This window comes from Duncaniella dubosii (genome assembly GCF_004803915.1).
Classification (GTDB): Bacteria; Bacteroidota; Bacteroidia; order Bacteroidales; family Muribaculaceae; genus Duncaniella; species Duncaniella dubosii.
In genome coordinates, this window is record NZ_CP039396.1 from 519043 (window position 1) to 576445 (window position 57403).

Consider the following 57403-nt stretch of genomic DNA (forward strand, 5'->3'; position numbering starts at 1 on the left):
ACAGGTTCAATGAAGCTCAACCTCCGTCTCTCGGCTCAGCGTGCCGAAGCGGTTGCCAACGCCCTCATCAAGGAATACGGCATCGCTTCAGACCGCATCACAGTCAAGAGCATGGGTGAAGTAGAGGATCAGCCCTACCCCACTCCCGCTCAGAACCGTGTTGCAATCTGCATCGTTGAATAACCGGCGATTACGAAACACGTAAAGTCCTATATATCGGGGCTGTGTCTGAAATGGCGCAGCCCCGATTTTTAACATTCTTTTCTTTCGGTTTAGTATTTTTTGTCGTAATTTTGCAACTCGAAAAAACCATTCTTTGACATTTTTTTAATTTCACATATCTCCGATTTAGAAATGAAGAAGCTCATCACAGCATTCGTCGCTACAGCCGTAGTACTCTCCGCATCGGCCAAGATTGAAGGTGACGGATATTACCGCGTCCAGAACTTCAAGACCGGACGTTACATCTACGTACTTGACGACAAAGGCGAACTTAACTTTCAGGCAACGACAGCCGAACTCGGAGCGCTCCAGCTCTACAAGGACTATGAAAAAACCATCTCCGACCCTTCGACAATCATCTATGTCAAGGATCTTAACGGCAAGAATCAGGACTTTGACCTCCAGACTCAGGGCACAGGCGTGAAGGCGATCATCGACTATCCCGTCAGCATCCGTCTTGCAAATGCCAAACTCGAGACTTACATGGTCTTCGGACGCAACAGCGGCATGACCCGCTACATCGGCGACTCCACCGAGGGGGACTCTGACCGAGGTTATGTCACCTCCATAGGCAACGGCGATTATTTCCGCTGGTATTTTCACCCCGTCACCACCGACGACAGCAACTATTTCGGCATACTTCCCGAATTAAATGACGGCGGCGACTTCTATGCCTCGCTCTACGCTGACTTCCCCTACACCTGCCATTCGGAGGGAATGACAGTCTACTATGTCACATCGTATGCCGACGGCGTAGCCTATATCTATCCGATTGAAGGCACCGTCCCCAAGGGAACACCTGTCATCATCAAGTGTTCGTCGCCTTTCACCGCCGGCAACAAACTCGACCTCGGAGGCGAAGCAGCCCCCATCAGCTACAACAAGCTCAAAGGTGTCTACTTCAACAATACAAGCCTTCTCCACAAGAATCTTACCCCCAATGACCCGGAGACCATGCGAGTGCTCGGCAAACTCTCCGACGGCTCGGTCGGTTTCGTGAAATATACCGAAGCCAACCTGCCCCGCAACAAAGCCTATCTCGTAGTGCCCGCCGGCTCGCCCGACGAAATCAGAATGGAAGTCGCAAGCTCAGGCATCGCCGACATAAGCGCCGACAGCAAAGAAGCGACCATCCGTGTCAACGGTCTCGATATCTATGTCGAGGGAGCGGAAATAACTGAAATCTACAGCATCACCGGCCAGCTTATCGCCCGTGGCAACGGCAACGGACACCTTTCAGTCCCCGCACCCGGACTCTATATCGTCAAGGCAGGGACAACCGTCCGCAAAATCATGGCCCGCTGACACATACGCAGGCTTCAACGCTTGACAGAATAATAGGTTGTTTAAAAACTCTAAAATGGCCGTATGATTTTATGACCATCTGAAAAGCAGGACGACATTAACCGAATTTAAGGTTTGTCGCCCTGCTTTTTTCACAATGCTTTCTTAAAATTAACACATACAGATGCCGGCCGACGGTTTGAGAGCGCTGCCGACAAACCTAATGAAACGTTCCGACGTTTTAACGACATGAAAATCATACTCGCAGCGCTGCCGGCCGTCGTCATGACCGCCTCGTGTGCGACTCCGGCAGAGAAAAACCGACAGACTATGGACAACGATAACATCAACAACATTGAGACAATCTATTTTGCAGGAGGGTGCTTCTGGGGAACGGAACACTTCATCAAGCAGATCGACGGTGTGGTCGACACCGAAGCCGGCTATGCCAACAGCCTGATTCCCGATCCGACCTACAGTGAGGTCTGCACCGGGCAGACAATGGCCGCCGAAGGCGTGAAAGTGGAGTATGACACCACTCGCATCGACCTGCCGTCACTGATTCAGCTCTATCTCATGACCATCGACCCGACTTCGGTCAACCGTCAGGGCAACGACCGGGGACTCAGTATAGGACAGGCATCTACTACACCAATCCCCGCCAGCAGCAGACGGCTCTCGCCGAAATCGCAAAGGAAGCGCAGCTCCACCGCCTCCCGATAGCCGTCGAGGTCAAGGAGCTTCAGAATTTCTATCCGGCCGAAGAATATCATCAGGACTATCTCGACAAGAATCCGGGAGGATATTGCCACATAGACCCACGGCTGTTTGAAGTTGCCCGGCGAGTGACCAAGCGGCCACAGGCTCATGTCGACCCATCGGCCTACAGTCGTCCTGACGACGCGCGGCTGCGCTCGGAACTGACAGCGGAACAGTATGCCGTCACGCAGCAGAACGCCACCGAAGCGCCGTTCCGCAACGAGTATTTCGACAATCACGAAAAAGGAATCTATGTCGATGTCACGACAGGCGAACCGCTCTTCGTGTCGACCGACAAGTTTGACTCTGGATGTGGCTGGCCAAGCTTCTCGCACCCTGTCAGCGATGAAGTGATAGTCGAAAAGAGAGACCTTAGCCATGGAATGGACCGCACGGAAGTCAGAAGCCGTGTCGGCGACTCACATCTCGGCCATGTGTTCCCAGACGGGCCTAAGGAGCGCGGAGGATTGCGCTACTGCATCAACAGCGCCTCGCTCCGGTTCATTCCTCTCAACAGGATGGCAGCCGAGGGCTACGGCCAATATATCCCGCTCGTCAGATAAAGCATGGAAGAGCCGCATACGGCATAGAATATCATAGAAAAGAAACACATCCTGCATCCAAAGGACAAATCCTGCACAAAAAAAGCCTGCGGTCCACATCGGGTCGCAGGCTTCGATATAATATAAAGAACTATCGTTAGATTGGTTGCAAAGTTATGACAATTTCTGTTGCCATGCAAGCAACCGGCGCTTGTCGCATGACTTTTTATGCACCGAGGAACTTGTCGACAAGTCCCTTGACATGAGCGGCGGTGAAGCCAAACTTCTCGTCAAGCACCTTGTAGGGGGCAGATGCGCCGAAGTGGTCAAGACCGAACACCATGCCGTCGGCACCCACGATTTCGCGGAGGGTCGAGGGAAGGCCTGCGGTCAGACCGAAAGCGGGAACGCCGGGAGTCATGACCGACTTGCGGTAGTCGGCATCCTGAAGGAAGAAGAGACCGAGCGAGGGAACTGACACGACGCGGGCTTTCTTGCCTTCGGCAGCAAGCTTCTCGGCAACTTCGCAGAGGAGCGATACTTCCGAACCGTTTGCGACGAGAATCACATCGGGGTTTTCAACTTCGACAACGGTGTAACCGCCCTTGCGGCATCCGGCGTTCGCCTCGGCAAAGCGGTCGCCTGAAGCAGCGGGAAGGTCGGGGAGGTTCTGGCGTGAAAGCACGAGAGCCGAGGGAGTCTTGAAGTTCTCCATTGCCATCGCCCAAGCTACGGAAGTCTCGGCAGCGTCGGCCGGACGGAGCACAAGCATCGAAGGCTCGCCGTTGAAGTTGCGGAGCTCTTCCATGAGACGGAGCTGTGCTTCCTGCTCGACGGGTTCGTGGGTCGGGCCGTCCTCACCTACGCGGAATGCGTCGTGAGTCCAGATATACTTCACGGGGAGCTCCATGAGAGCAGCCATGCGGACTGCGGGCTTCATGTAGTCGCTGAACACAAAGAATGTGCCACATGCGCCGATCACACCTCCGTGGAGTGCGATACCGTTCATCACGGCGGCCATTGTGAGCTCCGATACACCTGCGTGGAGGAATGCACCCGAGAAGTCACCGTTGGTAAACGGATGTGTCTTCTTGAGGAATGCGTCGGTCTTGTCGGAGTTTGCGAGGTCGGCTGAAGAAACAATCATGTTGTTGACCTTCTCGGCAAGCACACCGAGGACATCGGCCGAAGCCTGACGCGACGCGATGTTAGGCTTGTGGGGGATGGCTCTCCAGTCGATTTCAGGAAGCTCGTTGTTGAGGAATGTGTGGAGTTCCTTGGCAAGCTCGGGATTTGCGGCTTCCCATGCGGCCTGTTCGGCACGCTTTGCCTTTACGATTTCGCGAAGCTCTGCGCGACGGGCATCGTAGAGAGCCTTGACATCGTCGAAAATAACCCAAGGATTTTCGGGATCAGCGCCGAGGTTTTTCATTGTAGCGGCATAGTCTGCGCCTGATGCGCTAAGAGGCTGACCGTGGGTAGAGCACTGTCCTTCGAAGTTAGAGCCGTCAGCTTTGACGACGCCCTTGCCCATGACAGTGTGGCCGATGATGAGAGTCGGACGCTGCTTTTCGCCCTGTGCGGCCACGATAGCTTCGGCGATTTCCTTGGGGTCATTGCCGTTGATTTCAATCACGTTCCAGTTCCAAGCGCGGTATTTAGAAGCCACATCCTCGCAGTCGACCGCATCGACCATTGTTGAAAGCTGCACACGGTTGCTGTCGTAGAACATGATGAGGTTGTGGAGACCGAGGAATCCGGCGAGACGGCCGGCGCCCTGCGAGATTTCTTCCTGAATGCCGCCGTCGGAAATGAAAGCGTAGGTCTTGTGGCTCATCCACTCGCCGAAACGAGCGGTCATGAAACGCTCGGCGATCGCACATCCCACAGCCATTGTATGGCCTTGTCCGAGAGGGCCGGAAGTGTTTTCAACACCGCGCTCGGGATGAAGCTCGGGGTGACCGGGAGTCGGAGAGCCCCACTGACGGAACTGTTCAAGCTCGGCCATTGTGTAGTGTCCGAAGAGCGCGAGCACGCTGTAGAGCATGGGGGACATGTGACCGGGATCAAGGAAGAAACGGTCACGGCCAAGCCACTTGCCGTCGTCGGGGTCGGTAATAAGGAATTGCGAGTAGAGCACATTTACAAAGTCAGCGCCGCCCATGGCGCCACCGGGATGACCGGATTTTGCTTTTTCAACCATCGAGGCAGCGAGAATACGGATATTGTCGGCTGCGCGGTTAATTGCTGTCAGATTCATGGGGTTAATTATATTGTTAAAATCATTTAAGTTTATACATGAAGACTTTTCGGTATGCAGAGAGTAGTGCAAATATACAAATATTCGCTGAAATAACAGAAGAAAACCGTCAATATGATATAAATAAGAATCCATTTGAGATATTCACGGACAATAAAAACGAATTCCCTGTCGTGATGACAAGGAATTCGACACACAATAGTAACAAATAATAGATGCACCGCTTTTCACAAAGAGGATTATCACCTATGTCTTGATCCCGTGCGTAGATTTGACGGAATCATATTTTTCAGCCTGAACGCTTCCACGGCATTGCGTGAAACGGCAATGGGGAGGGGGCTTCGGACAGCGACATGAAAATGCGCGAATCCTATATGCTCGTTTAGTTGAAGCCCCCTGAAAAAAGAGAGACGCCGGAGCAGCGAGCATCCCTGCATCTGCCTTCGGTGTCACACGGACACACGTCAAGGCTAATACGGACATCTCATCAGAAAATTTCGTTGGTGAACAAGCATGACAATCCTTTTCCCGTGGAGAGATAAGCGCATTTTACAGAAGTCCGCCGCTACTTCCGGCAAGCACGGAGGCAGGGAGAAGCGACTCGAACGCCATAAAAATCTTCATGCGAAGCAAGAAGGTGAATTGATAAATAAGAACTGAGCCGGACTCGCCGGTGGAATTGTCAGGGCATAGTAAATGAGAGGAAGTAGATTGGAGATCCGCACAATCCTCTTGATGGCGGAATGGATCGTTTCAGTAGAGTCGAGCAGAGTAGATTAGAGCTGCATTTAATTAGAGCTATATTTACATGTAGATAGTGATCAGCTTTTGCGTTTTTATGTTCAGCGGTTTGGAGATTGATGTTTTTATAAAAAATCGTTCTTTTTCCAATGGATGGCCACTCGCCGGCACATATCCCCGCCGGAAAATGGACAGCCAATGGGCGAACGTTGACAAAATAGCGACACAAAAGTAAAAAATGTTGACGAATTGACAACAATTTTAGCCGATAAATTTTTCAAAAAAATGCGCTTACAGTGTGCCTCAATGCCTTTTTGAAGAAAAAACACGAAATTTAAGTTACTTTTGAGCTACTTTTTCCATTCCGGCCTGATTCTGAAAAATCCATTCATTGAAAACAGGGCGAAAAGCATGCCGGAAAACACATTTAATAAACAAAGAAATTCAAAAAAGAATCATTAACTTTGCTGAAACATAGTTTCAACATTTATGTTGCCCGCTTAAAGTCAAATTTCTAAGATAAAAAATTTTTAAGTTCATAAATCAAACAAATCTATTCTACCTAAACTAAACGTAATGGAAACGACTCCAAAAAACAATGCACGGATAGTGGCCATAGTCGTGATGTTCTTCATCTACGCCATGATCTCGTTCGTGACCAATCTTGCAGCCCCGATCGGCACGATATGGGGATATCAGTTCGAAGGCAACTCGGTGCTCGGCATGATGGGCAACATGATGAACTTCCTTGCCTATCTGTTTATGGGAATCCCGGCCGGCAACATGCTCGTGCGCATCGGCTACAAAAAAACAGCCCTATGGGCGCTCGCAGTCGGCGTTGTCGGACTCTTTGTACAGTTCCTTTCGAGCATCGTCGGGACAGAGACTGTAGTTACAACATTCTCGTCGACTAATGCAGAAGGAATCGCGACTTCATTCCCGATTACCCTCAACTTCTTCATCTATCTCCTCGGTGCGTTCATCTGCGGTTTCTGTGTCTGCATGCTCAACACCGTGGTCAACCCGATGCTCAACCTTCTCGGCGGCGGAGGCAACCGTGGCAACCAGCTCCTGCAGTTCGGCGGCGCACTCAACTCTCTTTCCGGCACTCTGACACCTCTCTTCGTGGGTATGCTTATCGGTGTGCTCAGCAAGCAGACTCAGATCGGAGCTGTCAATCCTCTGCTCTTCCTCGGCATAGGCATCTTTGCTGTCGCATTCATCATTCTCAGCTTTGTTTCCATACCCGAGCCTAATCTCAGCAATGGACGAAAGATAAAATACAGCCACTCCCCTTGGAATTTCCGCCATACGGTGCTCGGCGTTATCGGTATCTTCTTCTATGTAGGTATTGAAATCGGCATACCCGGCACACTTAACTTCTATCTCGCCGACCAGAGCGCCAACGGCGCGGGCGTCGAGGGACAGGCTTCGGCCATTGCAGGCGCAATTGTCGCCGTCTATTGGCTTTTCATGCTTGTCGGACGTACGCTGTCGGGCTTTATCAGCGGTTCTGTATCGTCGCGCAGCCAGCTCATCGCAGTTTCGTCAACAGCCATCATCCTTATTATCCTTGCTATTTTCATCCCGAAGACCACCACATTCCCTGTGCCCGAGTTCCTCTATGAAGGTGGTGCACAAGTGCCTGTGAGCGCGTTCCTGCTAATCCTTTGCGGTCTGTGCACATCCATCATGTGGGGTGGCATATTCAACCTCGCAGTCGAAGGTCTCGGTAAATACACCGCTCAGGCGTCGGGTATTTTCATGATGATGGTGGTCGGCGGCGTGATGCCTCTTATCCAGAACGCCATTGCCAAAGCAAGCGGATATATGACTTCATATTGGCTTGTAGTAGCAATGCTTGCATATCTGCTCTATTACGGTCTTATCGGCAGCAAGAATGTCAATACGGCTATCCCTGTTAGCGAAGACACTCCCGATGCTCTGGATCTCTGACATCATGCACGAAAATCTCATACAAGCACTCCATACAATATCTTAAATTAACGATAAGATATTTCATCCCTACAGACAAACGGTCGCCTTGCCCATCTGATGACGGACAAGGCGACCGAATTTTATATACAATTCATGCCACACAGGCTCAATTGACACCTTCGTCAAGCGGACTTCGACACGGCGGAGCTTCCGTCCGGCGATGGCTGACCTTTTTACGCCGTGATGGCTTTACGGCAGCACTGTCGGCTTTGAGACCAGCGGAAACGGTATCAGATATGGCTATTGTATCGACACTGCATACAGAAGGTGGAGTGACAGTCTGCTGTGTTGCCAAAGCATTTCTGACAACGAGATATAGCGTCAGCAATCCCAACACTATTATGAGAACGAAGAGACCTCTGCGCTCACCGGCGGTGAATCGAGCCATAATACATTAATCTTCTAACTTATAAATCTGTTATGTTTATCCGTCAACGAATCTGTCAAGTGATATTAAGCATCTGAAAGACATGGTATCTATCATTGATTACCGATTGGGTCAATCCTTTCAGGCATCCCTATAAAAAGAAATCATCGCCGGAATCCTGAGGAATCCGACGATGATTTTCATTTATTCTGTGATATATCTTGCGAAGAAGATTATTCAGCGACGGGTGCTTCAGTTGCAGGTGCTTCAGCGTTGGGAGCTTCTGCAGCAGGAGCTTCAGCAGCGTTAGCCTTTCCGCCACGACGTGAACGACGGGTGCGGGTTGACTTCTTGGCGCCGTTGTCCTTAAGCATGTTTTCGTTGTAGTCAACGAGTTCGATGAAGCAAGTCTTGGCGTTGTCACCGAGACGGTTGCCAGTCTTAAGGATGCGGGTGTAACCACCGGGGCGGTTAGCAATCTTCTGAGCGATTTCGCGGAAGAGTTCAGTCACGGCCTCTTTGTTCTGAAGGTGAGCGAAGACGAGGCGACGGTTGGGAGTGCTGTCTTCCTTAGCGCGGTTGATGAGGGGCTCAGCATAGACGCGGAGTGCCTTGGCCTTGGCGAGAGTGGTGAAGATGCGCTTGTGCATGATCAGCGAAATCGTCATGTTGGCGAGCAGAGCGTCGCGATGAGCCTTCTTGCGACTGAGGTGATTGAATTTTTTATTGTGTCTCATCGTTATAATTACTCTTTATCAAGTTTATATTTTGAAATGTCCATTCCGAACGACAAATTGAGGTTGGCAAGGAGCTCATCGAGTTCGGTGAGTGACTTCTTACCGAAGTTACGGAATTTCAGGAGGTCGGTCTTGTTAAAGACCACCAGTTCACCAAGGGTCTCGACCTCGGCGCTCTTGAGGCAGTTGAGTGCGCGGACAGAAAGATCCATATCCACGAGCTTGCTCTTGAGAAGCTGTCGCATGTGGAGCACTTCTTCATCAAATTCCTCTTCACCGTCAGTCTCGTCCGTTTCAAGAGTAATCTTTTCATCGGAGAAGAGCATGAAGTGATAGATGAGGATTTTGGCTGCTTCCTTAAGAGCATCCTTCGGAAGGATAGATCCGTCGGTTGTGATTTCAAGGGTGAGCTTGTCGTAGTCGGTCTTCTGATCGACACGGAAGTTCTCCACTGTATATTTCACGTTCTGGATCGGGGTGTAGATAGAGTCGATAGCGAGGACATCAATAGCATCGTTTGCATTGCGGTTTTCCTCGGCGGGAACCCAACCACGCCCTTTGTTGATGGTGAGATCAATAGTGAAGCTGGCGCTCGGATCCAAATGACAGATCACAAGGTCAGGATTGAGGACTTCGAATCCTGTAAGACCTTTGCTAATGTCACCGGCTGTGAACTCTTCCTGACCTGACACAGTGATGGTAGCCTTTTCAAAGTCGGTATCTTCAACCGTCTGCTTAAGGTTGACTTTTTTGAGGTTAAGAATGATGTTTGTGACATCTTCCTTTACGCCGGGGATAGTGTCAAACTCGTGTCTTACGCCGTCGATGCGAATCGACGAAATAGCAAAACCTTCGAGCGAGGAGAGGAGAATGCGACGCAGGGCGTTGCCAATGGTTATACCATATCCCGGTTCCAATGGCTTAAACTCAAATTTACCGAATTGATTGTCGGCTTCCAACATGAGGACTTTGTCGGGTTTCTGGAATGCTAATATAGCCATGGATCTTAATTTAATGATTATTTAGAATACAACTCGACGATAAGCTGCTCTTTGATGTTCTCAGGGATATCTTCACGGGCGGGAACGTGGAGGAACTTACCGGCCTTAAGGCTTTCGTCCCATTCCAGCCAAGGATATTTGCTGTGATTGAAACCGGCGAGTGCGTCGGCAATTACTTCGAGAGACTTTGATTTTTCGCGGACACCGATAACGTCGCCGGGCTTAACTGCGTAAGATGCGATGTTTACGACCTTGCCGTTAACGACGATGTGGCGGTGGAGTACGAGCTGGCGGGCTGCTGCACGGGTGGGAGCGATTCCGAGACGATAAACTACGTTGTCGAGACGGCCTTCAAGAAGCTGAAGGAGGATCTCACCGGTGATACCCTTAGCGCGCGATGCCTTGTCGAAAAGGTTGTGGAACTGCTTTTCAAGCACGCCATAGGTGTATTTAGCCTTCTGCTTTTCGCGAAGCTGGACACCGTATTCAGAAGTTTTTCTTCTCTTGTTGAGTCCGTGCTGGCCCGGGGGATAGTTTTTCTTGGCGAGGACTTTATCTTCACCGAAGATGGGTTCGCCAAATTTACGGGCGATTTTGGTGCGGGGACCTGTGTATCTTGCCATTTTTGTGTTTGTTTGAAATTGTCTGTCTCTGATTCCGTCGCTCCGGCTGCGAGAGACTTTCGTGACAGCCGCGACCATAGAGAGGTGAAAAAAATATGGTCTATTTCACTTATAGCCTGTCGCCTGATATGTCTGACATCATTTACTGTTCAGAAACCGGGGCGGATTTTTTCAGTGAAATCAGGGACTAATGTAAAATTGATGGATCAAAATTTACTTTTGTGATCAGCATTCGGCTGGCTTCTCAATAATCGTAATGAAAGTTAAGAGCGGGAAGCTCCGATGCTGAAAGCGGGAAGCGTATTATACGCGACGACGCTTGGGAGGACGGCATCCGTTGTGGGGAAGCGGAGTTACGTCAACGATTTCAGTAACTTCGATGCCTGCACCGTGAACTGTACGGATAGCTGATTCGCGACCGTTACCGGGACCCTTTACATAAGCCTTCACTTTGCGGAGGCCGAGGTCATAGGCAACTTTCGCACAGTCCTGAGCTGCCATCTGAGCAGCGTAGGGAGTGTTCTTCTTAGAGCCACGGAATCCCATCTTGCCTGCAGAGGACCATGAGATAACCTGACCTTCAGAGTTGGCTAAGCACACAATAATGTTGTTGAAAGACGAGTGAACGTGAAGCTGACCGGCGGCGTCGACCTTAACGTTTCTTTTCTTAGCTGCGACTGTCTTTTTTGCCATGTTGATTTATTATTTAGTAGCTTTTTTCTTGTTAGCAACAGTTTTCTTGCGACCCTTGCGAGTACGGGCGTTGTTCTTAGTGCTCTGGCCACGCACGGGAAGACCGTTACGATGACGGATGCCACGGTAGCAACCGATGTCCATGAGACGCTTGATGTTGAGCTGGATTTCGCTGCGAAGGTCACCCTCCACCTTGTAATCGCTGCCGATTACTTCGCGAACCTTGGCTGCCTGATCGTCGCTCCAGTCCTTAACCTTGATATTCACGTCAACGCCTGCCTTTCCAAGGATTGTCTTGGCTGCGCTGCGTCCGATACCAAAAATATAGGTCAGGGCGATTTCACCTCTTTTGTTTTGGGGGAGGTCAACTCCCACGATTCTTACTGCCATATAATTATTTGATTACTTGACTAAAATTTTTGCAAAGGTAATACTTTTTTGCTGACTGCGAAGCGGTTGAGCGACCATTTAAAACACTTATTAGGAATCATTGAGAAATATTAACTAATAGGAGCCTATAATAGAGCTGTCCGCTTCGCCGGACAGCTCATTAGCCTTGACGCTGCTTGTATTTAGGATTTTTCTTGTTGATGACGTAAAGACGTCCCTTGCGGCGCACGATTTTGCTATCGGGAGTGCGCTTTTTAACAGAAGCTCTTACTTTCATTGCTTATCAGTGTATTGAAGATGATTATTGTTTCTTTTGATGATGGATTCCCGGATTATTTATAACGGAAAGCGATGCGTCCCTTCGAAAGATCATAGGGTGACATTTCGACTTTCACTTTGTCGCCGGGAAGAATCTTGATGTAGTGCATTCGCATCTTGCCTGAAATATGGGCTGTGATCTCATGACCGTTTTCAAGCTCGACACGAAACATTGCATTCGATAATGCTTCGACGATAGTGCCGTCAAGTTCGATTGCTGCCTGTTTTGCCATATCTTATAGTTTGGTTTCAACAATTGATTTTAAATGCTAAATGAATTTATCTCCGAGGGCTTCCTCTATGTAGTCAAAGGTGGTGAGGATACGGGGGCCGTCGGTGTCGATGGCGATTGTATGCTCATAATGGGCCGACGGCTTGCGGTCTTTGGTGCGACATTGCCAGCCGTCTTTCTCGATGACAATGTTACGGCTGCCAAGATTGATCATCGGTTCGATACATATACACATGCCTTTTTTCAGGACGGGTCCGACTCCACGACGTCCGTAGTTGGGGACTTCGGGGTCTTCGTGCATTTTTCGTCCGATGCCATGTCCGCACATCTCGCGGACGACTGTGTAGCCGTGGCGTTCGCAATAAGTCTGGACTGCATTCGCGATGTCGCCGATGCGCTTTCCCTCCTGAGCGGCCGCGATGCCTTTATAGAGCGATTCCTTGGTTGTCTTGCAGAGTGCAAGGATCTCAGGAGCGACTTCGCCAACCGGGAAAGTGTAGCACATATCTCCGTTGTAGCCGTCAAGCTCGACAACGGTGTCGATGCCTACTATATCGCCGTCGCGCAGTTCATATCCGGATGGAAATCCGTGGACGACGGTTTCATTGACTTCTATACAGAGTGTGCCGGGGAATCCTCCGTAACCAAGACAGGCTGGCTTGCCGCCGTTGTCGCGCATGAATTCCCTTGCTATATTGTCGAGGTGACGGGTAGTCACGCCCGGAGCCACCCACTTGGCGATTTCGCCAAGTGTGCGGCTCACAAGCGTGCATGCCTGCTGCACTTTTTCGATTTCTTCGGGTGTCTTAAGATAAATCATTTATCTAATGAAAAAATCTGCGGTAATCGAGTTAATGGCATTAATATGCCGAGCCGGTTGTGCGGCCCTTGATCTTGCCGTCCTTCATGAGGCCGTCATAATGGTGCATCATAAGGTGGCTTTCAATCTGCTGGAGGGTATCGAGGACGACACCTACGAGAATCAGAAGCGATGTTCCGCCGAAGAACTGGGCGAAGTTCTGGCTGATGCCAAAGAATCGCGCGAAGGCGGGAAGGATAGCCACAATGCCGAGGAAAATAGATCCGGGGAGAGTGATGCGCGACATAATAGAGTCGAGATACTCAGCGGTCTTCTTACCAGGCTTTACACCGGGGATGAAGCCATTGTTGCGCTTCATGTCTTCAGCCATCTGGGTGGGACGCACTGTGATGGCAGTGTAGAAGTAAGTGAAGGCTACAATGAGCACGAAGTAGACAAGATTATACCAAAAGCCATTGATATCAGAGAAGGCTGCATAGAATCCTGATGAACCTTCAGAGCTGCCGAAGCCTGCGAGGGTGATCGGGATGAACATGATGGCCTGTGCGAAGATGATAGGCATCACACCGGCGGCGTTAACCTTCAAAGGTATGTATTGGCGGGCACCTCCATACTGACGGTTGCCGACGATACGCTTGGCGTACTGTACGGGCACCTTGCGTGTTCCCTGAACGAGAAGCACCGCACCGACAGTCACGGCGAAAAGGAGAATGATCTCGACTACGAACATAATCAGACCGCCCTGACTTCCGGTAGCACCGGGAAGACGGCTTGTGAATTCATAGAAGAGCGCTCCCGGAAGACGGGCAATGATACCTACAAGGATTATGAAGGAGATACCATTGCCGATGCCGCGATCAGTGATGCGCTCGCCGAGCCACATGATGAACATAGAACCGGCGGCAAGGATTACTGTCAGGAAGGCTATAGTCCAAGCGCCCATGTGGGCACCGCCGGTGGCGGCACTCACCTGGACTTGGAGATTTACAAGATATGCAGGACCCTGAAGACAAAGAATCAGCACAGTCAGATAACGGGTATACTGACTGAGTTTCTGACGGCCGCTTTCGCCCTCGCTCTGCATCTTCTGGAAAGAAGGGAGAACCATGCCGAGCAGCTGAATCACGATGGACGCAGTGATGTAGGGCATGATACCGAGAGCGAAGATCGAAGCCTGAGAGAACGCGCCTCCTGAGAACATGTCAAGAAGCTGCATCAGACCGCTCTTGTTGGTGAACTTCGACAGTGCGTCGAGGTCTTCAGGCGAGATGCCGGGAAGCACGACGTAACAGCCGAGACGATAAACGAGCACCAACAGAAGAGTGACGAGAATGCGTTTCCTCAGTTCTTCAATGGTCCAGATGTTACGAATTGTTTCAATAAATCTCATTTCGAGGAGAAGGGGGATTAAATTTTATTGATAGAGCCTCCGGCTTCAACAATAGCCTTCTCAGCAGCTGCAGAGAATGCGTTTGCTTCAACGGTGAGCTTTTTGGTGAGCTTGCCGTTGGCAAGAATCTTGACGGGCTGCTTGCCATTGACGAGACCTGCTGCGATGAGTTCTGCAACGCCGATCTTCTCGAGGTTAGCAGAATTTGCAAGGTTTTCGAGGTCAACGAGGTTGACAGCCTTGTATTCAGTGCGAGACAGGGGTTTGAAACCGAATTTGGGGAGGCGACGCTGAAGAGGCATCTGACCACCTTCGAAGCCTATCTTACGGCTGTAGCCTGAACGGGACTTTGCACCTTTGTGACCGCGGGTAGATGTTCCACCCTTGCCAGAACCGGCGCCACGACCGATGCGGGTTTTCTTCGGTACAGAGCCTACAGCGGGTTTTAAATTGCTTAAATCCATAGTTGTGTTGATGATTTTTAGAAATTAGGCGTTGGTCACTTCTACCAAGTGGCGTACTGCTTTAACCATACCCATCACAGAGGGAGTGTCTTCAAGAACTACCGAGTGATGCATTTTTCTCAAGCCGAGAGCATCAAGTGTACGCTTCTGTACAGCAGGAGCGTTGATGCGGCTCTTAATCTGGGTGATTTTAATTTTTGCCATCTGATATATGGAGATTAGCCGTTAAACACTTGTTCGATAGAGATACCACGGTTCTGTGCTACCTGAGCGGGTGAACGCATTTCACCGAGAGCGGCGATGGTAGCCTTTACGAGGTTGTGGGGGTTGGAAGAGCCCTTAGACTTAGCAAGGACGTCAGTGATTCCGACGCTTTCAAGCACGGCACGCATCGCACCACCGGCCTTAACACCGGTACCGTGGCTTGCGGGCTTGAGGATTACGCGAGAACCGCCGAATTTTGCGAACTGCTCGTGGGGGATAGTGCCACGGTGAACGGGAACCTTGATAAGATTCTTCTTAGCTGCTTCAACACCCTTTGCGATGGCAGCCTGAACTTCATTAGCTTTGCCGAGGCCCCAACCTACGATGCCGTTTTCATTACCAACGACAACGATGGCTGCGAATGTAAAGGTGCGGCCACCCTTGGTCACCTTGGTAACGCGGTTGATGGCAACCAGACGATCCTTGAGTTCGAGATCGTTAGTAGACTTTACTTTATTATTCTTATTTGCCATATCTTATTAGAATTTAAGACCGCCCTTACGTGCGGCGTCAGCCAATGATTTTACTCTGCCATGGAAAAGGTAACCGTTACGGTCGAACACGACTTCAGTGATACCTGCAGCGATGGCTTTCTGAGCGATAGCCTCGCCAACCTTGGCTGCAATTTCACACTTAGTGCCCTCTTCGATGCCCTTTGACGATGTGGCGCAGATTGTAGTGCCTGCGAGGTCGTCGATGAGCTGGACATAGATCTGCTTGTTGCTGCGGAAAACCGACATGCGGGGACGTGCGGCGGTGCCGGAAATCTTGCCACGGATACGGGCTTTGATTTTATTTCTACGTTGTATCTTAGAAACCATTGTTTTAATCAATTTAATTATTTAGCACTTGCCGACTTACCCGACTTGCGACGGATAACTTCGCCCACAAACTTGATACCTTTGCCCTTGTAGGGTTCGGGCTTGCGGAGTGAACGGATCTTGGCACACACCTGGCCGAGGAGCTGCTTGTCGTCGCTCTCAAGGATGATGAGAGGATTCTTGTTACGCTCGCTCTTAGCTTCAACCTTGACTTCGGGGGAAGCTTGATATATATTGCGTGTGAGTAACCAAGCGAAAGCTCAAGCACCTGACCGGTGGCGGCGGCGCGGTAACCCACACCTACTAATTCCATTTCCTTGCGATAGCCTGTAGAAACGCCGACAATCATGTTGTGGATGAGCGCGCGGTAGAGACCATGCTGAGCGCGGTGCTCGCGGTCGTCGCTGGGACGGGTCACTGTGAGGTGACCGTCTTCAACCTTGATTTCGAGGTCGGGATTTACGTTCTGGTTGAGTGTGCCTTTGGGGCCTTTTACGGTTACTACATTATCCTTGTCGACGGTGACAGTGACACCTGCGGGGATTTCAATGGGAGCTTTACCTATACGTGACATAATTATGTATCCTCCTTATTGATTAGTAAACGTAGCAAAGGACCTCGCCACCAATCTTGAGGTCGCGGGCCTTCTTATTAGTCATCACACCCTTCGAGGTCGAGAGGATGGCGATGCCGAGTCCATTCAACACACGAGGCATATCTTTGTAGCCGGTATAACGGCGGAGACCGGGACGAGACACGCGCTCAAGGCTCTTGATTGCGTTGACCTTGTCAACCGGATCATACTTGAGGGCAATCTTGATTGTGCCCGCTGGATTTTCGCTTTCCTCAAATTTGTAGTTGAGGATGTAGCCTTGTTCGAAGAGAATCTTGGTGATCTCTCGCTTCAAGTTTGAGGCAGGAATCTCTACCACACGGTGGTTGGCTTTGATTGCATTTCTCAATCTTGTCAGATAATCTGCTATAGGATCAGTCATTTTGAAAAATGTTTAAATTGATTGGGATTTTCCCAACAATATTTAATACTCACTGTGATTCTTTAGGAGTGTAACGAGGATTAGAGGTAGAGGTTGCGATGATTGGTCGGAAGCCGGTTTATAAAAATACAGCTGCGCTACGGAGATCGCCGTGGAGTTCCTTTCTGTCGGACGGCTGCGGGCCTTGGTCCTGCGGGATTATGGAGTAACTTTGAGTGACCGTGGGGACTCCGCTTAGAGGTAACGACTCTCGAGCCGTCGGACTATCAGGAAACGTTTGCGGGATCTGTGGAAGCATCAATGGCTGTCGTCGACAGTCCATCCAGCTACCGGCATATTGACTGTGCTTACCAAGAAGCTTTCTTCACACCGGGGATGAGACCGGCAGAAGCCATTTCGCGGAACTGAATACGTGAAATACCGAACTGACGCATGTAGCCTTTCGGACGACCGGTGATCGAGCAACGGTTGTGGAGGCGTACGGTAGAAGCGTTCTTCGGGAGGAGCTGGAGACCTTCGTAGTCACCGGCAGCCTTGAGTTCGGCTTTCTTCTTGGCATACTTGGCAACGAGCTTAGCGCGTTTTACCTCGCGTGCCTTCATTGATTCTTTTGCCATAGCTTAAGCTTAGTTTTTAGCGTTTTTGAAAGGGAGACCAAATTCCTTGAGCAGAGCATAACCTTCTTCGTCGGTGTTTGCCGAAGTTACGAAAGTGATGTTCATACCCATGAGCTTATTGATGGTATCAATGTTGATTTCGGGGAAGATAATCTGTTCGGTGATACCGAGGGTGTAGTTACCACGTCCGTCAAGCTTGCCGTTGATACCCTTGAAGTCGCGGATACGGGCAGAGCGACGCGGATAAGACGCTCGAGGAATTCATACATTTTCTCACGGCGGAGTGTCACCATGACACCGATGGGCATCTTCTTACGGAGTTTGAAGTTAGAGATGTCCTTGCGAGAAAGAGTAGCGACAGCTTTCTGGCCGGTGATGGCGGTGAGCTCGTTGATCGCGGTCTCGATGAGTTTCTTGTCCTGAGTAGCAGCGCCAAGACCCTGGTTGATGACAATCTTCTTCAACTTGGGCACCTGCATAGGTGTGGTGTAGCTGAACTTCTCGGTCAGGGCGGGAACGATGCGTTCCTTATAGTCTTTTTTAACTGTTTCGGTGCTCATTACTTAATTTCCTCACCTGATTTTTTAGAGATACGAATTAACTGGCCTTTCTCATCGCGGCGGCAGCTCACGCGGGTGGGCTTTCCTGATTTGGGGTCGATGAGTGAAAGGTTGGAGATGTGGATGGGAGCTTCCATCTTGATGAGGCCTCCCTGAGGGTGCTGTGCATTGGGCTTTGTAGCCTTGGTCACCATGTTGATGCCTTCAACGATGGCTTTCTGCTTCTGCACGAGAACCTTGAGCACTCGACCCTCCTTGCCACGGTCTTCGCCGGCAAGAACATAGACGATGTCGCCTTTTCTGATATGTGATTTGCTCATTACGTTTATTGTTTTTGACGGTTAAGATGATTAGAGGACTTCGGGTGCGAGTGAGACGATCTTCATCTGGTTTGCAGCACGGAGTTCGCGGGCAACAGGACCGAAGATACGGGTTCCGCGGAGTTCGCCTGCATTGTTGAGAAGCACACAGGCATTGTCATCGAAACGGATGTAAGAGCCATCGGGACGGCGGATTTCCTTTTTGGTACGGACAACCACTGCCTTAGACACTGTGCCTTTCTTAACGTCTGATGAAGGAATGACACTCTTGACAGAAACGACAATGATGTCACCTACAGAGGCATAACGACGGCCGGTACCACCAAGTACGTGGATGCAGAGGGCTTCTTTAGCGCCACTGTTGTCGGCTACTGTTAAACGGCTTTCAGTCTGTATCATAGTTTACTTCACTTTTTCGATGATTTCCACGAGGCGCCAGCGCTTGGTCTTGCTGAGGGGACGGGTCTCCATGAGGCGGACGGTGTCGCCGACTGAACATTCGTTCTTTTCGTCGTGAGCGTGATATTTCTTAGTTTTGTTGACAAATTTGCCATAAATGGGGTGCTTCTCTTTCCACTTCACCATTACGGTGATGGTCTTGTCACCCTTGTTGCTCGAAACAACCCCGATGCGTTCTTTTCTTAAATTTCTCTTTTCCATTTGTGGGGAGTTTATTTGTTGTTAAGTTCGCGCTGACGCAACTCTGTCTTTACGCGAGCGATAGCCTTGCGTGCATGTGTAATCTTAGCGGGGCTGTCAAGGGGCGAAACTGCATGGTTGATCTTGAGCTGGGCGTAGTCCTTCTCCATCTCAGCCAGGCGGTCACGGAGATCCTGAGTGCTGACTTCTTTGAATGATTCTTTCTTCATGACTTATTACACATTTTGAGTTGGGTCATAGTCGCGACGCACGATGAACTTGGTGGTCACGGGAAGTTTTTGAGCTGCGAGGCGGAGAGCTTCCTTAGCGATATCGTAAGATACGCCTTCAACCTCTATGATGATGCGGCCGGGAGTAACGGGGGCAACGAATCCTTCGGGAGCACCCTTACCTTTACCCATGCGGACCTCGGCAGGCTTCTTTGTGATGGGTTTGTCAGGGAAGATGCGAATCCAGATCTGACCCTGACGCTGCATGTAGCGGGTAACAGCGATACGGGCGGCTTCAATCTGGCGACCGGTGATCCACTTAGACTCTAAGGTCTTGATGCCGAACGAACCGAAGGCCAACTGGTTGCCACGCTGCGCAATGCCTTTCATGCGGCCTTTTTGCGCGCGGCGAAATTTGGTTTTCTTAGGTTGTAACATTGTGTTGTTGAATCAATTGTGGGTTTAACGGTTGTTTTTGGGTTTGCGGAAACCGCCACGACGGGGAGCACCGTTTGAAGAAGAGTTGCGGCTGTCCTTCTGAGTGTTTGTGTACTGGGGAGCAAGGTCACGCTTTCCGTAAACCTCACCACGGCAGATCCAAACCTTCACGCCGATAACACCAACCTTTGTGTGAGCTTCTACGAGAGCGTAGTCAATGTCAGCACGGAGGGTGTGGAGCGGTGTACGGCCTTCCTTGAACATCTCCGAGCGGGCCATTTCAGCTCCGTTGAGACGGCCTGAAATCTGAACCTTGATGCCTTCGGCACCCGCACGCATTGTCGATGCTACAGCCATCTTCACTGCACGACGGTAGGCAATCTTGCCTTCAATCTGGCGGGCGATGGTCGAAGCTACGATCTGAGCGTCGAGTTCAGGGCGTTTTACTTCGTAGATGTTGATCTGGACATCCTTGTCGGTGATCTTCTTGAGCTCTTCCTTAAGCTTGTCGACTTCAGCGCCGCCCTTACCGATGATAAGACCGGGGCGAGAGGTGCAGACAGTGATAGTGATGAGCTTCATAGTGCGCTCGATGACGATGCGCGAAACGCTTGACTTTGCAAGACGGACATTGAGATACTTGCGGAGTTTAGAGTCCTCAAGCAGAGTATCGCCGTATTTCTTACCGCCATACCAGTTAGAGTCCCATCCACGGATAACTCCCAAGCGATTGCTGATTGGATTTACTTTCTGTCCCATTTGTTAAGCTTTAGCGTTTTTGTTATCAATTGTGTCAACAATCAATGTGACGTGGTTTGCGCGTTTGCGGATACGGTAGCCACGGCCCTGCGGAGCAGTGCGGAGACGCTTGAGCATAGGAGCACAGTTTACATAGATTGTGCTGATATAAAGCTCGCCGGCGTCAGCCTTGCGTTCGTTCTTGGCTTCCCAGTTGGCGATAGCCGAGCGGAGGAGCTTTTCGAGGCGGGCAGCAGCTTCCTTATTAGAAAATTTCAGGATACCGAGTGCACGGTTGACCTCTACCCCGCGAACCATGTCAGCGACAAGGCGCATTTTGCGGGGGGAGGTGGGGATGTTGAGGAGCTTTGCGAAAGCTACCGTCTTCTGTTCGGCTTTCCTGAGGTCGGCTGAATTTCTTTTTCTTACACCCATTTTATTGTAATTCTTTTCTTTTTTACAAATGAATTAGTTATATCAGGGCCCAAATTATTTCTTGCGGTTACCGGAGTGACCACGGAAGGTACGTGTGGGAGCGAACTCACCGAGCTTGTGGCCGACCATGTTTTCAGTAACGTAGACAGGGATAAATTTGTTACCGTTGTGAACTGCGAAAGTATGACCTACAAATTCGGGGGCGATCATTGATGCACGGCTCCATGTTTTGATAACCGACTTCTTACCGCTCTCTTCCATTGCAGCGACCTTCTTTTCGAGCTTCACGCTGATAAACGGGCCTTTTTTTAATGAACGACTCATGATAAGTGTTGCTAATTTAAATCAGATTACTTTTTTCTTCTTTCAATGATGTACTTCGAAGAATGTTTCTTCGGGGCACGAGTCTTAAGACCCTTAGCGTAAAGACCCTTGCGAGAGCGGGGATGACCACCTGAAGCGCGGCCTTCACCACCACCCATCGGGTGATCGACAGGGTTCATAACAACGCCACGGTTGCGGGGACGACGGCCGAGCCAGCGTGAACGGCCGGCTTTACCGGAGCGTTCGAGCGAGTGCTCTGAATTGCCGACAACACCGATAGTGGCGCGACATGCGGCGAGGATCTTGCGGGTTTCACCCGAAGGTAATTTGACGATGGCGTAGGTGCCTTCACGAGATACGAGCTGGGCGAAAGTGCCTGCCGAACGAGCCATGAAAGCGCCTTGGCCGGGACGCAACTCAATGTTGTGGATGAGCGTACCTACAGGAATGTTTGCCAGCGGGAGGCAGTTTCCTACTTCCGGCTGAGCCTCGGGTCCTGAAAGGAGTTCATCACCAACCTTTAAGCCGTTGGGTGCAATGATGTAAGCTTTAGCACCGTCTTTGTAGTAAAGGAGGGCGATACGGGCCGAACGGTTAGGATCGTACTCGATGCTCTTCACTACTGCGGGAACACCGTCTTTTGTTCTCTTAAAGTCAATGATGCGGTATTTGCGCTTGTGGCCACCACCAAGGTAGCGGGTGGTGAGATGGCCTTCGGAGTTACGTCCTCCGGAGGCCTTTTTGCCGACTGTAAGAGATTTTTCCGGTGTAGTAGCAGTGATGGTACCTTTAAATACACCGATAACTTTGTGTCTCTGCCCAGGTGTTGTGGGCTTGAATTTTCTTACTGCCATTTTTATATTTAGATATTGCTATAGAAGTCAATATTCTGTCCTTCTGCAACAGTAACAAGCGCTTTCTTCCAAGCGGCAGTCTTGCCACGGAGCAGACCGCTCTTGGTCCAGCGAGACTTGTTCTTGCTGCGGACATTGATGGTGTTTACGCGAACCACATTAACGCCGTAGAGCTTCTCGACGAGGGCCTTGATCTGATATTTGTTAGCCTCAGGAGAAACGGCGAAGGTGTAGCGGTTAAGCTTCTCGATGAGATTGCTTGCCTTCTCTGTTACGATGGGTTTGATTGAGATTTCCATTGTCAAAGTTGTTTTCTCTGGTGAGGTTAGATTTTATTAATGAAATCAAGGCTGCTCTCGGTTACGATAACAGCGTTGGAATTCATGAGCGCGTAAGTATTGATATCCGATACGACCATAGTCTGGGCATAGGGGATATTACGTGCTGACAAAGTTACGTTTTTATTTTGACCCGGTAAAACGAGAAGGATTTTTTTGCCGTCAACTTTAAGATTTTTAGCAAAATTTACGAAATCTTTAGTCTTCGGTGCCTCGAAGTTGAAGTCTTCAACCACGATGAGCTGTGAATCCTGCACCTTGTAGGTCAACGCACTTTTGCGAGCGAGCTGTTTCACTTTCTTATTCAACTTGAAGCGATAGTCACGGGGACGGGGACCGAACACGCGGCCACCACCAACGAGGACGGGCGAGTTGATGTCACCGATACGGCTGCCGCCGCCGCCCTTCTGCTTGTGGAGCTTGCGGGTAGATCCCGAAACTTCGCTGCGTTCCTTGGATTTGTGAGTACCCTGACGCTTGTTGGCGAGATACTGCTTCACATCGAGATAAACGGCGTGCTCGTTTGCATCTACTGCAAAAACTTCGTCGCTGAGCTGAGCTTTGCGACCGGTGTCTTCACCTTTGATATTGTAAATTGCGACTTCCATTATTTCTCAATTAAAACGATTGAACCTTTACTTCCGGGGATTGAGCCCTTGATGAGGAGCAGATTGTGTTCTGCGATCACTTTGAGCACCTGGAGGTTTTGAATTGTCACTTTCTCGTTGCCCATCTGGCCTGCCATACGCATGCCTTTGAACACCTTTGCGGGATATGAGCAGGCGCCGACCGAACCGGGAGCGCGAAGGCGGTTGTGCTGACCGTGAGTGCTCTGGCCTACGCCACCGAAACCGTGACGCTTAACCACACCCTGGAAACCTTTACCCTTCGATGTTCCCTGGATATCGACGAAGTCATTCTCGTTGAAGAGGTCAACGGTGATGGTGTCACCGAGATTGTACTCGCCGTCAAATCCTTTGAACTCGGCCAAGTGGCGCTGGGGAGCTACTCCGGCTTTCTTGAAGTGACCGGCCATAGGGGCGGTGGTGTGCTTGTCTTTTTTCTCTACAAAGCCAAGCTGCACGGCCTCATAACCGTCTTTGTCAGCCGTCTTAATCTGAGTAACTACGCAGGGGCCTACTTCGATAACAGTGCACGGCACATTCTTGCCGTCGGCACTGAAAACGGATGTCATTCCGATTTTCTTTCCTAATAATCCTGGCATTTCTCTTTGATTTAAAATGTGAACTGTTGTGGGAGTTTGTTGTGATTTTTACTTAATCTTTCCGGTTGTTCCGAGGCGATTACACCTTGATTTCCACTTCGACACCTGAGGGAAGTTCGAGCTTCATGAGAGCGTCGACGGTCTTGCCGGTTGAATTGTGGATATCGATGAGACGCTTGTAAGACGAAAGCTGGAACTGCTCACGTGACTTCTTGTTGACAAAAGTCGAGCGGTTGACGGTGAAGACACGGCGGTGTGTGGGCAGGGGTATAGGCCCGCTGATCACAGCGCCGGTTGCTTTTACGGTCTTCACAATCTTCTCGGCCGACTTGTCAACCAAGTTGTAATCATAAGATTTAAGTTTGATTCTGATTGTTTGGTCCATATCTTTGTTGAATGAAAGTGTTTGTCTTACTTGATGAGGTCAACACGGCCCTGACATTCGGTGAGCACGTTCTTTGCAATCGAGCTGCTTACCTCTGCATAGTGGCTGAATGTCATGGTTGATGTCGCACGGCCTGATGTGATTGTACGGAGTGCAGTCACATAGCCGAACATTTCGGCGAGAGGAGCCTTAGCTTTCACGATACGTGCGCCAGAACGGCTGGTTTCCATGCCTTCCACCTGACCACGACGCTTGTTGAGGTCACCAATAACGTCACCCATGCTCTCTTCGGGAGTAACGACTTCTACCTTGAAGATAGGTTCGAGAAGCACAGGGCCTGCCTTTTCAGAAGCCTTCTTGAAAGCCTGGATAGCACAAAGCTCAAATGAAAGCTGATCCGAGTCAACCGGGTGGAATGAACCGTCGATTACGGTCACCTTGAGCTGATCTACGGGGAAGCCTGCGAGCACACCGTTCTTCATCGCTGCTGTGAAGCCCTTCTGGATAGAGGGAATGAATTCCTTGGGAATGTTACCGCCCTTGACTTCATCAACGAACTGGAGACTGCCTTCGAAGCCTTCGTCAACCGGCTCAACGCGAACGATGATGTCGGCGAACTTACCACGACCACCGGTCTGCTTCTTGAATACTTCGCGAAGTTCAACGGGCTTGGTGATTGCTTCCTTATATGTTACCTGAGGACGGCCTTGGTTACATTCGACCTTGAATTCACGACGGAGACGGTCGATGATGATATCGAGGTGAAGCTCACCCATACCAGAGATGACTGTCTGACCGGTCTCTTCGTTAGTCTCGACACGGAATGTGGGATCTTCCTCAGCGAGCTTCTGCAGACCGACACCGAGCTTGTCGAGGTCCTTCTGTGTCTTAGGCTCTACTGCGATACCGATAACGGGATCGGGGAATTCCATTGCTTCGAGAACGATAGGATGGTTTTCGTCGCAGAGAGTGTCACCGGTGCGGATATCCTTGAAACCTACGCCTGCGCCTATATCGCCACAGTCGATTGAATCCTTGGCATTCTGCTTGTTCGAGTGCATCTGAAACAGACGGCTGACACGCTCTTTCTTGCCTGAACGGCTGTTGAGCACGTAGCTGCCGGCCACAACATCGCCTGAGTAGACACGGAAGAATGTAAGACGGCCTACATAGGGGTCAGTAGCAATCTTGAATGCGAGGGCACACATCGGTGCGTCAGAAGAAGGCTCACGGGTCTCAACCTGATCGGGATCTTCGGGATTTGTTCCTTCTACAGCGCCTGAGTCAACCGGACTGGGAAGATAAGCACATACAGAGTCAAGGAGACACTGAACACCCTTGTTCTTGAACGAAGAACCGCAAATCATGGGGACAACCTCCATCTTGAGGGTAGCGTTGCGGAGTGCACGACGGATTTCATCCTCAGTGATGGTAGAGGGATCATCGAAATACTTCTCCATGAGAGCATCGTCGAACTCGGCAATCTTCTCAAGCATCTTGTCGCGCCATTCTTCAGCTTCTGCAACAAGCCCTGCGGGGATCTCTTCGACAGAGTAGTCGGCACCCATTGATTCATCGTGCCAGAAAATGGCCTTCATCTGGATAAGGTCGACAACACCCTTGAATGTCTCCTCAGCTCCGATAGGAATCTGGATAGGACAGGGATTTGCGCCAAGGACATCCTTGAGCTGGCGTACCACCTCAAAGAAGTTCGCACCCGAACGGTCCATCTTGTTGACATAACCGATACGGGGTACATTATATTTGTCAGCCTGACGCCATACGGTCTCAGACTGAGGCTCAACACCACCTACAGCACAGAATGTAGCGACAGCGCCGTCAAGCACACGGAGCGAACGTTCAACTTCGACAGTGAAGTCAACGTGTCCCGGAGTGTCAATAAGGTTGATCTTGAACTGTTCTCCTGCATACTTCCAGAAAGTAGTGGTAGCGGCAGAAGTGATTGTGATACCACGTTCCTGTTCCTGCTCCATCCAGTCCATGGTGGCAGCGCCATCATGCACCTCACCGATCTTGTGGGTAAGACCGGTATAGAAGAGGATACGTTCTGAAGTGGTTGTCTTACCGGCATCGATGTGAGCCATGATACCGATATTACGGGTATATTTTAAATGTGCGTCTGATTTAGCCATTTTTGTTTTGTGAATCTAAATGTCCAATGAAAAATTTATTTCTGATTCAAACTTCGGCTTAGAAACGGAAGTGTGCGAAGGCGCGGTTAGCCTCGGCCATCTTGTGCATATCTTCCTTACGCTTGTAAGCACCGCCCTGATCATTGAATGCGTCTACGATTTCGGCAGCCAGCTTGTCAGCCATAGTCTTGCCGCCACGTTTGCGTGCGTAGAGGATAAGGTTTTTCATCGAGATAGACTCCTTACGGTCGGGACGGATTTCGGTAGGCACCTGGAAAGTTGCACCGCCCACGCGACGTGATTTCACCTCCACTTGGGGAGTGACATTTTCGAGAGCTTTTTTCCAGATCTCAAGCGCGGTCTTCTCTTCGTTGGGAAGTTTTGCCTTCACGAGTTCGAGAGCAGAATAGAAGATGGTGTATGAAGTGTTCTTCTTGCCGTCATACATGAGGTGGTTAACGAACTTCGATACTCTCACGTCATTAAACACGGGATCGGGGAGAATCACCCGTTTCTTTGGTTTTGCTTTTCTCATTTTTTGAGCAAATGTTTTGTTTTTGGTTGCTTGGTTGCTGCATCTTTAATCTTCAACGGCCGCCCCTCCGGGCGCCATTTACTCAACCTTTGATGTTTTAGCCTTCCAATCAAATCAAAAACGAGGGGTTAACGACTCTGTTTTTAATTTAATTAATTGATTTTCAGAAAAGGAGTGCGAAAGAATTATTTCTTAGCAGCCTTGGGGCGCTTTGCTCCGTACTTGCTGCGACGCTGGGTGCGGTCCTTAACGCCACTTGTATCGAGCGTACCGCGGACAATGTGGTAGCGCACACCGGGGAGGTCCTTCACACGACCACCGCGAACGAGTACGATTGAGTGTTCCTGAAGATTGTGGCCTTCACCGGGGATATAGCTATTGACTTCCTTGCCGTTGGTGAGGCGCACACGAGCCACCTTACGCATAGCCGAGTTAGGCTTTTTGGGGGTGGTGGTGTACACACGCACACAAACGCCACGACGCTGCGGGCAAGAGTCAAGTGCGGGTGATTTGCTCTTATCTTCAAGAGCCACGCGTCCTTTTCTTACTAATTGCTGAATAGTAGGCATCTTAGTTTATTTTGGTTTATTAATTAGTGATTAGAAGTGTTTTCTTTTCTGATTCATATATCCATCCATACTTATCCCATTGACTCACAAAGAGTTAATGATGACATAAAGACGGATTGCTCCTAAAAGCGTTGCAAAATTACAACTTATTTTCCTAACTGCCAAACATTTCCGCTTTTTTTCTCATCAACTTCTTTTCGATTGTTGTTTTTACGAAAAAACCGGTTGCAAAAGTGGAATGTGTTATGACAAACAACGTTTTTTGAAAGATATTTAAGTCAGAAACACTCAAAATTTCCTGCGCATGTGATGTTTTTACTTAAATATACACTAATTTTGCACTTTAAAACAAGAATCACAATATTTTTCGCATAATTTCATCTCAACAGACTATAATGGAAAAGAAATTCAAGCGCACCCTTATCACCACTGCCCTACCCTACGCCAACGGGCCTGTCCATATCGGACACCTTGCAGGAGTCTATGTCCCGGCCGACATATATGCACGCTACCTCCGCCTCCGCGGCGAGGACGTGGTCATGGTAGGCGGCAGCGACGAGCACGGCGTGCCCATCACACTGCGTGCACGCAAGGAGGGCATCACCCCGCAAGAGGTAGTCGACCGCTACCACACCATAATCAAGGACTCGCTTGAAGAGCTTGGTGTCAGCTTCGACATATATTCACGCACCACATCGAAACTCCATCATGAAACTGCTTCTGAATTCTTCCGCCACCTCTACGACAAGGGAGAGTTCACCGTCCAGACTGCGCTCCAGCCCTACGACGAGAAGACCGGCGAATTTCTTGCCGACCGTTATGTAGTCGGTACTTGCCCGCGCTGCCACAATGAAAACGCCTACGGCGACCAGTGTGAGGCATGCGGTTCGTCGCTCAATGTCACCGACCTCATCAACCCGCGCTCTGCCCTCACCGGCGAACCTGTGAAGATGCGCGATACCACCCACTGGTATCTCCCACTCAACAAATGGGAAGGCAAGCTCCGCGAGTGGATTCTCGAAGGCCACAAGGAGTGGAAGACAAATGTCTACGGCCAATGCAAGTCATGGCTTGACGCCGGACTCCAGCCACGCGCCGTCAGCCGCGACCTTAAATGGGGTGTGCCTGTTCCCGTGGAAGGAGCGGAAGGCAAGGTTCTCTACGTATGGTTTGACGCTCCGATCGGCTACATCTCCAACACAAAGGAACTCCTTCCCGACTCTTGGGAAAAATATTGGAAAGACCCCGAAAGCCGCATCATCAATTTCATCGGTAAAGACAACATCGTCTTCCACTGCATTGTCTTCCCCTCAATGCTCATGGCCTACGGCGACAACTTCCAGCTGCCCGACAACGTGCCGGCCAACGAATTCCTCAACCTTGAGGGCGACAAGATTTCGACATCACGCAACTGGGCTGTATGGCTTCACGAATATCTACGCGACTTCCCCGGGAAACAGGACGTACTCCGCTACGTGCTGACAGCAAACGCACCCGAGACAAAGGACAATGACTTTACTTGGGCTGACTTTCAGGCACGAAACAACAACGAACTTGTGGCCATTCTCGGCAACTTCGTGAACCGCGCCGTCGTGCTCACCCATAAATATTTCGGTGGAGTAGTTCCCGTACGCGGAGAAATGAGCGACACTGACAACGAAGTCTTCGCCGAGCTTAACCGCATAAAGGGCGCTCTTTCAGAGGCACTCGACACATTCCATTTCCGCGAAGCCTTGAAACAGGCTATGGAAATTGCACGTCTCGGCAACCGTTACCTACAGGAAACAGAACCTTGGAAGCTCGCCAAGTCTGATATGACACGTACCGGAACAATCCTCAACGTGGCTCTTCAGCTCTGCGCGAATCTTGCCATAGCATTCGAACCGTTCATACCCTTCTCGACCGGGCGTCTCGCCAAGATGCTCAACATCGGCAAACTTTCATGGGATATGCTCGGCCAGACTGAGCTCGTGGCCGAAGGCTCTGAAATCGCACCTGCCGAACTTCTTTTCGATAAAATCGAAGATGCAGAAGTCCAGAATCAGGTTCAGAAACTTCTCGACACAAAGAAAGCCAACGAAATCGCGGCATGGAAGGCCCAGCCTCAGGCCGAGACCGTGGAATTTGACACATTCGCGGCCTGCGATCTCCGTGTAGGAACTGTGGTTGAATGCGAGAAAGTGCCAAAGGCCGATAAACTGCTTCGCTTTCTCATCGACGACGGTCTGGAAAAACGAACCATTGTCTCAGGCATCGCCAAATTCTACAAACCGGAAGATCTCGTCGGCAAACAGGTATGCTTCATAGCCAATCTCGCCCCGCGCAAGCTCAAGGGCATTGTTTCCGAAGGCATGATTCTCTCGGCTGAGAACTCCGACGGCTCAATCGTGCTTCTTTCACCGTCTGCGACAGTAGCTCCCGGAGCAAAAATCGGTTAGTACATGGCTTTTGGGTTTAAAGCCAAAACCGATAATGTTTCAATATTATATTTAAGGCAGGTAACGAGGCCGGAATTTCCAATCCGGCCCGTTACCATCCTTAATTTCTCAAAGCACATATCACAAGTTAACCTTTCCAACACATACCTTTACCAATGATTCATACACATAAACCCCGGCTTCTTATAATCTATACCGGGGGGACAATCGGAATGATCGAGAACCCGGAGACTCACGCTCTCCAGCCTTTCGATTTCAGCCACCTGATTGACAACGTACCTAAAATCAAAAAGCTCGATTACGAAATTGAAAACATCCAGTTCAATCCTATCGACTCAAGCGACATGGATCCTGCCGGATGGGCTGAAATAGCGACTGCCATCGCTGACAACTACGATAAGTATGACGGATTTGTCGTTCTTCACGGCACTGATACAATGGCCTACACAGCTTCGGCCTTGTCTTTCATGCTCGGCAATCTCCACAAACCGGTCATCATCACCGGATCGCAGCTACCTATCGGAGAAGTCCGCACCGACGGAGAGGAAAATCTCATCACAGCCCTGCAGATCGCAGCAGCAACGACATTCAACGGATCGCCGATGGTTCAGGAAGTAGCCATCCTTTTCGAAAACTATCTTTGGCGTGGAAACCGTTCGACCAAAATGAGTGCCGACAACTTCAACGCTTTCAAGAGCAACAACTATCCGCAACTGGCTAAAATAGGCCTTGGCATCCATTTTGCAGAGGAAGCGCTCTGGCGTCCGAAAGAACGCAAACCGCTCGCACTAAATACAAATATGGACCGCGGTGTAATGTTCATTGACCTGCATCCGGGAATGACGCAGCAGACACTCCGCTATCTGCTCCACACTCCTGACATACGCGGAATCGTTCTTCGCACCTATGGAGCCGGCAACGCCCCGACATCCCGATGGTTCATCGAGGAAATCGCTCAGGCCGTACAGAGAGGCATAGTGATTGTAAACGTCACTCAATGTGTAAACGGGGGTGTCCACCACCGTCGCTACGTCGCAGGCGACAAACTGGCTAACGCAGGTGTCATCTCAGGTCACGACATGACCTCTGAAGCGGCCATTACCAAACTTATGTACCTCTTCGGACTTGGCCTCACACCTTCCGCCGTGGCCACACGCCTTGCGACAGACATCTGTGGAGAAGTGACACTCTGAGCGGATAGCCTGCTTATATCGACATACACTAAAAGCTGCCTTCTTGCCGAAGATGAAGGCAGCTTTTAGTATTATAGACTATGATATATTACCGACTAACCTTAAGCGAAAAGTTCGGTCGAGAGATAGCGTTCGCCCGTGTCAGGGAGCAACACCACAATATTCTTTCCGGCATACTCCGGCTGACGGGCAAGCGAAGTCGCAGCATGGAGAGCCGCCCCCGACGAAATTCCTGCCAATATGCCCTCTGTACGAGCCAGACGGCGGGATGCCTCGTATGCTTCCTCGTTCTCTACCGTTATCACTTTGTCGACAACACTTCTGTCAAACGTATCGGGAATAAATCCCGCCCCTATACCCTGAATTTTATGTGTTCCCGGCTTACCGCCGCTTATGACAGGCGAACCGGCCGGTTCTACAGCGACAATCTCAATGGCAGGGTTCTTGGATTTTAGAAACCGTCCCACTCCGCTGATCGTACCGCCCGTTCCGACCCCACCGACAAACACATCCACATGCCCGTCGAGAGCCTCCCATATCTCCGGGCCTGTAGTGACAAAATGGACAGCCGGATTTGCCTGATTGGAGAACTGCCCGAGGATTACAGCCCCCGGGGTTGACTTGCGGATTTCCTCTGCCTTGGCTATAGATCCTTTCATGCCTTCCGCACCGGGAGTCAACACGATTTTTGCACCAAGAGCCGCAAGAAGCTTCCGTCTCTCCACGCTCATTGTCTCAGGCATTGTCAGTATGACCTTGTACCCACGGGCCGCGCCGACAAGGGCGAGACCGACACCTGTATTTCCGCTCGTCGGCTCTACGATAGTGGCATCCGGTTGCAGCAATCCTTCTTGTTCCGCCATGTTTATCATATTGAGTGCGACACGGTCCTTGACCGAACCTCCGGGATTGAACGCCTCCAACTTGGCATAGATTGTTGCAACAGTTTTTTCAGATTTGTCATACGCGCCGAGCTTCACCAAGGGCGTATGACCGATAGTCTCAAGAATCGAGTCCGCGATTTTTTTCATAAATAGTTTTGACGTTAAAATTATGGTAAATAGTATAACAAGGCTGACAGAATACAGGTTCACAACTTCCCTTCGTCAGCGTAGGAATATGATTTGTCGCGTGCGATTATAACATGGTCAAGCACACGCATGTCAAGATAGGCTGCCGCTTCTTTTATTTTAGAGGTAAGACGGTCATCTTCGCCACTCGGTTTCGGGTTTCCCGACGGATGATTATGTACGAGTATTATGCCCGAGGCAAGACAATCGACAGCACGTTTCATAAGCAGCTTCACATCAACGACAGTTCCCGCAGTCCCACCCTGCGATAGACAACGCCTGTATTTGACTCTATTGCTGCGCGACAGCATCAGAACCCAGAATTCCTCATAATCGAGGCCTTCGAGTGAAGGCGACATAAGCGACACCACGTCGGTGCTTGACCTGATTGTCACTTCCCGGTTTTCAGCCATCTGCTCGCGGTTACGTCTGCCAAGTTCGAAAGCAGCCGCAAGACACACAGCCTTGGCCGGACCGACTCCTTTATATTTTGCCATCAGCTCGTCCATGCTCAGACGTGCGAGATTATCGACACGGTTATCACAGTCACGCAAGATCGACCGGGCAAGATCCACTACCGAAAGCCCGGGCAGCCCTCCGCCGAATATCAGTCCGACGAGTTCGGCATCACTCAGTGCGCGTATTCCAAGATTCAGCGCTTTTTCACGGGGCTTTTCGTCATCACCGAGGTCGTGAATCCGACGGTTGGCAAAAGGAGAGAGGGTTTCCATTATCTGAATTTGATGATTAATGAATTGACGATTGGAATTAAATGGACTTATGGGGCGCGGTCACTTTCCTTTGCGTATAAGGATTTCTTCTTCTACGTCACGCCCCTTCCCGAGTATGATTTTGAGAAAATAAGCCTTGATAAAACCGCATCCGTAGCCACAAATCTGGATAACACTCGCAGGGACTGCCTTGGCGGCAATTGCAACCGACCGTGTGCTTACGAGTGCAGTGACAAATATAGCAAGAAAATAGACAGCCAATGGAAGCAGGAACCACGGACTGACAAAAATCGAGAGCAGCAACAAAACCACCCCGATGATAACCGCGATTGCCGGAAGCGCATGGACGGCTTTGAGCGAACCGGGATAAAGCAATTTGAGAGTGATGCGCGACATCCCGAAAACATATACCTGACGCAGGAACTTGCGGAAATCTACCCTGCGCTTATGGTAAACGAAAGCAGGCCGGATAAGCGCGATACTGAATCCGGCATTACGGATGCGCGTCGACATGTCGATGTCCTCTGAAAACATTTCCCGAAAGCCCCCTACCCTTTCGTACACCCTTCGCGAATACCCCATGTTGAACGTGCGCGGAACAAACTTCTCAAGGCTGACCTTGCCGCCACGGATTCCACCCGTGGTCAGAAAAGAGGTCATGGCGAAATTGATAGCCTTCTGCGTAGTCGTAAACGATTCGTGAGCCGAGTCAGGGCCTCCGAAGCAATCCGTAGGATTAGCGTCAAGCTCCCGGGTAAGCACTGAGAAATAGTCGGGGGGTATCACACAGTCACTGTCAAAGAAGATGAAATATTCTCCGGCTGCACGCTCCAGACAGTAATTACGGGCTATGGAACGCCCCTCGTTCTCCTTGAAATAATATTTCACATCTATCCCTTCAGCCTCGCGCACAGCATCGAGACATGGCGCGGTCGATCCGTCCTCGACGATTATGACCTCAAAATTTTTAAGGCTCTGCCGGGAAAGGCTGTCAAGAAGGTCACGCACCTCGTCGATTCGGTTGTAGACGGGGACGATGACCGAGAATCGCGGACGCACTTCCGCCTGATGACCGTCTGTAACAGTTTTCGTTATATCCATAGCTGAAACGTGGGATTATGAAGATTGGATAGAATATAGAATATGGCGAGACCTCAGCTCATCCGGTGCTTGTAGTCCTCGTATGTGAACCGTCGCAGATATGTGCAGTCTCCGTTGATGTCACACATAACGATGTCAGGATGCTGAATTCCGTTGAACATGGTGGTCTTTACCGTAGTGTAGTGGTTCATGTCCTCAAGCGTCAGCCTGTCGCCCGCCTTCAGCGGATTTCTGAAACACCAGTCGCCGACATAATCTCCGCTCAGACATGAATTTCCGCCGAGACGGTAGCGCGGAAGCCCTTCGGCCTCCTCAACGCTCTCGGTGATGGCCGGTTTATAGGGCATTTCAAGACAGTCGGGCATGTGGCATGCAAAGCTCGCATCAATGACAGCTGTCTTTATTCCCTGATTGTCCACTATGTCGAGAACTTCCGTAATCAGATCGCCGGTACGCCACATCCATGCGCTCCCCGGCTCAAGCACTACACTCAGCCACGGATAACGCGAACGGAAACCGCGAAGCACCTCTATCAGATGAGCCGTGTCATATCCCTCGCGGGTCATGAGATGTCCGCCTCCGAAATTCACCCATTTGAGCTGTCGGAAATAACATCCGAACTGTTCCTCAAAGGCATTGAGCACTTTTGCGAGATCATAACTTGAGCTTTCACACAAGGCATGGAAATGAAGCCCCTCGATCCCTTCGGGGAGCACTCCGCCAAGCTGCTCGGCAGTGACCCCGAAGCGCGAGCCGGGAAGTGCGGGATTGTAGATTTCAGTCTCTATGACCGAACACTGCGGATTGACCCTCAGTCCCGGCGACACTCCGGCCGCCAAAGTCCGCTGTCCGTATCGTTCCCATTGGCTTAGGGAATTGAATGTGAGATGCGTCGCACGAGAGAGAAATTCATCTATCGTCTGTTCGGTATACACCGGACAGTAGACATGCGCCTCGCCTCCGAGTTCCTCATTTCCGAGACGAAGCTCATTGAGCGAGCTTGCGGTGAAATCCCGGTTATACTCGCGGACAACAGGAAAACTGCGCCACAGGGCGTTGGCCTTGAAGGCCATGATGATATTGACACCGGCCTCGCGCTCTACGCGTGTAATCAGTTCAAGATTCCGGCGCATGCGGTCCTCGTATACTATATAATATGGTGTGGGTAGCTCAGAGGCTTTCATATATTATTTTCGTTTTTATAGCATTTTAAATTTATCCCACTATCGCGAATTTTGCAAATTTCAGCATCAGTGTCCTCTCGTCGGTAGAGTCAAACTTCACCGTTATGCGTGCATCAGGGCCGGAACTGTCGATCTTGACAATCAAACCGCCTCCGAACTTCGCATGTTCGATTCGCATATTCTCCGAGAGTTCTCCGACGCTATGGACGGTGTAGTCGCCTCCGGCAGCCGATGATGCAGTCGCTCCGGCCGTGGTTGCCTGACGCGAAGAAACCGGACGGGGGGCTGTGATTCCGGGCGAACGCAGCGAATTCAGACTACGGGCGCTACCGGCCATTGAAGCTGCATAGTTGACCGTCGGGCGGACTTTCGGAGCTGACGCGCCGAGAACGTCGTTGGTGGAGAGCCGGAGAAATTCCGGATCGATGTCACCGAGAAATCGCGAAGGGCGGCAGGCGACCGTCTGTCCGTTTCGGAAACGCGAACCCGCATAACTGAGCATACAGAATTTACGGGCGCGGGTAATGGCCACATACATGAGGCGACGCTCCTCTTCAATCTGTGCCGGCGAGTCCTGAGCCATAGCCGAAGGAAACAGTTCCTCCTCGACACCGACAACAAACACATTATTGAACTCAAGCCCCTTCGCAGCATGGACAGTCATTAGCGTAACACGCTCCTCGTCGCTGTCGGAATCAGAATCCTGATCGGTGGCAAGCGAAACTTCGGCCATGAAATCGGCAAGACCTGTCGCGCTGTTTCCCTCCTCCGTCCGTGTTTCGACAAATTCCTTCACACCGTTGAGAAGCTCCTGCAGGTTATCCTGTTTCGAGATGCTTTCGGGCGTATTATCGTGAAGAAGCATTGTGAAAAGCCCGGTGCGGTCGATTATCTCTGTCGCGAGCACCGACGCATCGTCTCCGCTGCGATTGCTCTGCACAAATCCGGCTATCAGCCCGGCAAAGGCATCAAGCTTGCGCATAGTTCCGGCATTGAGGCCGGCAGGATGTAAGTCGGGTTGCTGAATCACAGTCCAGATGCTTACATTATCGTCGATGGCACGACGGACGAGCCTGTTGACCGTCGTCTCCCCTATGCCTCTCGCCGGAAAATTTATGATACGCTTCAAAGCTTCGTCATCGTCTGGGTTCAGAGCCATACGGAAATAGGCGATAGCGTCTTTCACCTCCTTACGCTGATAGAACGAAAGTCCGCCGTAGATTCTGTAAGGGACATTGCGCTTGCGCAACGCCTCTTCAAGCACACGGCTCTGGGCGTTGGTGCGGTAAAGTATGGCAAACTCCTCGGCACTGTCGCCCGACCGCATTTTTAGCTGCGATACACGCGATGCTACCTGATAAGCCTCCTCGAAGTCGCTGTAACACTTCACCACCTCAATCGGCACGCCCTTTTCGTTCTCTGAATAGACCTGCTTCGGAATCTGGTCGCGGTTCTTGTCGATGAGCGAGCCGGCGGCGTTTATGATGTTGCGCGTCGAGCGGTAGTTGCGTTCGAGCTTGAATGTCGAGAGGTCGGTGTATGTGTGGCGCAAGTCGAGGATGTTGCGTATGTTTGCACCACGAAACGAGTAGATGCTCTGCGCGTCATCGCCAACGACACACAGCTTGCCGCTTTCGCGGGTGAGCTGTGTCACGATCACATGCTGTGCGAAATTGGTGTCCTGATACTCGTCGACAAGCACGTAGCGGAAAAACTCCCTGTAGTGGCGCAGCACATCGGGATTGTCGCGCAGCAGCACGTTGGTATAATAGAGCAGGTCATCGAAATCCATCGCACCGCTTGCGACACAGCGGTCACGGTAGGCACGGTAGACGGCATACATCTCCGGGCGCTTGGCTCGGCGGTCAGCTTCAATCACGTCGCGACTGATGGCATAGTCCTCAGGAGACACAAGAGCGTTTTTCGCTCCTGAAATCGCCGAAATCACAGCCGCCGGCTTATAGATTTTCTCATCGAGCTGCATATCTTTCACAATCGTTTTGACAAGCGACTTGCTGTCAGCGGAGTCATAGATAGTGAAATTGCTTTTGAAACCTATAAGTTCGGCGTTGCTGCGGAGAATACGGGCGAATATCGAATGGAAGGTTCCCATCCAGAGCTTGGAAGCTGTCTCGCGTCCGACGAGCTCTTCGATGCGCTCGCGCATCTCTCGCGCGGCCTTGTTGGTAAAGGTCAAAGCCAAAATGCGCCAAGGCTCAAAGCCAAGGCGCAGAAGATGTACTATTTTATAGGTGAGCACGCGGGTCTTGCCTGAACCTGCGCCCGCAATCACGAGTTGCGGACCGTCGCAGTATTCAACGGCAGCACGCTGCTGCTCATTAAGTCTGTCAAGATAATTTTCAGCCATTTAATGCTTGAAGCACATATAAAATTTTCTATTATCGGCAGTTCCGTCATTTTATTCGGAGGTGGTCGCCTGTCTGGTCGGCTATCGAACGGTAGTAGCGCTCGTCATAACCGCCATATATCGGCGATACGGGCATCCCTTCGGGAGTGCGCTCGAACTTGCCGTCCTTCTCGCGCTTGATATTTCCGTCCATATATTTCACGAGCAGATAGTCGCCCAGATCCTTGTAGCGCTTGACATAGCGCTTCGAAGCGTCGGCCGAATGGGCGTTGAGGCGCTGACGTGCCGTAGCTGCGTCCATCGAAGGAAGTTCGGCTATAAATTTGTCGACCTCGCCCTCAAGAGTGGCTTCCTCGGCCTTCTGCACTTTGCGGATATCGTCGATCATCTTGCTATACTGGTGATATGCCTGATTGGCAACATAGCTCGTAACCCAGAAAGCGGCATCCCACGAAAGCGTCAGGAGGTCTCCGTTGCCGACGGCAAATTCATGAGGGATGGAAGTTATGCCGTTGTACATGGGGACATATACGCAGGTGTTGGCATCATCGACACCAAACCAGAGAATGCCGCGCATGAGTTCGGGATGAGCCGAATTCATCTGCGACACGAACGAGAAACCGGTCTGCTGTGTGGCGATGGCGCGTTCGTTGAGATATTCCTTGTCGTCGACCTTGAATGTCATCGGACGCCAGCGGTAGGGGACGGCATACGGTCCTGCGCCGATGTCCTGAGTCATATCCATAGGAGTGCCTTCGAAATGGTCGCGCATCATCCACTTCATGTCGTTGACGCTAACCTTGCGGTTGGGCTTCACCCACAGAGGGAAAGCCTCGCCCTCGCCGTGCATCACGTATGGAAGATAGGCATCCATCCCGTCGGAGAAGCGGTTGAAATAGCTCCAGACACGGCCGTCACAGCCACGTGTGGCAGTAGCGTCGAGCTCTCCGTAGGCAAGCGAGAAACTAAAATCCTCGTCCCTTCCCTTGTAGTAGCCCATCTTGCGGGCGAAGTCGATAACATCGGGCGAATAGATGGTGTTTTCCTTATCGTTGAGAGGGAATTTGTGGATGCGCGGATGGTTGGCATGACCCGAGATGCAATCGTCGGGGATGCGGCGTGCCACCCAGACAGCGCCCTTCTCCTTGCCGCCCTTGCCGATGAGCTCCATGACCCAAGCCTCCTCAGAATCAGCGATAGAGAATGACTCTCCGCTCGAATGGTAGCCGTAGTCCTTCACGAGATCGGTCATGACCTTGATGGCCTCGCGGGCTGTGCGTGCGCGTTCGAGCGTCACGTAGATGAGCGAACCGTAGTCCATGATGCCCGTGGTGTCGGCGAGTTCCTCGCGGCCGCCCCATGTACTCTCGGAGATGGTCAGACCATGTTCGTTCATATTGCCTATGGTGGTGTAGGTCTCGGCCACCTGCGGGATGTCGCCGAGATACTTTCCGGTGTCCCACTCGACTATCTTGCGCACTTCGCCGGCCGAATGCTTGCCGCCGGGACGGTTATAAAGCTCGCCATAGAGCGTATGGCTGTCGGCGGCGTATGTCACAAGCACCGAACCGTCGGCCGTGGCCTTCTTGCCCGCGATGAGACTCGTACACGCAAACGCCTCGACCGGCAACAGAGCCGCCATAGCCAGAAACAGTGATTTCATTTTCATATTTTTATATAAGGTAATTGGTTTATTCGTCTATATGAGATGTCCTTTATATTAAATCGGTATACTCTCAGGCAAAGTTAAGAATTATTTTTACATTTTTGTGTGATGTGAAACTTTTTTATCTAAAGTTTTGCTATTTCATAATTTATGTATAATTTCGCGTCTGAATTAGACTTTTAGCCTGATTTTGGAACTTTGTACGTTTTAAACCTGTCCTTCAGATGATTGCCGTATATCGGCAAGCCATTCTCTTCTTTTTCAGGGCTTAATGCCGCACAAAACATATGGATTAATTATTATACACAGCATCAGTAACTTCAAGACGAATGTCATGAGCGACATACAACATAACGCACAGATAATTTTACCCCCCCCGTTTGCTTTAACGCATTGGGAACCAATTATTTACCCCCCCTCCCCACAGCCTGAAATCGGCCAAGATTTCGGTTTGCGGGGATTTGTTGCATAGCCCTGCCACCGGATCTGACCGGCGGGGCTTTGCTGCATTACTCCCGCCGGCGGCAGCCGTCCCGCCGCCACCCTTCCAGAGGGCACTGCGGTCCACCCTCCCCTCCATTCACACAATAACTTCACTCCTCGCAAAAAAGTTAGGTATCCTAAAATTCGTTATCCGATTTTAATTATCACAACCGATCCTGCATCAACGATACACGCAGGCGGCACGTAGTAACTACATATATGAGATTCAAGATTCTTTTGGCCGGAGTCCTTTTAGGGCTTCTGAGCCTGTGTGAAGTCAAAGCGCAAGATGCAGCCGTCAAGACCAACATCCTGTCCGACATCGTATTGTCGCCATCGGTTAGCGCCGAGGTCGGACTCGCCCCAAAATGGACTTTCGAACTGACCGGGCAGCTCAACGCATGGGATGTCAACGAGCACTACTGGAAACACTGGCTCGTAATGCCCGAAGGGCGCTACTGGTTCTGCCGCAGATTCTCAGGTCATTTTGTCGGCGCTCACATCTTAGGAGGGCAATACAACTTCGGAAACCTCGACAACAACATCAAGTTTCTCGGGACTGATTTCTCGAAACTCTCCGACGAGCGCCATCAGGGATGGATGTTCGGCGCAGGCGTGGCCTACGGTTACTCATGGATCATCGACCGCCGATGGAACATCGAAGCTGAAATAGGTCTCGGATGGGTACACACGATCTACGATGTCTATCCGTGCGCCAAATGCGGCACAAAAAAGCTTTCAGGCAAACACCACAACTACTTCGGCCCGACAAAAGCCGCTATCAATCTCATCTACACATTTTAAACCCCTCATACATGCGAACCATGAAACGGATTGCAAGCATACTTTGTGCCTTCGCCGTCGCCACACCCGCCCTCATGGCATTCAAGTCGACAGCCGACAGCACCGATATAAAGCTCTATGACATCAACGTCGCCGTCGACGAGGCCGCTGCCAAAGTCAGAATCGACATTGACCTCGACATCGAAAAATATAGCGTCAATTCCGAACGCGAAATCATATTCACCCCCGTCATCGTGGCCGACAATCTCTCCGACAGCCTCGCGCTCGACCCCATAGTGATCGCCGGACGCAACCGCTGGTTTCACTACCTCCGCGACGGCGAGCTCGAAGACCCTCTGACACCCATCTACCGCGCTGGCAAGAAGAACGCCCACGCCGTCTACACCCGCGAAGTCCCCTTTGCCTCATGGATGGAACAGTCGACAGTCGAGATGCGCGCCGAATCGGCCAACTGCTGCGACGCGCCCGACCGTCTCACAGGCCCGTCACCCTCAGGCAACATTCCTCTGGCACATATCGACGTGACCCGCCCGGCGTTCAACCCCGATTTCGTCTACGCCCCGCCGGTCGATGCCGGCCCTGTCATCAAGTCGCTCAGCGGATCGGCGTTCATCACCTTCATTGTCAACCGCACCGAACTTGAGCCTGACTACATGATCAACCCTCAGGAGCTGCGCAAGATCTACAACTCCATCCAGTATGTCAAAGACGACAAGGACGCGACCATAACCCACGTCCACATCAAGGGTTTCGCATCGCCCGAAGGTCCTTATGACAACAACGTGCGTCTTGCAAAGGGACGTACGGAGACACTCCGCCGCCATGTCCGCGACCTCTACCACTTCCCCGACACGGTGGTCACTTCGAGCTACGACCCCGAGGACTGGGCCGGTCTCCGCAACTATCTGACCGACTCGCTCGACTTCCCGATCGAACACCGCCGTGAAATCATCGACATTGTCGACGGCCCGCTCGGCTACGATGCCCGCGACCGCGAAATCAAGGTGCGCTTCCCCAAGGACTACGCCATAATCCTCAAGGAAATCTACCCTTGGCTGCGACACTCGGACTACACTGTCGAGTATGCCATCAAGACATATACCGACATCAACGAGATACGCCACGCTTTCGAGACCGACCCGACGCGTCTGCGCAACGTAGACTTCTACACCCTCGCGCAGACCTTCCCCGAAGGCTCTGACGAATATTGCAAGGTTTTCGAGACTGCCGTCGAGGTCTACCCCGACGACCCGATGCTCAACCTCAACGCTGCCAACAACGATATGAAGCGCGGACAGCTCGACGAGGCACAGAGCCACCTGCTCAAAGCCGGCAACACTCCCGAAGCCCACTATGCACGCGCAATCCTCGCGGCCAAGCGCTCCGACTACACCGAGGCCGTCAAGCGATTCAAAGCCGCCGCCGATGCGGGTATGGACGGTTGCGACACGCTCATCAATCAGATAGGCGAGCTTAACACATATCACCCCGTGACATATCTCATCAAGCCTTCGTCTAAGTAACAGACACACAACGCATTCACCGAATTTATTCAACACATTAATATATTAAACAACCAAAATTTGTCACAAAATGAGAAAATTTAAATTCCTCAGCATGGCAGCAATAGCAGCCATGATGCTCGGAGCTTGCTCCGACGACAAACTCAGCGACGGTCCTGACAGCCCGAATGGTCCCGGAACTGAAACTCAAGACGGTGTGTATTTCACCATCGACATTGACCTGCCTAATGCAAAAAACTCCCGTAGCCAGACTGTTAATCCGGGCGACAACGGTAGCACAAGTAATTCTGGAGTAGAATATGGTAAAGACTATGAAAATATAGTTGAAAAAGCCATTATTATACTTGCTGAAGCAGAAACAAATAACTTTATAGCAGCAGCACAGATTACAAAAACAGACCTGCATGCTTTAACAGCAGACAAGTCGACTTACCAAGCTGTTTCACAGTTCACCAAGACACAACTCAGCAATTATTATAACAAGCCGAACCATAAAACAGAAGCCAATATTTTCTTGTTCTGTAATCCCACTAACGAACTTTCGAATATAGTATTTGGACATAAAGAAGGAGAAAATACTGTTGCTGGAATTGCCTCCGGCAGCAATGACTGGATTAATAAGATTGGCAATGCTACTGTAAACGACGCAATCTGGGCTAAAAGCTCATTCCTCATGTCAAATGCGCTCATAGCCACACGCGAGATTCCTCATACTCTTCAAGATTGGAATTTCTATACATCCAAGAGCAAGCCTTTCGATCTCTCAGGCACAAACGGAGATGTAAACATTGACAATGGAACAACTGATCGCGGTGCTGTAAAAGTTGAACGCGCCGTAGCTCGTTTTGACTTCAAAGACGGCTCTATCGGAGGAAAAGGATGTAATGACGAAAATGGTTACAATGGTATCAAAAACCGTACATACGAAGTGGTATACATAACCGGAGATGACAATAAAAAGACTGCTATTGTAAACATTCAGCTTGAAAAAATGGCTCTTATAAACATGAACAAGAGCTATTATTTCCTTCGTCATGTTTCAGACAATGGAAGTCCGACAGATGCACAGATTTGTAAGCCTGAACTTCCTTGGTATGCAGTTGGAAGCGGTGCAATCACAAAAAATGGAAATTATGTTGTCGACGCTGATTACACATGGAAGCAAAGTGTGATAACTGCGACAAAAGCCAATACCATCCCCACCACTTTTGACTACAGCGAAGGTTTACATTACCCATTCTTCAAATCAGATGGTACAATCGACAATAATGGCAATGAGGATCGATGGGGAACAGTATCTTGTGAAGATGTCTTAAACGGAACTGAAGACAACAATGACTCTTGGAATAGTGACGATAAAAATGATCTCGGCGATTATCGCATCTGGCGTTATGTAACCGAAAACACAATTGCCGGACCTGTTGAATCACAGATAAATGCAATCTCTACAGGTGTTGTATTCAAGGGTAAAATGGTTGCGCCAGCTGCTGCGGTTAATTCTACTGACGCTGATATCAAAGAACTTGCTGATGCAATAAATAATACAGAAGAGTCTTTTGGCGATTCATATCGTGCGCCGATTCTTTACCTTTTTGCAGGCAATCTTTATCTTTCATGGCCAAAAATACGCGAAGCCGCTATCAAAGCTGCTATCCCCGGATTCAAATGGGTTGCTGTTAAAGGTGAAACTGATGGCGGACATTGGGAACCCATATCCATCAACCGCAGCAACAGCCTTTACGTTGCCGTATTCGGAACAGGCGGTTTCGGAAGTGTAGATTTTAAATATAATGTTGTAGACAGCCAGACAGGCAATGTCACTCAAGAAGGTGTTTCTATCAAATATACCGACACACTTGCAGAAAAAGTTGGTTGTGCAAACGACGCATGGAACAAATGGAACGAAGCAAGAAAACCGGCTACTGCTGACAGTGAAGTCAAAAACGCATTTAAGAAAGCTGTAACTGATGCGAATATAACCATTTATCAGAGAAGCAAAGACAAGGATCTTGGCTGGGGTTACTATTGCTACTATTATTACTGGAACCGTCATAATGACAACCTCAATAACGGTGTCATGGGTCCGATGGAGTTTGCTGTTGTCCGCAACAACGTCTACAAACTTGCCGTAACAAAACTCAGCCAGATAGGTCATCCGCGCATTTCTGAAAATGACCCGGATAAACCCACTCCCGGAAGACCTGACGAAAAGAGGACGTTTACCTCACCGTCACTGCACAAGTCCTTCCTTGGGTTGTACGTGTCAACAACATCGAATTCTAATCGAAACTTCCGACGAACCAAAATTTAAGAGTAATCCTACAAAAAACAGCAATGAAACTGTTTGGACGAAATATCATCTCATCTATCATCCCGGCGGCGTTTGCCGTCGCCGGATGGTTTCCCTTGCCTCGTGTGACGCGATCATCTACGACGATCTCGATCCCTGCGACGAGGGTCTGCGGTTACGTTTCGTCTATGACTACAACATGGAGTTTGCCAACGCATTCCCCTCGCAGGTCGACTGCCTGACGCTCCTTGTTTACGACAAAGACGGAAAATATATCGAAACCCGCACCGAATCGAGCGCCTCGCTGCTCTCAGACGAAAACTGGCGCATGCAGCTCGATCTACCTGCCGGCACTTACCGCCTCCTCGCCTATGGAGGCATGGCCTGTGACGACGCCTCGTTTAGCTTCACAGCCACCCCCGACGCATCGCTACCGATCGAAAACGTAGGCGTTGCGATGAACCCCGGGTGCATCACATCGCCCGTCGGGACGCAGCTCCACAACCTTTTCTACGGAGCACTCGAAGTCACAGTCCCCGAAGAGTCGACCGACTACACCGAAGCGACAGTCGAGATGATGAGAGACACCAACAACATCCGCGTTGTCCTTCAGAACGTCAACAATACCTCTGTCGACAACCGTGATTTCAACTTCTCGATCACCGCCGACAACACCCTTTTCGACTGGCAAAACAACATTATCCCCACCACCGTCACCACCTACAGCCCGTGGGCGCGCGGACAGCAGACCGCCGGAATCGACCCCGACACGGAGAAAAGTTTCGAGGTGGCCTATGCCGAGTTCAGCATCTCGCGCCTCATGGCCAACCACGAGTCACGGCTCGAAATCACCAATGCCAACGACGGATCAAAAGTGCTTTCACTTCCACTCATCAATGTGCTCCTGCTCCTCAAGAGCGACCAGTATTCATCGATGGGTTCTCAGGAGTTTCTCGACCGCGAGAACACATGGAACATGGTTCTGTTTCTTCAGAACGGCTACTGGATCTCGACCTACATCACAATCAACGGATGGGTGGTGCGCATCAACGACACTGACTTATGACGCTTAAACGATTTGGACATATCGCCCTGTGCCTTCTTGCCGGCCTGACGGGAATTTCGTGTGACGGTGACCGCAACGCCGACACCCCTGATCCCATACCCGCCGAAAAGATGGTCAACCTGACGTTTTCAGTAGTAGCCCCCGATGCCGTCCGCCAGTCCGAATCGAGAGCACTCGTCACCACTCCTGACAAAGACAACTACTTTGAGCGGGAAGCTTCAAAATATGAGAAAATCCACACTCTCCGCATCATAATCCTCCGCCCGGGCACTGACTTCCAAGGCAAACCGGTCAAGGACTCGGACGGCAACGAGATTATCAACCCGGACACCAATAAGCCTTATGACAAAGTAGTCGAGCACAACCGATTTTTCACATTCAACGAAAACGGTGTGGTGCGCTACGACGACATGAACATCAAGGTTCACGGTGGCGAAAACAAGACCATCTATATTCTCGCCAACGAGGAAAGCATCAACGCCAATCTTCCCGCCGGGGAGACAGTCAATCTCAGCAGCCTCACCCCCGACAGCCCATACACGGCAGACTATATCGAGAATATACAGATTCCTGCCGGCACAAACGGCATTCTCTATGACAACACCAACGAAAGCGGCGCTCACTATATCCCGATGTCGGAGGTCTATAAGGATGTCTACATCGAAATGCCCGAAACTCCTGAACTCCGCGAGCAGAAAGTAGGCCCGTTTTTCATCACCCGCGCTGCGGTGAAGTTCAGCTTCAACATCAAGTCGGATTACGGCAAAGGGCTCTACCTGAAATCGCTGACGTTCAACAGTCTTGCCGACAGGGAATATTTTCTCCCTAAAAAAACCGTGTACTCTCCGGAAAAACCGACATTCCACAAGGTTGACAACTCCGGCTCGACCGACGGCTCCAAAAAACCGTCAGACACCAGCGACACATCCATCGACCTCTCAGGCCGGTTCATCACCGAGTATGAAATCCCCGAGTCGGCCAATCACTCGCCGTTTACATTTAAATTCAATGGCGACAGCATTGACCTGAAAGATAAGACAACGCAAATCAGTCTGCCAATATATTTCTGCGAAAGCAAGTTTCTGCCTTTAGATGGAGAGACCATTGCCGACGGCAAGCCCTATTCCGTCGAACTGGTTCTTCATACAAAGTTCGGCGACCAGACCATCGTTGCGACTTCCGAGAAACTTACGCTCGACAATCTGCCGATCCTTCCGAGAAACACACATGTAAAAATCAATATCGACTTAGGCGTAAACAAGGCTACGGTCGAGCTTGTGCCCTATACCGGCATATGGCTCGACCCCGACTTCGGCATCGACCGAAAATGAAGCCCGCGCCTCTGCGACAGCTACCGCCCAGACATCTCCACCACCTATATATTATATAAATAGTAACAGGACGTATCCATTATCACGATGAAATCGAAGATCTACGACATATTAATCACCCTCGTTTTTTCCCTTGCAGCCGTCTCCTGCGCCGAAGACCCTCTCTATGACCCTTCGTATATCGGCGAAGGTGAGGCAGAAGTCACCGCGGAGGTGACTTTCACTCCGCTCTACCCGGCTTTGAGCCGTGCGGTCACCGGCGGAACTCCGGGCGATGCCATAAAGGAAATCGAAAATCTCTGTATCGTTTTCTATAATGAAAAGAATGAATACGTCAATCATTTCTTCTATGATGAACCGACGACTGAAAAATCGACGGCTCAACCCGACGATGTCAAATATAACGAAAATAGCCCTCACCGCGCGGAGACTGCGACAAAGAAGGCTACAGTCAAAATCCCGAAACTTTCCTATGGAAAATATCACATCTATGCGGTGGCCAATGTGGCCAAGGAGCTGTTGACCGACGAGATTGTCGAAAATATAGAAAATCTGAAAAAATTCACTCTCGAATGGAACGAGGAAAACGTAGCTGCCAACAATCAGATGTTCGGCTACTTTTCCGCAAATAATGCAAGCAAAGGATTCGACGCGCCCGAAATAGTCATCAATAAGAAAAACGTCACTCTCCACGCATGGATTAAACGCGCTGCGTCAAAAGTGACAGTCGCATTCGACGGCACAGGCCTTAAAGACGGAGTCGAAATCTTTATCAAATCCGTCACTATAAAAGACATCCCGAAATATTGCTATCTCAGTGCTGACAATCCTGAGACCCCTTCAGAGGATGGTGTCGCCGGTTCGGATAACGAAATCGGAAAAATCGAAATAATAGACACCCCCGACCAGATAATTACATATTATCCCGACAATATAGACCCGACAACAGCAATTCCGGCTGAAAGCTACAATGAAAATTGGCCGGGATACGTATCAAAAACAAAGAATATCAACGGTTTTGGAGCAGACGGACTTAAAGAGGAATGTCTGACTCTGAAAAACTTGCAGCATTACACTCTGAAACAACCAACGCGTTTTATTTCTATGAGAATCTACAAGGCAAAGGAAAGGAAGGAACACCTACCGACAAACATCAGCAGGTCAACCAGCAGGACAAGACTGATGGCGTTGTGTCTTATCCCGATGGCATAGACCCAACCAATATCTCTTGGAAAGATGCCAAGAAATACGGATCATATATAGAGGTTAAAGCCTACTATAAATCAGGAAATGAAAAAGAAGGTGAAGGTGAAATCACCTATCGCTTTATGCTTGGCAAAGATGCTGCCCTTGACTACAATGCCGAACGAAACCATCACTATAAACTCACCCTTAAGTTCAAAGGGTGGGCTAACGACGTGGACTGGCATATCGACTACCGAAAAGAGCCTGAGACAAAACTACGCTTTCCACATCCATTCTATATCTCCTATCTCTATGGACAGACCGCAATGATCCCTCTCGAATTCGATGCGCCAAAGGATGTTAAAATAAAAAATATCACGGCAAGAATAATAACCAACAACTGGTCTCCATTGGATTGCAAAGATGGATTCGATGGTGGCACAGCACAGCCATCTAATTGGTGGAATGGAGCCTATGCCAGATATGTAAGTACATCTAATGTTGTAAATAATAAACCATGGAACGGTTTTCTTTCACTAAGAAAACCGGTTAACCTTGTCGCACTTCCAGAACCTAAGAATCTGGAACATAATGAGCCGTCAATTTTAAACAAAGAACATTACGAAGACGAAAATTTAGGATATCGTTTATATTCCGCAGATGAATTAAAAATAAGTGATTATCAATTATATGAGGCTATGGATGATGATAAGCCACATGTAAGTTGGGACAATGGAACATATTATGTAAAAATACCTATATGGACACGAGCCAGACAGCTTATTGCCAGAACTGGATATACTGGCAACAACCCTTACAACGCTTATTATCGTCAAGCCATTGTGAATGTAGTCGTTGAATTAGAAGACGGGACTATTCTTGACAGTTCTGATTCAAAAGTTACTATGAATCCGGATGATGCTATTCAGAACATAGAAGTAAAACAGGTACACAGACTTGTAAATCCCAAAGGAATATATCGTAGTAGCAATAATACTAAGAGTTTCGATGTTGAATTAAAAGTTTTGGAAGATGATGCCGATGTCGAATTCAAAAATTTGAAAAGTGCAGGCCCATGGCGTGCATATGTCATAAGGGAATCGGATGAAAATTTCATATCACTAGAAGGATTCTCCACTGACAAAAGACCTGATACAACATCCGAAGCAGACTACACATTCAAGTATTCTGGAGATATCCTTACACGCAGGTCAATCGAAGGAAGAAATGATACCGAAATTGCATTCCGAATAAATTTTAATGGAACATCCAACGGTGTCCCACGATATGCTATTATACGTGTAGAATACAATTATTATTCTTGTTATCATCTGATTTTTGTGCGTCAAGGCTATGAAGCTCATGACACATTTGATAACGGTATAAAGTGGTGTACAGGAAACAATATAAGCAAAGATGAAATTACCAGTAATCCGTTAGACGAAGGAACATTATTTAAATTCGGCAACTGGAACGGAATAAAAACAGGAAACAATGTAAATAGCAAAACTCCTTGGAGAAAAATAACGCCCGATAATTTTAAAGCAAAACGCCGCAAACAAAAAGCTTGAAATGACTGATTCTAAGCCGCTCACGTGGGATGAAATAACAAATGAGAATCTGCTTACAGAAACCAGTTTTCCAAAACCAGGTGGAAACCGACGCATCGCGACTATGGAGGATTACAGCACCTTAGTTCCTAAGGATCTGACGAACGCTGCAGAAGTGGAAAATTGGCATATCAAAACAGGTTACGGTATTTGCTATGGTGATGAAGCCGACAAAACAGCCAACACTATCGACGATGCATTCGGATATAAACCGGGAGGAAGCGCGACAGGTATGAGAGGATGTTTCGTCTATGATACGAGGACAGGAGGCAATATATTTTTCCCAATCGGATCTTCAGGCTATGGGCATCGAAAACATAATCTCAAACACCCAACAGATGGTTCTACATACTATGGGGTATTAAGGTACTCATGCAATGACCGCTGGGGATATTTTAATAACACCGATAATGGCATTTACAAATACGGTGTATATGACGCTCCTCTTTTTTTGGACATATTCCGTTCAGAGGGAGCAATTTATTGGTTTGACAAAAGCAGTCCATCTGTAGAAGAGGAAAATAATAAACCACAGACATTCTATTATCCCGCATGGGATATAAATTATTTGACTTTTGATTTTGAAAAAATCAGACGTGATAATATCTGGAAATCCATTGATGATAAAGACCCCCAAAAAAGTGGCTATTCAGACGCCTGCTTCATTAGGTGTATCCAAGAATAGCGGCAAATCCCTCAACTTAGTCCAATAGTAATTGGAAAAAGTTGAGGATTTGCCGCTATTTGCTGCTAACAAAATTTGATTTCAAACATTTCTCACAAAAAATTTGCATATATCAGAAAACTCACTTAACTTTGCACAAGCAAAACGGCAGTAATCACTATCGCCCATAAGAGTAGAAGCGCAGCTGCCGTGGAGCATATCTCACGTGTAAAACTTGGTGTGGTAGTTCAGCTGGTTAGAATACCTGCCTGTCACGCAGGGGGTCGCGGGTTCGAGTCCCGTCCATACCGCTGAGGAGAGAGGAGAATGAGTAATTATTAATTTCTTCGGAAATTATCTTTACTCATTCTTTTTCATATACACCGCCTCTCGCTCCGACATAAAGACATTATATACATACTATGTGGCGACAGCTTGCCCGATAAGCCGTCAGACACACACACGAAAGAAATATATATAATCCTTGTTTTATAATCATCGCGTCCGGCAGACATGCTCCACCGGTCTCAATAATCTACAAGAAAACTTTATACTTTTTAATAACTTAATCAATTCTTCTTAACTATGCCAAAGTTTACAGAAAAACGTGTCAGCATGATTCATGGCATACTTCTGATTGCACTCTTTGCGTGCGCAGCCTTCTACATCGGCGAAGCCCAGTTTTTCAAGGATCTGTCGTTCAGCCCGATGATCATCGGTATCATCCTCGGTATGCTCTACGCCAACTCGCTCCGCAACAATCTGCCCGAGACGTGGGTCCCCGGCATCCAGTTCTGTTCTAAGAAAGTGTTGCGCCTCGGCATTATCCTCTATGGCTTCCGACTGACATTCCAAGACGTTGTAAATGTAGGTGTTTCAGGCATCGTCATCGACGCAATAATCGTGGTCACCACCATCCTCGGCGGTATCTGGATCGGGCGCATGCTCAAGATGGACCGCGACACAGCGCTTCTGACCTCTATCGGCAGCGGCATCTGCGGAGCGGCGGCAGTGCTCGGCGCTGAATCGGCCATACGCACACAAGCCTACAAGACAGCCGTCGCAGTGGCGACAGTGGTGATTTTCGGCACAATCTCAATGTTCCTCTATCCGTGGCCTACCGTTCGGGCTGGGTCGACCTCACCCCTCAGGAAATGGGCATCTATTCCGGCTCGACCCTCCATGAAGTCGCCCACGCCGTCGGCGCAGGCAACGCGATGGGCATCGAAGTGTCAAACGTCTCCATCATCGTCAAGATGATCCGTGTCATGCTCCTCGTTCCCGTGCTTCTGGTGCTCGGAGTCTGGGTGTCGCGCCGTGGCAAGTCGACGGGCGAAGCAGGCGAAAAAGGCAAGGTCAACATTCCTTGGTTTGCAGTAGGCTTCCTTGTGGTCATCGGATTCAACTCGTTCAACCTTCTCCCGACAGTCCTCGTCGACGCAATCAACTACTTCGACACCTTCCTTCTGACAATGGCTATGGCGGCTCTCGGCGCTGAAACCAGCATCGACAAGTTCAAGAAAGCAGGCGCGAAACCGTTTGTCCTTGCATTCATACTCGACCTCTGGCTCATCGGCGGCGGCTATCTCCTTGCAAAATACGTGGCTCCCGCCTGGCTCTGACAAAATCAGGCTACACACGAACAAAAAAACACCACAGCGCGATATCGGGCAACCGTGCCATGACATCGCGCTGTGATGTTTTTCCATAGACTCCTGCCGACCGTCACCGCCCTCCGAGCGAACGGAGGATGAGCGCCGCGACATTGGCCGCAGCAGAGCTGTCGGTGTGGAGGATGCGGCGCACACGGTCATAGCCGTCGAGCTGCGCCCGGCGCTCGGAAGTGTCGCCGATGAGCGGCGCGAGCTGACGGTCGACCATCTCCGGCGTGCAGTTGTGGACGAGCATTTCAGGCACGACACATCCTCTCACGCCCGTCCTGACAGCCTCGCGGTTGACCTCGTTGCGCGTCAGGCGGTCAATCTTCCCACCGACGAGGTTCGGGAGCGAGGCATAGGGGATTTTGAGTATGTGGAGAAAAATATCGTGGGCCCATTTCCAGCCGACTGCCCGGTAGCACACCACCTGCGGACATCCGGCAAGCGCACATTCGAGCGCCGCAGTGCCCGATGTCACCATAGCCACACGCGAATTAGCCATCAGACCGAGAGTAGCCCCGTCGACAACCGGGAAGTCGGTAAACCGCGCATAGAACTCCCGCTGAGCGAGGGCGCACCCGCAACCACCGCCTGTAAACCGGGATGACGACGCGCCACAGCGTCCATCACCGGCAGATTGGCCTTTATCTCCCCCACCCTGCTTCCGGGCACGAGCGCGAGAACCGGGCGGTCGGCAAGCCCGTGGGCGGCGAAAAATTCGCCACGCGACGGCAGCGCCCTGATGGCATCCTCGACCTCCTCTACCGAAGGATTGCCTACGTAGGTCACCTCGACCTCGCGCTCGGAAAACCATGCCGGTTCAAAGGGTAGAATCGAGAACACCTCGTCGACATAGCGCCTGATCTGCTTGATGCGATATGATTTCCACGCCCAAAGCTTCGGCGCGATGTAGTAGAACACCTTTATGCCAAGTCCCTTGGCATACTTGGCGAGCTTGAGGTTGAAACCGGGATAGTCGACAAGCACCACTGCGTCGGGGCGCTGAGTGCGTATGGCCTCCTTGGCGGTCCTGAGATTGCCGAGCACCTCGGGCAGATGTCTGGCCACGTCAATGAAGCCCATGAACGCCATGCGGCTGAAATGGATTAGCGGAGCGCGGCCAGAGGCATCAGCCATGCGGTCGCCGCCGAGAAAACAGATGTCGGCTTCGGGGTCGAGTTTCAGAAGCTCCTTTATGACCTGAGCGGCATGCAGGTCGCCGGATGCCTCTCCGGCCGAGAAGAAATATTTCATAGTCTGGATTATTTTCGTGATGTGTCACGCAAAGATAAACCATTTACTCCGCACTGCAAAACTCCCGGCCGAATATACCCGAACTCAGACATACTAAACGGGTATCCCTGTCCGTTAATATAAACGTAGCATACGGAAACTATCGGAAACACACTCATTATATATATTTTTTCAAGGAAGACTTATGAAAAAAATTCTACTTCTTCTCCTTCTCGTCACAATGACAGGAGGAGTCGCACACGCCTTTATCGACAAGTACACAATCAACCGCGAGAATCTGCCTGAAGAGGCTCTCGAAATGCTCGACGAGTATTTCCCGAAAGCGAAGGTGAGCATGATCAAGGTCGACCGCCATCTGCTCAAAAAGACCGACTACGATGTAAAACTCGTCAACGGCACTAAAATCGAATTTTCAAACGCCGGCAAATGGCAGTCGGTCGACTGCAAGAAGCGCGAAGTGCCCGAAGGGCTTGTCCCACGCACCATCCGGAACTATGTTGGCAAAAACGGCAACGGAGCAAAGATTGTCAGCATAAAGAAAAAACTCAGCGGTTATGAAATCGGACTTTCCGACGGCGTGGGAATGAAATTCAATCTTCTCGGCCAGTTCAAGAGCATCATAACCGACAGCGAAGAAGATAATGACGAATAAGACACATCCGGCATGACTCTCCCCTCAGGATGACTCAACGGATTCACGCCTGATTGACGATTATTTGGGAAACAGGTATCGGCCAACTTCATGATTTGCAGCCGTTCATCCCTCGGCAGGGAATGAACGGCTGCTTTTTCTTTTACAGGCCACAGGTGCGGTGTCCGCAAGGAGATTCTCCACACAGACGGTGGTGACAGAATGGTTGTTCAAAAAGTAAATTTTAATGAATTTTTCTCAAAATTTCATTGTTTGAAGGATTTTTGCTAACTTGCGCGTTAATAATAGAGTCAGATTCACGTCTACTATTATTTTTATCCCCCTCTACCACCTATGTACCGTATATTATTCCCGCTCCTGTTCATGCTGCTGCCGATTCTGTCCGAAGCCAAAACCCCTATTTTCGGGAAAGCCGAGATAGATGTCGATTATATGTATGAATATGTGTGCCGCCATAACCCCAAGTTCCAGCGCGAGGTTGCCGAAGCGTTCTACAATGTCGGCGAGCGCTATGGCATCCGTGGCGATATCGCCCTCTGCCAGGCCATAATCGAGACCGGATGGTTCAGATTTGACAACGGAACAGCCGTTCAGCCCAATGCCCACAACTATTGCGGGCTTGGAGTGAAAAAACGCGGCGACAAGGGCTGCAGATTCCGCGACATCGAGGAAGGAGTCACAGCCATGATGCAACATCTCTACGCCTATGCGTGTTCCGGCAATCTCCCTGACGGAGAAAACATGGTCGACCCGCGTTTCACCTATGTCAAGCGCGGCTGCGCCCCGACGTGGGAAAAACTCGCGGGCCGATGGGCCATGAACCCGCGCTACGGCAAAAACATACTTCAGATTTACTCCGGGCTGGTCACTCATGCCAAGTCGGACAATCTTGCCTCACAGCAAAACATCTACAAGGCCAAAGTCATCCAGCGGATCGAGGTCGAACTTCCCGACGGACTCATCGACATCGACCATCTCTCTCCTGAATACGGCCATGATGTGGACGACAGCGATGACATTGCCAACAACGATCTATTCAAATGAAAGAAAAAGAAATACTCGCCAACATAGCTTCGCGCCTTGCCATAGGCGAACTCAACGACATGCAGCGTCGCATGGCCGGACTTCAGACCAAAGGCACTGTCACACTCATCGCCCCTACCGGCTCGGGCAAGACTCTTGCATTCGCCATCCCTCTGCTCAAAAGTCTCGGAAACCCCGATGGCAAAGTGCGGGCTGTCGTCATCGCCCCTTCACGCGAACTCGTGGTGCAGATCTATGAGGTCATCCGCCCAATCGCGACCGGATTCAAGACAGTCGCGTTCTACGGCGGTCACTCGATGCAGGAGGAAATAAACTCTCTCGCAGTAACTCCCGACATAATCGTAGCCACCCCGGGGCGTCTGCTCGACCATGTGAAACGCGGCAACCTCGACCTCTCGACAACGCGCACGCTGGTGCTCGACGAATATGACAAGGCCCTCGAACTCGGCTTTGCTGACGAAATGAAACGCGTGTGCCACAAGCTTACTTCTGTATCGTTCGTCATCCACACCTCAGCCACAGTGCTCGCCGAGCTGCCAGACTATCTGCCTAAGAGCACGCGCACCGAACTGATTGATTTCAGCTGTTCGACTTCACCGAGAAAGCAGATGCAGATTGTACATATCCCCTCCCCGTCCCGCGACAAACTCGACACGCTCATCGACCTTCTCCGCTCTCTCCCCGACGGCCGTGTCATCGTCTTCGCCAACCATCGCGAAAGCGTCGAGCGCATTCATGCCGCCCTGCGCAAAGCCGGGCTTCCGGCCGGACTCTACCACGGAGGATTGGAACAGAATGAGCGTGAGAACGCCGTCGAACTGCTCAACAACGGGACGACACCGATACTCGTCTCAACCGATCTCGGCTCACGCGGTCTCGACATCGCCGAGCTGTCGGCCGTGGTCCACTATCACTTGCCACCGTCGCCCGAAGCATGGACCCACCGCAACGGCCGCACCGCGCGTCAGGACGCAAACGGAGAAATATATGTGATCACAGCCGAGGGCGAAAACATCCCTGAATACGTCGAATGGGACAGAGACTATGTGCCTCAGGGGAAGACAGACCATCCGATAGTCTCGTCGACCGCCACACTCTATTTCAATGTCGGGAAAAAAGAAAAAATTTCACGTGGCGACATCGTTGGTTTCCTCATCGCCAAAGGCGGCCTTGAAGCCTCGCAAATCGGCCGTATAGCGCTGCGCGACCATGCCGCCCTCGTAGCCGTCCCTCGCTCAGAGGCAGGACGACTCGTGAAAGCACTCGCACCCGAACGTATCAAAAACACCCGTGCCAAAATTTCAGTCCTTAAAGGAGAATAATGATAACCCATACGGCAAGCGCCCCGTGGAAACTGGTAATCGGACCTTTCCACGGGGCGCTTGCCGTTTTCTTTGATGAAAACCATCACCGCGCAGGATCAAACCCACGGCGCTGAAGAGCACGGAGCATGCGATATTGCATCGCTTCGCGATAGTAGCCCACTATATGCGAAGCCCAGTCATTGTCGGTCTTTGCGCCTTCGCGTGTCTGATTGTAGTTGCTGACGATGGCATCATATTCCTTAAGCTCTTCGAGCATCGCGTCATCATCCTGACGGTAATGATCCTTATGGATGACGAGCGACAGCGGCTGCTTCGGTTTCAGATCGGGCATCTCACGCGGTACACCTATTGCAAGACCACACACAATGAAAGTCTTGTCTGGAAGCTTCATCATCGATGAGAGAGCCTCAGGCGCGACGGTGCGTGCATAACCGATCGGACAGGTCCCAAGCCCGAGCGACTCAGCCATCGTCACTGCCCCCATCATGGCCAGCGTTGCGTCAACGACCCGACAATCAGGCCGTCGGCAGTATGTTCGAAATCCGGCATATCTATATTTTTTGCTTCGCTGATCAGCCGGATTTTATGATAGTCGATCATAAAAAGCAAAAAATGCGAACATGTCTTGATCTGCTTCTGATTTGTCAGAGCATAAATCTGTTCCTTGACAGCCTGATCCGTAACATCGATTACAGAAAACTGCTGTCCGTTGTAACTTGTGGGCGTGTTGCGTATGGCCTCATAAATTAGCTGCATCTGTTCGTCGGTCACCGCCTCACGCTCATAGCGACGGATACTGCGACGATTCAGCAGACTTTCTTTAACGCTTTTCATGTCTTTATGCCGGGATTATGATTAGTAAATTAATTCAATGTATGGAGCATTAGTGCAGCCATGGATTGCTATATAAACAATTTACACGGCCAAACTGTTTAATAGACCCATTTATTTAACATATTTTCATCAATTGTTTTGTTCAGGCCAAATAGGTAACTTTGCAAAACATAATCAACCGTTTGGCAACCACCACAGTTCAACTATGGATTTTATCACATCAGAAAACATACTCCTCATCGGCTCGATGCTACTCATCGCAGGAGTGCTTGTCGGCAAATTAAGTTACCGCTTCGGACTTCCGTTGCTGTTGATATTCCTTCTCGTCGGCATGGCTTTCGGCACCGACGGCCTCGGAATCCAGTTCAGCGACATGCACACCGCACAGTTCATCGGCATGGTGGCGCTTTGTATCATACTTTTTTCAGGCGGCCTCGGCACCAAACTCTCCTCGATAAGACCCGTAATCATCCCGGGCCTCGTCCTCTCTACAGCAGGAGTGCTACTCACTGCGCTCATAACCGGCCTGTTCATCCTATGGCTATCAGGCATGGAATGGGCCAATATCCATTTTGCATTCCTCCCGTCGCTTCTGCTCGCAGCCACGATGTCGTCGACCGACTCGGCCTCGGTGTTCGGCATACTCGG

At 50.3% G+C, this 57403-nt stretch carries 61 protein-coding genes, 1 tRNA gene and 4 pseudogenes (2 of these 66 running past the window's edge); 21 read left to right on the forward strand and 45 right to left on the reverse strand.

The window, feature by feature from the left end; all coding sequences use genetic code 11:
* From E7747_RS02175 to msrB, 4 genes and pseudogenes are all read left to right on the forward strand, one after another.
* A protein-coding gene (locus E7747_RS02175; protein ID WP_123615486.1) for an OmpA family protein crosses the window boundary here: on the forward strand, window positions 1-183 show its end. Its footprint begins 972 nt before the window's first position; 183 of the gene's 1155 nt are visible here — the last part of the coding sequence; its start codon lies beyond the left edge, outside the window; the stop codon is at window positions 181-183.
* A 171-nt stretch (window positions 184-354) separates the two neighbouring features.
* Entirely contained in the window at window positions 355-1527 is a 1173-nt protein-coding gene (locus E7747_RS02180) for a hypothetical protein (RefSeq protein WP_136413857.1), read from the forward strand.
* A 309-nt stretch (window positions 1528-1836) separates the two neighbouring features.
* A pseudogene (msrA, locus tag E7747_RS17425) lies at window positions 1837-2258 on the forward strand (peptide-methionine (S)-S-oxide reductase MsrA); the annotation flags it as partial.
* A gap of 93 nt (window positions 2259-2351) precedes the next feature.
* A complete protein-coding gene (gene msrB / locus E7747_RS17430; protein WP_394366325.1) occupies window positions 2352-2828 on the forward strand; it encodes a peptide-methionine (R)-S-oxide reductase MsrB in 477 nt (158 codons plus the stop codon).
* A gap of 205 nt (window positions 2829-3033) precedes the next feature.
* Here msrB and E7747_RS02190 read toward each other — a convergent pair whose 3' ends face one another.
* On the reverse strand, window positions 3034-5067 hold the full coding sequence (locus E7747_RS02190) for a transketolase family protein (protein ID WP_136413859.1): 2034 nt from the start codon (window positions 5065-5067) through the stop codon (window positions 3034-3036).
* Between the two features lie 513 nt (window positions 5068-5580).
* On the opposite strand from E7747_RS02190, the gene E7747_RS16440 reads away from it, so the two are divergent.
* Together E7747_RS16440 and E7747_RS02195 are read left to right on the forward strand one after the other, a co-directional pair.
* Window positions 5581-5727 (forward strand): hypothetical protein, encoded by a 147-nt coding sequence (locus tag E7747_RS16440; protein ID WP_168185191.1) that lies wholly within the window; start codon window positions 5581-5583, stop codon window positions 5725-5727.
* 657 nt (window positions 5728-6384) lie between these two features.
* Complete coding sequence (locus E7747_RS02195) at window positions 6385-7764, forward strand: MFS transporter (RefSeq protein ID WP_136413861.1); 1380 nt, start codon at window positions 6385-6387, stop codon at window positions 7762-7764.
* A 148-nt stretch (window positions 7765-7912) separates the two neighbouring features.
* Here the strand turns inward: E7747_RS02195 and E7747_RS02200 are convergent, their stop codons facing one another.
* The 34 genes and pseudogenes from E7747_RS02200 to rpsL form a co-directional block, all read right to left on the reverse strand.
* A complete protein-coding gene (locus tag E7747_RS02200; protein WP_123615490.1) occupies window positions 7913-8194 on the reverse strand; it encodes a hypothetical protein in 282 nt (93 codons plus the stop codon).
* Between the two features lie 212 nt (window positions 8195-8406).
* Window positions 8407-8910: a 50S ribosomal protein L17 gene (gene rplQ / locus E7747_RS02205; protein WP_123615491.1), complete on the reverse strand. Its 504-nt coding sequence runs from the start codon at window positions 8908-8910 to the stop codon at window positions 8407-8409.
* A gap of 8 nt (window positions 8911-8918) precedes the next feature.
* Entirely contained in the window at window positions 8919-9911 is a 993-nt protein-coding gene (locus E7747_RS02210) for a DNA-directed RNA polymerase subunit alpha (protein ID WP_123615492.1), read from the reverse strand.
* A 17-nt stretch (window positions 9912-9928) separates the two neighbouring features.
* On the reverse strand, window positions 9929-10534 hold the full coding sequence (gene rpsD, locus E7747_RS02215; protein ID WP_123615525.1) for a 30S ribosomal protein S4: 606 nt from the start codon (window positions 10532-10534) through the stop codon (window positions 9929-9931).
* 303 nt (window positions 10535-10837) lie between these two features.
* Window positions 10838-11227, reverse strand: coding sequence for a 30S ribosomal protein S11 (gene rpsK, locus E7747_RS02220; RefSeq protein WP_107031234.1), 390 nt, complete (start codon window positions 11225-11227; stop codon window positions 10838-10840).
* Window positions 11228-11236: 9 nt separating this feature from the next.
* The gene (gene rpsM / locus E7747_RS02225) at window positions 11237-11617 is read right to left on the reverse strand and encodes a 30S ribosomal protein S13 (protein WP_123615493.1); all 381 of its coding nucleotides are present in this window, start codon (window positions 11615-11617) and stop codon (window positions 11237-11239) included.
* A gap of 160 nt (window positions 11618-11777) precedes the next feature.
* Window positions 11778-11894, reverse strand: a complete 117-nt coding sequence (gene rpmJ / locus E7747_RS02230; RefSeq protein ID WP_016562612.1) for a 50S ribosomal protein L36 — start codon at window positions 11892-11894, stop codon at window positions 11778-11780.
* Window positions 11895-11949: 55 nt separating this feature from the next.
* Window positions 11950-12168 (reverse strand): translation initiation factor IF-1, encoded by a 219-nt coding sequence (infA, locus tag E7747_RS02235; protein WP_107031232.1) that lies wholly within the window; start codon window positions 12166-12168, stop codon window positions 11950-11952.
* A gap of 36 nt (window positions 12169-12204) precedes the next feature.
* Window positions 12205-12987 carry a type I methionyl aminopeptidase gene (gene map, locus E7747_RS02240; protein ID WP_136413863.1) on the reverse strand — a complete coding sequence of 261 codons (783 nt, stop codon included), beginning with the start codon at window positions 12985-12987 and terminating at the stop codon, window positions 12205-12207.
* A gap of 40 nt (window positions 12988-13027) precedes the next feature.
* Window positions 13028-14377, reverse strand: coding sequence for a preprotein translocase subunit SecY (secY, locus tag E7747_RS02245; RefSeq protein ID WP_136413865.1), 1350 nt, complete (start codon window positions 14375-14377; stop codon window positions 13028-13030).
* 17 nt (window positions 14378-14394) lie between these two features.
* The gene (gene rplO / locus E7747_RS02250) at window positions 14395-14841 is read right to left on the reverse strand and encodes a 50S ribosomal protein L15 (protein WP_136413867.1); all 447 of its coding nucleotides are present in this window, start codon (window positions 14839-14841) and stop codon (window positions 14395-14397) included.
* Window positions 14842-14865: 24 nt separating this feature from the next.
* A complete protein-coding gene (gene rpmD / locus E7747_RS02255; RefSeq protein WP_123615497.1) occupies window positions 14866-15045 on the reverse strand; it encodes a 50S ribosomal protein L30 in 180 nt (59 codons plus the stop codon).
* Between the two features lie 14 nt (window positions 15046-15059).
* Window positions 15060-15578: a 30S ribosomal protein S5 gene (gene rpsE, locus E7747_RS02260; RefSeq protein ID WP_123615498.1), complete on the reverse strand. Its 519-nt coding sequence runs from the start codon at window positions 15576-15578 to the stop codon at window positions 15060-15062.
* 6 nt (window positions 15579-15584) lie between these two features.
* Window positions 15585-15926, reverse strand: coding sequence for a 50S ribosomal protein L18 (gene rplR / locus E7747_RS02265; RefSeq protein WP_123615499.1), 342 nt, complete (start codon window positions 15924-15926; stop codon window positions 15585-15587).
* A gap of 17 nt (window positions 15927-15943) precedes the next feature.
* A pseudogene (gene rplF / locus E7747_RS02270) lies at window positions 15944-16500 on the reverse strand (50S ribosomal protein L6).
* 22 nt (window positions 16501-16522) lie between these two features.
* Complete coding sequence (gene rpsH / locus E7747_RS02275; protein WP_123615501.1) at window positions 16523-16921, reverse strand: 30S ribosomal protein S8; 399 nt, start codon at window positions 16919-16921, stop codon at window positions 16523-16525.
* A 347-nt stretch (window positions 16922-17268) separates the two neighbouring features.
* A complete protein-coding gene (gene rpsN / locus E7747_RS02280; protein WP_123615502.1) occupies window positions 17269-17538 on the reverse strand; it encodes a 30S ribosomal protein S14 in 270 nt (89 codons plus the stop codon).
* Between the two features lie 9 nt (window positions 17539-17547).
* Window positions 17548-18098 (reverse strand): annotated as a pseudogene (rplE, locus tag E7747_RS02285) (50S ribosomal protein L5).
* Window positions 18098-18418 (reverse strand): 50S ribosomal protein L24, encoded by a 321-nt coding sequence (rplX, locus tag E7747_RS02290; protein WP_123615504.1) that lies wholly within the window; start codon window positions 18416-18418, stop codon window positions 18098-18100. The pseudogene rplE and the gene rplX overlap by 1 nt, the downstream one beginning before the upstream one ends.
* Before the next feature lie 30 nt (window positions 18419-18448).
* Window positions 18449-18817 (reverse strand): 50S ribosomal protein L14, encoded by a 369-nt coding sequence (gene rplN / locus E7747_RS02295; protein ID WP_107031220.1) that lies wholly within the window; start codon window positions 18815-18817, stop codon window positions 18449-18451.
* 3 nt (window positions 18818-18820) lie between these two features.
* Window positions 18821-19078 (reverse strand): 30S ribosomal protein S17, encoded by a 258-nt coding sequence (gene rpsQ / locus E7747_RS02300; protein ID WP_123615505.1) that lies wholly within the window; start codon window positions 19076-19078, stop codon window positions 18821-18823.
* A gap of 11 nt (window positions 19079-19089) precedes the next feature.
* The gene (gene rpmC, locus E7747_RS02305; RefSeq protein WP_123615506.1) at window positions 19090-19287 is read right to left on the reverse strand and encodes a 50S ribosomal protein L29; all 198 of its coding nucleotides are present in this window, start codon (window positions 19285-19287) and stop codon (window positions 19090-19092) included.
* A 6-nt stretch (window positions 19288-19293) separates the two neighbouring features.
* Window positions 19294-19725, reverse strand: a complete 432-nt coding sequence (gene rplP / locus E7747_RS02310) for a 50S ribosomal protein L16 (RefSeq protein WP_123615507.1) — start codon at window positions 19723-19725, stop codon at window positions 19294-19296.
* A 24-nt stretch (window positions 19726-19749) separates the two neighbouring features.
* Window positions 19750-20484: a 30S ribosomal protein S3 gene (gene rpsC / locus E7747_RS02315; RefSeq protein WP_123615508.1), complete on the reverse strand. Its 735-nt coding sequence runs from the start codon at window positions 20482-20484 to the stop codon at window positions 19750-19752.
* 3 nt (window positions 20485-20487) lie between these two features.
* Window positions 20488-20898, reverse strand: coding sequence for a 50S ribosomal protein L22 (gene rplV, locus E7747_RS02320; RefSeq protein ID WP_123615509.1), 411 nt, complete (start codon window positions 20896-20898; stop codon window positions 20488-20490).
* Between the two features lie 54 nt (window positions 20899-20952).
* Entirely contained in the window at window positions 20953-21222 is a 270-nt protein-coding gene (gene rpsS / locus E7747_RS02325; protein ID WP_107031214.1) for a 30S ribosomal protein S19, read from the reverse strand.
* 26 nt (window positions 21223-21248) lie between these two features.
* Complete coding sequence (rplB, locus tag E7747_RS02330; protein ID WP_123615510.1) at window positions 21249-22076, reverse strand: 50S ribosomal protein L2; 828 nt, start codon at window positions 22074-22076, stop codon at window positions 21249-21251.
* 8 nt (window positions 22077-22084) lie between these two features.
* Window positions 22085-22375 carry a 50S ribosomal protein L23 gene (rplW, locus tag E7747_RS02335; RefSeq protein ID WP_123615511.1) on the reverse strand — a complete coding sequence of 97 codons (291 nt, stop codon included), beginning with the start codon at window positions 22373-22375 and terminating at the stop codon, window positions 22085-22087.
* A 26-nt stretch (window positions 22376-22401) separates the two neighbouring features.
* Entirely contained in the window at window positions 22402-23022 is a 621-nt protein-coding gene (gene rplD / locus E7747_RS02340) for a 50S ribosomal protein L4 (protein WP_123615512.1), read from the reverse strand.
* On the reverse strand, window positions 23022-23639 hold the full coding sequence (gene rplC / locus E7747_RS02345; protein WP_123615513.1) for a 50S ribosomal protein L3: 618 nt from the start codon (window positions 23637-23639) through the stop codon (window positions 23022-23024). Before rplC ends, rplD begins: the two co-directional genes overlap by 1 nt.
* A 79-nt stretch (window positions 23640-23718) precedes the next feature.
* A complete protein-coding gene (rpsJ, locus tag E7747_RS02350; protein WP_107031209.1) occupies window positions 23719-24024 on the reverse strand; it encodes a 30S ribosomal protein S10 in 306 nt (101 codons plus the stop codon).
* Between the two features lie 26 nt (window positions 24025-24050).
* Entirely contained in the window at window positions 24051-26177 is a 2127-nt protein-coding gene (fusA, locus tag E7747_RS02355) for an elongation factor G (protein ID WP_123615514.1), read from the reverse strand.
* Between the two features lie 58 nt (window positions 26178-26235).
* A complete protein-coding gene (gene rpsG, locus E7747_RS02360) occupies window positions 26236-26712 on the reverse strand; it encodes a 30S ribosomal protein S7 (RefSeq protein ID WP_123615515.1) in 477 nt (158 codons plus the stop codon).
* 185 nt (window positions 26713-26897) lie between these two features.
* Window positions 26898-27281 (reverse strand): 30S ribosomal protein S12, encoded by a 384-nt coding sequence (gene rpsL / locus E7747_RS02365; RefSeq protein ID WP_016562585.1) that lies wholly within the window; start codon window positions 27279-27281, stop codon window positions 26898-26900.
* Between the two features lie 395 nt (window positions 27282-27676).
* Between rpsL and metG the strand changes: the two genes are divergently transcribed.
* Together metG and E7747_RS02375 are read left to right on the forward strand one after the other, a co-directional pair.
* Complete coding sequence (gene metG, locus E7747_RS02370) at window positions 27677-29719, forward strand: methionine--tRNA ligase (protein ID WP_136413869.1); 2043 nt, start codon at window positions 27677-27679, stop codon at window positions 29717-29719.
* A gap of 155 nt (window positions 29720-29874) precedes the next feature.
* The gene (locus E7747_RS02375; protein WP_123615517.1) at window positions 29875-30912 is read left to right on the forward strand and encodes an asparaginase; all 1038 of its coding nucleotides are present in this window, start codon (window positions 29875-29877) and stop codon (window positions 30910-30912) included.
* 101 nt (window positions 30913-31013) lie between these two features.
* Here the strand turns inward: E7747_RS02375 and cysK are convergent, their stop codons facing one another.
* The 6 genes from cysK to E7747_RS02405 are packed head-to-tail and all read right to left on the reverse strand — an operon-like array spanning window position 31014 to window position 39035.
* Window positions 31014-31943 carry a cysteine synthase A gene (gene cysK / locus E7747_RS02380; protein WP_136413870.1) on the reverse strand — a complete coding sequence of 310 codons (930 nt, stop codon included), beginning with the start codon at window positions 31941-31943 and terminating at the stop codon, window positions 31014-31016.
* Between the two features lie 59 nt (window positions 31944-32002).
* A complete protein-coding gene (gene radC / locus E7747_RS02385) occupies window positions 32003-32713 on the reverse strand; it encodes a RadC family protein (RefSeq protein WP_136413872.1) in 711 nt (236 codons plus the stop codon).
* Window positions 32714-32773: 60 nt separating this feature from the next.
* The gene (locus tag E7747_RS02390) at window positions 32774-33814 is read right to left on the reverse strand and encodes a glycosyltransferase (protein ID WP_136413874.1); all 1041 of its coding nucleotides are present in this window, start codon (window positions 33812-33814) and stop codon (window positions 32774-32776) included.
* Window positions 33815-33867: 53 nt separating this feature from the next.
* Window positions 33868-34998, reverse strand: coding sequence for a carboxynorspermidine decarboxylase (nspC, locus tag E7747_RS02395; RefSeq protein ID WP_136413876.1), 1131 nt, complete (start codon window positions 34996-34998; stop codon window positions 33868-33870).
* 31 nt (window positions 34999-35029) lie between these two features.
* Window positions 35030-37366, reverse strand: a complete 2337-nt coding sequence (locus E7747_RS02400; RefSeq protein WP_136413878.1) for an ATP-dependent helicase — start codon at window positions 37364-37366, stop codon at window positions 35030-35032.
* Window positions 37367-37412: 46 nt separating this feature from the next.
* Window positions 37413-39035, reverse strand: a complete 1623-nt coding sequence (locus E7747_RS02405; protein WP_136413880.1) for a dipeptidase — start codon at window positions 39033-39035, stop codon at window positions 37413-37415.
* Between the two features lie 699 nt (window positions 39036-39734).
* Between E7747_RS02405 and E7747_RS02410 the strand changes: the two genes are divergently transcribed.
* The 9 genes and pseudogenes from E7747_RS02410 to E7747_RS02450 all read left to right on the forward strand — a co-directional run bounded on the left by E7747_RS02410 (window position 39735) and on the right by E7747_RS02450 (window position 51610).
* The gene (locus tag E7747_RS02410; protein WP_123615696.1) at window positions 39735-40319 is read left to right on the forward strand and encodes a DUF3575 domain-containing protein; all 585 of its coding nucleotides are present in this window, start codon (window positions 39735-39737) and stop codon (window positions 40317-40319) included.
* 20 nt (window positions 40320-40339) lie between these two features.
* On the forward strand, window positions 40340-41842 hold the full coding sequence (locus E7747_RS02415) for a DUF3868 domain-containing protein (protein ID WP_168185192.1): 1503 nt from the start codon (window positions 40340-40342) through the stop codon (window positions 41840-41842).
* A 94-nt stretch (window positions 41843-41936) separates the two neighbouring features.
* Window positions 41937-44153 (forward strand): fimbria major subunit, encoded by a 2217-nt coding sequence (locus E7747_RS02420; protein ID WP_228449229.1) that lies wholly within the window; start codon window positions 41937-41939, stop codon window positions 44151-44153.
* A gap of 85 nt (window positions 44154-44238) precedes the next feature.
* Window positions 44239-45198, forward strand: coding sequence for a FimB/Mfa2 family fimbrial subunit (locus E7747_RS02425; RefSeq protein ID WP_136413884.1), 960 nt, complete (start codon window positions 44239-44241; stop codon window positions 45196-45198).
* Complete coding sequence (locus E7747_RS02430) at window positions 45195-46529, forward strand: hypothetical protein (protein WP_136413886.1); 1335 nt, start codon at window positions 45195-45197, stop codon at window positions 46527-46529. Before E7747_RS02425 ends, E7747_RS02430 begins: the two co-directional genes overlap by 4 nt.
* 1043 nt (window positions 46530-47572) lie before the next feature.
* The gene (locus E7747_RS02435; RefSeq protein ID WP_136413888.1) at window positions 47573-49285 is read left to right on the forward strand and encodes a DUF4906 domain-containing protein; all 1713 of its coding nucleotides are present in this window, start codon (window positions 47573-47575) and stop codon (window positions 49283-49285) included.
* A 1-nt stretch (window position 49286) separates the two neighbouring features.
* Window positions 49287-50009: a hypothetical protein gene (locus E7747_RS02440; protein ID WP_136413890.1), complete on the forward strand. Its 723-nt coding sequence runs from the start codon at window positions 49287-49289 to the stop codon at window positions 50007-50009.
* Window positions 50010-50225: 216 nt separating this feature from the next.
* A tRNA-Asp gene (locus E7747_RS02445) sits at window positions 50226-50299 on the forward strand.
* A gap of 274 nt (window positions 50300-50573) precedes the next feature.
* Window positions 50574-51610, forward strand: a pseudogene (locus tag E7747_RS02450) (YeiH family protein).
* 103 nt (window positions 51611-51713) lie between these two features.
* Here E7747_RS02450 and E7747_RS17195 read toward each other — a convergent pair.
* Complete coding sequence (locus E7747_RS17195) at window positions 51714-52148, reverse strand: glycosyltransferase family protein (protein WP_136413892.1); 435 nt, start codon at window positions 52146-52148, stop codon at window positions 51714-51716.
* Window positions 52148-52900, reverse strand: coding sequence for a lipid-A-disaccharide synthase (locus E7747_RS17200; protein WP_136413894.1), 753 nt, complete (start codon window positions 52898-52900; stop codon window positions 52148-52150). The genes E7747_RS17195 and E7747_RS17200 overlap by 1 nt, the downstream gene beginning before the upstream one ends.
* Window positions 52901-53084: 184 nt before the next feature.
* On the opposite strand from E7747_RS17200, the gene E7747_RS02465 reads away from it, so the two are divergent.
* From E7747_RS02465 to E7747_RS02475, 3 genes are all read left to right on the forward strand, one after another.
* Window positions 53085-53552, forward strand: a complete 468-nt coding sequence (locus tag E7747_RS02465; RefSeq protein WP_136413896.1) for a PepSY-like domain-containing protein — start codon at window positions 53085-53087, stop codon at window positions 53550-53552.
* 333 nt (window positions 53553-53885) lie between these two features.
* Window positions 53886-54596 (forward strand): glucosaminidase domain-containing protein, encoded by a 711-nt coding sequence (locus tag E7747_RS02470; protein ID WP_136413898.1) that lies wholly within the window; start codon window positions 53886-53888, stop codon window positions 54594-54596.
* On the forward strand, window positions 54593-55918 hold the full coding sequence (locus E7747_RS02475) for a DEAD/DEAH box helicase (RefSeq protein ID WP_136413900.1): 1326 nt from the start codon (window positions 54593-54595) through the stop codon (window positions 55916-55918). Before E7747_RS02470 ends, E7747_RS02475 begins: the two co-directional genes overlap by 4 nt.
* 85 nt (window positions 55919-56003) lie before the next feature.
* Here the strand turns inward: E7747_RS02475 and E7747_RS16835 are convergent, their stop codons facing one another.
* Together E7747_RS16835 and E7747_RS16840 are read right to left on the reverse strand one after the other, a co-directional pair.
* Window positions 56004-56408 (reverse strand): nitroreductase family protein, encoded by a 405-nt coding sequence (locus tag E7747_RS16835; RefSeq protein ID WP_262710059.1) that lies wholly within the window; start codon window positions 56406-56408, stop codon window positions 56004-56006.
* Window positions 56405-56755 carry a nitroreductase family protein gene (locus E7747_RS16840; protein WP_228449230.1) on the reverse strand — a complete coding sequence of 117 codons (351 nt, stop codon included), beginning with the start codon at window positions 56753-56755 and terminating at the stop codon, window positions 56405-56407. Before E7747_RS16840 ends, E7747_RS16835 begins: the two co-directional genes overlap by 4 nt.
* Before the next feature lie 205 nt (window positions 56756-56960).
* Here E7747_RS16840 and E7747_RS02485 point away from each other — a divergent pair, with 205 nt between their 5' ends.
* A protein-coding gene (locus E7747_RS02485) for a potassium/proton antiporter (RefSeq protein ID WP_136413902.1) crosses the window boundary here: on the forward strand, window positions 56961-57403 show its 5' end (the start). Its footprint extends 1048 nt past the window's final position; the window shows 443 of its 1491 coding nt (coding positions 1-443); the start codon lies at window positions 56961-56963; its stop codon lies off the right edge, out of view.

Coding starts and splice junctions, on each gene's coding strand:
- rplP (WP_123615507.1), bottom strand. CDS start 19,725: ATGTTACAACCTAAGAAAACCAAATTTCGCCGCGCGCAAAAAGGCCGC.
- E7747_RS02440 (WP_136413890.1), top strand. CDS start 49,287: ATGACTGATTCTAAGCCGCTCACGTGGGATGAAATAACAAATGAGAAT.
- rpsJ (WP_107031209.1), bottom strand. CDS start 24,024: ATGGACCAAACAATCAGAATCAAACTTAAATCTTATGATTACAACTTG.
- E7747_RS17200 (WP_136413894.1), bottom strand. CDS start 52,900: ATGAAATATTTCTTCTCGGCCGGAGAGGCATCCGGCGACCTGCATGCC.
- rpsQ (WP_123615505.1), bottom strand. CDS start 19,078: ATGGAAAAGAGAAATTTAAGAAAAGAACGCATCGGGGTTGTTTCGAGC.
- E7747_RS02400 (WP_136413878.1), bottom strand. CDS start 37,366: ATGGCTGAAAATTATCTTGACAGACTTAATGAGCAGCAGCGTGCTGCC.
- rpmJ (WP_016562612.1), bottom strand. CDS start 11,894: ATGAAAGTAAGAGCTTCTGTTAAAAAGCGCACTCCCGATAGCAAAATC.
- E7747_RS02465 (WP_136413896.1), top strand. CDS start 53,085: ATGAAAAAAATTCTACTTCTTCTCCTTCTCGTCACAATGACAGGAGGA.
- E7747_RS02470 (WP_136413898.1), top strand. CDS start 53,886: ATGTACCGTATATTATTCCCGCTCCTGTTCATGCTGCTGCCGATTCTG.
- E7747_RS02435 (WP_136413888.1), top strand. CDS start 47,573: ATGTCTGACTCTGAAAAACTTGCAGCATTACACTCTGAAACAACCAAC.
- E7747_RS16440 (WP_168185191.1), top strand. CDS start 5,581: ATGACAATCCTTTTCCCGTGGAGAGATAAGCGCATTTTACAGAAGTCC.
- map (WP_136413863.1), bottom strand. CDS start 12,987: ATGATTTATCTTAAGACACCCGAAGAAATCGAAAAAGTGCAGCAGGCA.
- E7747_RS02430 (WP_136413886.1), top strand. CDS start 45,195: ATGACGCTTAAACGATTTGGACATATCGCCCTGTGCCTTCTTGCCGGC.
- rpsC (WP_123615508.1), bottom strand. CDS start 20,484: ATGGGACAGAAAGTAAATCCAATCAGCAATCGCTTGGGAGTTATCCGT.
- rpsS (WP_107031214.1), bottom strand. CDS start 21,222: ATGAGTCGTTCATTAAAAAAAGGCCCGTTTATCAGCGTGAAGCTCGAA.
- E7747_RS16840 (WP_228449230.1), bottom strand. CDS start 56,755: ATGAAAAGCGTTAAAGAAAGTCTGCTGAATCGTCGCAGTATCCGTCGC.
- rpsN (WP_123615502.1), bottom strand. CDS start 17,538: ATGGCAAAAGAATCAATGAAGGCACGCGAGGTAAAACGCGCTAAGCTC.
- rplX (WP_123615504.1), bottom strand. CDS start 18,418: ATGAGCAAATCACATATCAGAAAAGGCGACATCGTCTATGTTCTTGCC.
- rplD (WP_123615512.1), bottom strand. CDS start 23,022: ATGGAAGTCGCAATTTACAATATCAAAGGTGAAGACACCGGTCGCAAA.
- rpsG (WP_123615515.1), bottom strand. CDS start 26,712: ATGAGAAAAGCAAAACCAAAGAAACGGGTGATTCTCCCCGATCCCGTG.
- E7747_RS02210 (WP_123615492.1), bottom strand. CDS start 9,911: ATGGCTATATTAGCATTCCAGAAACCCGACAAAGTCCTCATGTTGGAA.
- rpsD (WP_123615525.1), bottom strand. CDS start 10,534: ATGGCAAGATACACAGGTCCCCGCACCAAAATCGCCCGTAAATTTGGC.
- E7747_RS02475 (WP_136413900.1), top strand. CDS start 54,593: ATGAAAGAAAAAGAAATACTCGCCAACATAGCTTCGCGCCTTGCCATA.
- infA (WP_107031232.1), bottom strand. CDS start 12,168: ATGGCAAAACAGGCAGCAATCGAACTTGACGGCACTATCGTCGAAGCA.
- radC (WP_136413872.1), bottom strand. CDS start 32,713: ATGGAAACCCTCTCTCCTTTTGCCAACCGTCGGATTCACGACCTCGGT.
- E7747_RS02195 (WP_136413861.1), top strand. CDS start 6,385: ATGGAAACGACTCCAAAAAACAATGCACGGATAGTGGCCATAGTCGTG.
- E7747_RS02375 (WP_123615517.1), top strand. CDS start 29,875: ATGATTCATACACATAAACCCCGGCTTCTTATAATCTATACCGGGGGG.
- rplR (WP_123615499.1), bottom strand. CDS start 15,926: ATGGTTTCTAAGATACAACGTAGAAATAAAATCAAAGCCCGTATCCGT.
- E7747_RS02425 (WP_136413884.1), top strand. CDS start 44,239: ATGGTTTCCCTTGCCTCGTGTGACGCGATCATCTACGACGATCTCGAT.
- secY (WP_136413865.1), bottom strand. CDS start 14,377: ATGAGATTTATTGAAACAATTCGTAACATCTGGACCATTGAAGAACTG.
- E7747_RS02420 (WP_228449229.1), top strand. CDS start 41,937: ATGGCAGCAATAGCAGCCATGATGCTCGGAGCTTGCTCCGACGACAAA.
- E7747_RS02415 (WP_168185192.1), top strand. CDS start 40,340: ATGAAACGGATTGCAAGCATACTTTGTGCCTTCGCCGTCGCCACACCC.
- rplQ (WP_123615491.1), bottom strand. CDS start 8,910: ATGAGACACAATAAAAAATTCAATCACCTCAGTCGCAAGAAGGCTCAT.
- rplW (WP_123615511.1), bottom strand. CDS start 22,375: ATGGAAATCTCAATCAAACCCATCGTAACAGAGAAGGCAAGCAATCTC.
- E7747_RS02190 (WP_136413859.1), bottom strand. CDS start 5,067: ATGAATCTGACAGCAATTAACCGCGCAGCCGACAATATCCGTATTCTC.
- rpsL (WP_016562585.1), bottom strand. CDS start 27,281: ATGCCTACTATTCAGCAATTAGTAAGAAAAGGACGCGTGGCTCTTGAA.
- rpmC (WP_123615506.1), bottom strand. CDS start 19,287: ATGAAGAAAGAATCATTCAAAGAAGTCAGCACTCAGGATCTCCGTGAC.
- fusA (WP_123615514.1), bottom strand. CDS start 26,177: ATGGCTAAATCAGACGCACATTTAAAATATACCCGTAATATCGGTATC.
- rpmD (WP_123615497.1), bottom strand. CDS start 15,045: ATGGCAAAAATTAAAATCACCCAGATTAAGAGCCGCATCAACGCTCCT.
- E7747_RS02180 (WP_136413857.1), top strand. CDS start 355: ATGAAGAAGCTCATCACAGCATTCGTCGCTACAGCCGTAGTACTCTCC.
- E7747_RS02410 (WP_123615696.1), top strand. CDS start 39,735: ATGAGATTCAAGATTCTTTTGGCCGGAGTCCTTTTAGGGCTTCTGAGC.
- E7747_RS02390 (WP_136413874.1), bottom strand. CDS start 33,814: ATGGATATAACGAAAACTGTTACAGACGGTCATCAGGCGGAAGTGCGT.
- rpsH (WP_123615501.1), bottom strand. CDS start 16,921: ATGACTGATCCTATAGCAGATTATCTGACAAGATTGAGAAATGCAATC.
- rplN (WP_107031220.1), bottom strand. CDS start 18,817: ATGATACAGACTGAAAGCCGTTTAACAGTAGCCGACAACAGTGGCGCT.
- cysK (WP_136413870.1), bottom strand. CDS start 31,943: ATGAAAAAAATCGCGGACTCGATTCTTGAGACTATCGGTCATACGCCC.
- E7747_RS02200 (WP_123615490.1), bottom strand. CDS start 8,194: ATGGCTCGATTCACCGCCGGTGAGCGCAGAGGTCTCTTCGTTCTCATA.
- metG (WP_136413869.1), top strand. CDS start 27,677: ATGGAAAAGAAATTCAAGCGCACCCTTATCACCACTGCCCTACCCTAC.
- rpsE (WP_123615498.1), bottom strand. CDS start 15,578: ATGGCAAATAAGAATAATAAAGTAAAGTCTACTAACGATCTCGAACTC.
- E7747_RS17195 (WP_136413892.1), bottom strand. CDS start 52,148: ATGGCTAATTCGCGTGTGGCTATGGTGACATCGGGCACTGCGGCGCTC.
- rplO (WP_136413867.1), bottom strand. CDS start 14,841: ATGGATTTAAGCAATTTAAAACCCGCTGTAGGCTCTGTACCGAAGAAA.
- E7747_RS16835 (WP_262710059.1), bottom strand. CDS start 56,408: ATGATGGGGGCAGTGACGATGGCTGAGTCGCTCGGGCTTGGGACCTGT.
- E7747_RS02405 (WP_136413880.1), bottom strand. CDS start 39,035: ATGAAAATGAAATCACTGTTTCTGGCTATGGCGGCTCTGTTGCCGGTC.
- nspC (WP_136413876.1), bottom strand. CDS start 34,998: ATGAAAGCCTCTGAGCTACCCACACCATATTATATAGTATACGAGGAC.
- rplV (WP_123615509.1), bottom strand. CDS start 20,898: ATGGGTGTAAGAAAAAGAAATTCAGCCGACCTCAGGAAAGCCGAACAG.
- rplB (WP_123615510.1), bottom strand. CDS start 22,076: ATGGCAGTAAGAAAATTCAAGCCCACAACACCTGGGCAGAGACACAAA.
- rplC (WP_123615513.1), bottom strand. CDS start 23,639: ATGCCAGGATTATTAGGAAAGAAAATCGGAATGACATCCGTTTTCAGT.
- rpsK (WP_107031234.1), bottom strand. CDS start 11,227: ATGGCAAAAAAGACAGTCGCAGCTAAGAAAAGAAACGTTAAGGTCGAC.
- rpsM (WP_123615493.1), bottom strand. CDS start 11,617: ATGGCAGTAAGAATCGTGGGAGTTGACCTCCCCCAAAACAAAAGAGGT.